The sequence below is a fragment of the Victivallis vadensis genome (assembly GCF_003096415.1).
Taxonomy (GTDB): domain Bacteria; phylum Verrucomicrobiota; class Lentisphaeria; order Victivallales; family Victivallaceae; genus Victivallis; species Victivallis vadensis.
In genome coordinates this window covers 1-49,193 of record NZ_QEKH01000035.1, presented here as the reverse complement: position 1 = coordinate 49,193, position 49,193 = coordinate 1, and the positions used below count along the sequence as shown (strand labels likewise).

At 56.0% G+C, this 49,193-nt stretch carries 38 protein-coding genes; 21 read left to right on the top strand and 17 right to left on the bottom strand.

The genetic code is table 11. The features are described 5' to 3' along the window. The 7 genes from C8D82_RS17230 to C8D82_RS17205 form a co-directional block, all read left to right on the top strand. Positions 1-1,631 (top strand): RHS repeat-associated core domain-containing protein (locus C8D82_RS17230; RefSeq protein WP_133245264.1); only part of this gene is annotated, 1,631 nt, incomplete at its 5' end. Beyond that, positions 1,619-2,545, top strand: coding sequence for a hypothetical protein (locus tag C8D82_RS20835; protein WP_133245263.1), 927 nt, complete (start codon positions 1,619-1,621; stop codon positions 2,543-2,545). The genes C8D82_RS17230 and C8D82_RS20835, both read left to right, overlap by 13 nt. A 374-nt stretch (positions 2,546-2,919) precedes the next feature. After that, a complete protein-coding gene (locus C8D82_RS20830; RefSeq protein WP_133245262.1) occupies positions 2,920-3,648 on the top strand; it encodes a hypothetical protein in 729 nt (242 codons plus the stop codon). A 670-nt stretch (positions 3,649-4,318) separates the two neighbouring features. After that, entirely contained in the window at positions 4,319-5,242 is a 924-nt protein-coding gene (locus C8D82_RS17220; protein WP_165833161.1) for an NTF2 fold immunity protein, read from the top strand. A gap of 235 nt (positions 5,243-5,477) precedes the next feature. Continuing rightward, complete coding sequence (locus C8D82_RS17215; protein WP_133245261.1) at positions 5,478-6,413, top strand: alpha/beta hydrolase; 936 nt, start codon at positions 5,478-5,480, stop codon at positions 6,411-6,413. Further along, positions 6,410-7,219, top strand: a complete 810-nt coding sequence (locus C8D82_RS17210) for an alpha/beta hydrolase family protein (protein WP_116885528.1) — start codon at positions 6,410-6,412, stop codon at positions 7,217-7,219. Before C8D82_RS17215 ends, C8D82_RS17210 begins: the two co-directional genes overlap by 4 nt. Further along, positions 7,216-8,463, top strand: a complete 1,248-nt coding sequence (locus C8D82_RS17205; protein ID WP_133245260.1) for a hypothetical protein — start codon at positions 7,216-7,218, stop codon at positions 8,461-8,463. Before C8D82_RS17210 ends, C8D82_RS17205 begins: the two co-directional genes overlap by 4 nt. On the opposite strand, the gene C8D82_RS17200 is transcribed toward C8D82_RS17205, so the two are convergent. The 7 genes from C8D82_RS17200 to C8D82_RS17165 form a co-directional block, all read right to left on the bottom strand. After that, on the bottom strand, positions 8,460-9,152 hold the full coding sequence (locus C8D82_RS17200) for an SGNH/GDSL hydrolase family protein (RefSeq protein WP_116885526.1): 693 nt from the start codon (positions 9,150-9,152) through the stop codon (positions 8,460-8,462). The two genes, C8D82_RS17205 and C8D82_RS17200, sit on opposite strands and share 4 nt — an antisense overlap. A gap of 128 nt (positions 9,153-9,280) precedes the next feature. After that, positions 9,281-11,461: a beta-galactosidase gene (locus C8D82_RS17195; protein ID WP_116885525.1), complete on the bottom strand. Its 2,181-nt coding sequence runs from the start codon at positions 11,459-11,461 to the stop codon at positions 9,281-9,283. A 23-nt stretch (positions 11,462-11,484) separates the two neighbouring features. Next, positions 11,485-12,222 (bottom strand): prepilin-type N-terminal cleavage/methylation domain-containing protein, encoded by a 738-nt coding sequence (locus C8D82_RS17190; protein ID WP_116885524.1) that lies wholly within the window; start codon positions 12,220-12,222, stop codon positions 11,485-11,487. Between the two features lie 27 nt (positions 12,223-12,249). Further along, positions 12,250-13,314, bottom strand: coding sequence for a substrate-binding domain-containing protein (locus tag C8D82_RS17185; RefSeq protein WP_116885523.1), 1,065 nt, complete (start codon positions 13,312-13,314; stop codon positions 12,250-12,252). Between the two features lie 514 nt (positions 13,315-13,828). Continuing rightward, positions 13,829-14,341 carry a transposase domain-containing protein gene (locus tag C8D82_RS17175; RefSeq protein ID WP_116885521.1) on the bottom strand — a complete coding sequence of 171 codons (513 nt, stop codon included), beginning with the start codon at positions 14,339-14,341 and terminating at the stop codon, positions 13,829-13,831. 31 nt (positions 14,342-14,372) lie between these two features. Beyond that, on the bottom strand, positions 14,373-14,720 hold the full coding sequence (locus tag C8D82_RS17170) for a hypothetical protein (protein WP_116885520.1): 348 nt from the start codon (positions 14,718-14,720) through the stop codon (positions 14,373-14,375). Positions 14,721-14,784: 64 nt separating this feature from the next. Then, on the bottom strand, positions 14,785-15,234 hold the full coding sequence (locus C8D82_RS17165; protein ID WP_116885519.1) for a MarR family transcriptional regulator: 450 nt from the start codon (positions 15,232-15,234) through the stop codon (positions 14,785-14,787). A gap of 409 nt (positions 15,235-15,643) precedes the next feature. Here C8D82_RS17165 and C8D82_RS17160 point away from each other — a divergent pair, with 409 nt between their 5' ends. Next, the gene (locus C8D82_RS17160; RefSeq protein ID WP_116885518.1) at positions 15,644-16,177 is read left to right on the top strand and encodes a flavodoxin family protein; all 534 of its coding nucleotides are present in this window, start codon (positions 15,644-15,646) and stop codon (positions 16,175-16,177) included. A gap of 179 nt (positions 16,178-16,356) precedes the next feature. Here the strand turns inward: C8D82_RS17160 and C8D82_RS17155 are convergent, their stop codons facing one another. The 9 genes from C8D82_RS17155 to C8D82_RS20825 all read right to left on the bottom strand — a co-directional run bounded on the left by C8D82_RS17155 (position 16,357) and on the right by C8D82_RS20825 (position 33,255). After that, positions 16,357-17,766 (bottom strand): GH39 family glycosyl hydrolase, encoded by a 1,410-nt coding sequence (locus tag C8D82_RS17155; RefSeq protein ID WP_116885517.1) that lies wholly within the window; start codon positions 17,764-17,766, stop codon positions 16,357-16,359. Positions 17,767-17,892: 126 nt separating this feature from the next. Next, positions 17,893-20,214 (bottom strand): SLC5/6 family protein, encoded by a 2,322-nt coding sequence (locus C8D82_RS17150; protein ID WP_187144123.1) that lies wholly within the window; start codon positions 20,212-20,214, stop codon positions 17,893-17,895. Between the two features lie 80 nt (positions 20,215-20,294). Beyond that, on the bottom strand, positions 20,295-22,163 hold the full coding sequence (locus C8D82_RS17145; protein WP_116885516.1) for a hypothetical protein: 1,869 nt from the start codon (positions 22,161-22,163) through the stop codon (positions 20,295-20,297). Then, a complete protein-coding gene (locus C8D82_RS17140; protein WP_116885515.1) occupies positions 22,160-23,743 on the bottom strand; it encodes a glycoside hydrolase family 36 protein in 1,584 nt (527 codons plus the stop codon). The genes C8D82_RS17145 and C8D82_RS17140 overlap by 4 nt, the downstream gene beginning before the upstream one ends. An 88-nt stretch (positions 23,744-23,831) precedes the next feature. Continuing rightward, a complete protein-coding gene (locus C8D82_RS17135; protein WP_133245259.1) occupies positions 23,832-26,855 on the bottom strand; it encodes a hypothetical protein in 3,024 nt (1,007 codons plus the stop codon). A gap of 95 nt (positions 26,856-26,950) precedes the next feature. After that, positions 26,951-27,682, bottom strand: a complete 732-nt coding sequence (locus C8D82_RS17130) for a prepilin-type N-terminal cleavage/methylation domain-containing protein (protein WP_116885532.1) — start codon at positions 27,680-27,682, stop codon at positions 26,951-26,953. Positions 27,683-27,844: 162 nt separating this feature from the next. Continuing rightward, positions 27,845-28,597 (bottom strand): helix-turn-helix domain-containing protein, encoded by a 753-nt coding sequence (locus C8D82_RS17125; protein WP_165833160.1) that lies wholly within the window; start codon positions 28,595-28,597, stop codon positions 27,845-27,847. 474 nt (positions 28,598-29,071) lie between these two features. Beyond that, positions 29,072-32,500: an ATP-binding protein gene (locus tag C8D82_RS17120; protein ID WP_133245258.1), complete on the bottom strand. Its 3,429-nt coding sequence runs from the start codon at positions 32,498-32,500 to the stop codon at positions 29,072-29,074. A 425-nt stretch (positions 32,501-32,925) separates the two neighbouring features. Then, positions 32,926-33,255, bottom strand: coding sequence for a hypothetical protein (locus tag C8D82_RS20825; protein ID WP_133245257.1), 330 nt, complete (start codon positions 33,253-33,255; stop codon positions 32,926-32,928). A gap of 157 nt (positions 33,256-33,412) precedes the next feature. On the opposite strand from C8D82_RS20825, the gene C8D82_RS17110 reads away from it, so the two are divergent. From C8D82_RS17110 to C8D82_RS17045, 13 genes are all read left to right on the top strand, one after another. Then, the gene (locus C8D82_RS17110; protein ID WP_116885510.1) at positions 33,413-34,858 is read left to right on the top strand and encodes an alpha-amylase; all 1,446 of its coding nucleotides are present in this window, start codon (positions 33,413-33,415) and stop codon (positions 34,856-34,858) included. 138 nt (positions 34,859-34,996) lie between these two features. Beyond that, positions 34,997-35,461 carry a hypothetical protein gene (locus tag C8D82_RS17105; protein WP_116885509.1) on the top strand — a complete coding sequence of 155 codons (465 nt, stop codon included), beginning with the start codon at positions 34,997-34,999 and terminating at the stop codon, positions 35,459-35,461. 24 nt (positions 35,462-35,485) lie between these two features. Beyond that, positions 35,486-35,782 (top strand): glycogen-binding domain-containing protein, encoded by a 297-nt coding sequence (locus C8D82_RS17100; RefSeq protein ID WP_116885508.1) that lies wholly within the window; start codon positions 35,486-35,488, stop codon positions 35,780-35,782. Between the two features lie 13 nt (positions 35,783-35,795). After that, a complete protein-coding gene (locus tag C8D82_RS17095) occupies positions 35,796-36,164 on the top strand; it encodes a hypothetical protein (protein WP_116885507.1) in 369 nt (122 codons plus the stop codon). A 379-nt stretch (positions 36,165-36,543) separates the two neighbouring features. Continuing rightward, positions 36,544-37,134 carry a hypothetical protein gene (locus C8D82_RS17090; protein ID WP_133245256.1) on the top strand — a complete coding sequence of 197 codons (591 nt, stop codon included), beginning with the start codon at positions 36,544-36,546 and terminating at the stop codon, positions 37,132-37,134. A gap of 130 nt (positions 37,135-37,264) precedes the next feature. Next, complete coding sequence (locus tag C8D82_RS21695; protein WP_207776170.1) at positions 37,265-37,720, top strand: twin-arginine translocase TatA/TatE family subunit; 456 nt, start codon at positions 37,265-37,267, stop codon at positions 37,718-37,720. Between the two features lie 747 nt (positions 37,721-38,467). Further along, on the top strand, positions 38,468-39,301 hold the full coding sequence (locus tag C8D82_RS17075; protein WP_116885504.1) for a prepilin-type N-terminal cleavage/methylation domain-containing protein: 834 nt from the start codon (positions 38,468-38,470) through the stop codon (positions 39,299-39,301). Between the two features lie 77 nt (positions 39,302-39,378). Next, on the top strand, positions 39,379-40,416 hold the full coding sequence (locus tag C8D82_RS17070; RefSeq protein WP_165833159.1) for a LacI family DNA-binding transcriptional regulator: 1,038 nt from the start codon (positions 39,379-39,381) through the stop codon (positions 40,414-40,416). A gap of 70 nt (positions 40,417-40,486) precedes the next feature. Further along, positions 40,487-42,760, top strand: coding sequence for a DUF4838 domain-containing protein (locus tag C8D82_RS17065; protein ID WP_116885502.1), 2,274 nt, complete (start codon positions 40,487-40,489; stop codon positions 42,758-42,760). Then, positions 42,757-44,919, top strand: coding sequence for an MFS transporter (locus tag C8D82_RS17060; protein WP_165833158.1), 2,163 nt, complete (start codon positions 42,757-42,759; stop codon positions 44,917-44,919). The genes C8D82_RS17065 and C8D82_RS17060 overlap by 4 nt, the downstream gene beginning before the upstream one ends. Next, positions 44,916-46,076, top strand: a complete 1,161-nt coding sequence (locus tag C8D82_RS17055; protein ID WP_116885500.1) for a Gfo/Idh/MocA family protein — start codon at positions 44,916-44,918, stop codon at positions 46,074-46,076. The genes C8D82_RS17060 and C8D82_RS17055 overlap by 4 nt, the downstream gene beginning before the upstream one ends. 46 nt (positions 46,077-46,122) lie before the next feature. Beyond that, a complete protein-coding gene (locus tag C8D82_RS17050; protein WP_116885499.1) occupies positions 46,123-47,988 on the top strand; it encodes a beta-N-acetylhexosaminidase in 1,866 nt (621 codons plus the stop codon). Positions 47,989-48,190: 202 nt separating this feature from the next. Beyond that, complete coding sequence (locus tag C8D82_RS17045) at positions 48,191-48,391, top strand: hypothetical protein (RefSeq protein WP_116885498.1); 201 nt, start codon at positions 48,191-48,193, stop codon at positions 48,389-48,391. Between the two features lie 330 nt (positions 48,392-48,721). Here the strand turns inward: C8D82_RS17045 and C8D82_RS17040 are convergent, their stop codons facing one another. Further along, complete coding sequence (locus C8D82_RS17040; RefSeq protein ID WP_133245255.1) at positions 48,722-48,955, bottom strand: hypothetical protein; 234 nt, start codon at positions 48,953-48,955, stop codon at positions 48,722-48,724. Positions 48,956-49,193: the final 238 nt, after the last annotated feature.

Sequence of the window (49,193 nt, the reverse complement as noted above, 5' to 3'; positions counted from 1 at the left end):
GCAAGCTGATCGCGAGCAGCAAGGTTGACGCAACTGTAAAGCGCAGCGCGACTTACGCCTACGATTACTTCGGCAGGATGACTGAAAAAGTCGAAGCCGCCGTCGAAAACGGCAAGGAGAGCAAGACGGTCAGCCGCTATGCGTACAACAACTACGGGCAGCGTACCGGCCGCGTGACCACCGCTGACGGCGTGACCTTCAGCGAAAAGCGCGAATATGACGAGTTCGGCAGACTCGCAAAGATCGTATCCGGTTCCGATACCGTCACTTATGCGTACAACACGAAGAACCAGCTCGTGACCCGCACCACCAACGGCATCGCCGTCCGGTACAGCTATACCAAGCTCGGACAGCTCGCCGCGAAGAGCATCGCGGGCATGGAAGATACCGCGAACCTGAAATATTTCTACGACAAGGACGGCACGATCAGCGGCCGCGAAGTCGGCGGCGTAAAGCAGAGCTATAAGTACGACAAGATCGGCCAGCTGCTCGCGGTCATCGATCCGGCGGGCAAGGAGGTCGAGAAATACGTGTACGATCCGGCGGGCAACATCCTGTCAAAGACCGTTGCGGGCAAAACCACGACCTACACCTACGACAAGGCGAACCAGCTGGTCAGCAGCAAGAATGCCGACGGCAAGGTTACGAAGTACGAATACGACGCGGCAGGCCGCATGGTCAAGGAGGGCGAAAGGACCTTCGCCTACGGCTGGCTCGACAAGGTGATGCAGGTAGCCGAAAACGGCAAGACCACGCAGAGTTACAGCTACGACATCAGCGGCCAGCTCGCGACCGCCGACTACGGAGCCGGCAAAGAAACCTTCCTGTGGGATGGCTTAGCGCTGCTGAGCCGCAACAACCTGAAATACGTGAACGAGCCTGCCGTAACCGGAGGCAATCCGATCCTCGCCGGAGACAAGATGCTTTTCGACGACATGCTCGGCAACACCCTCGGCGTGAAGGACGGCGAAAAGTTCAGCGCCATCGACCGCGACGCCTTCGGAGAACTCAAGCCCGGCGAAAAGCCCAACCTCGCCGTGAACTTCTTCACCGGCAAACCCGAAGTCGACGGCTTAGGGTACAGCTTCCTGTTCCGCAACTACCGCGCGGATCTTGGCAAGTGGCAGACCACCGACCCGCTCGGTTATCCCGATGGATGGAACAATCTGGCGTATGTCAATAATATGGTATTTACAATTGATCCATTAGGATTATGTAAATATATGGATGTGAGCGGTGCTGTATATGATTATGATTTTAAAAATCCTCCTCCTAAAGAGGAGGTTTATAAAATGATTTCTTGTGGATATACAACTAAATACAATAATGAATTTAAAAGTGGAAGTCTGACATCAAAAAGCTTCACTATAGGTTGCAAAACATCGGAAGAACTTCCATTAGTTTCTGCACCAAATTTGTCATTTATATATACTTATAAGCATGACTGTAAAGATTCCACTAAGCAGAATCATGATGGATCTATTACTATTCAGGTCCTTTTTGATACATATTCTACGCAAACTCAAAAGATATATGAATGCGGTAGAGTGGAAGGAATAGGAAAGGCATCATTGTCGCGGGTCCAAGTTGGTGGAATTACCGTAGTGGAGAGTAAAGCATGTTCCGAATAGCATATTGTATTTGTTTTTTTACTGGCGTTTTGTTGTTGGGTGATGATATCTTAAATTCAAGATTACAAGAAGAATTGGATAGAAAATTTGAGCAATTGGAGCGAGAGGAACAAGTTTTTCGTCAAAAGAAAACTTCACTTTGTGAGATATTAAAAACACGTTGGCTATCTTCCGAGTTTCGAGATGGGGTAGAGAAAGAGTATTTTCCTCCATTTGAACAGGCGGTGGCTATTCTATTGACACCGGGGGTGCTCGAAGTCCCGGATTCGTTTCAGCAAATTTCTTTGATAGCTCCCGCTTATTATGAGTTTTACACTTATAATCATAATAGGATACCATTAGATGCTAGTCAGGCTTTTTCTTGTCTACTTACTCAAAACTATAAGGAGTTGGAAACATTTCAAAATGCACCACTTAGGCCAGAATTGCTTGATCTGCTTTTAGGTTCTGCGGCAGTTGGCAGCAACCTACCTGCTTTTCAACGATTATGGGAAAAAAGTTTTCAGCAAGCTCCACAAAAAACAATTTTTCTAACTTTTTGGTTCAGTTATTCTTTGGATAATTTGGGACGCTTAGAATTTTGGAACAATTTTTTTTCCCAACTCCAACAAAGGCCTGATATTATTTTATCCTTAGATGAAAGATTAATGGTACAACTTCTTATCAAGATATGTAATTTAAATTTAAGAACTAAACCTTTTCAAGCCAAAGCATTTATTTTAAATATTGAAAATAATAAAATATTCTCTTATTTATATTATGAATTGCGAGGGTTTGATTTATTAATACACAAAGATGATAATATTACATCTGTTTCTGTGAGAAGGTCACGGAAGCAAGATAATTTACCTTTGCAAGTTTTTTTGAATGGGAATAAAATCAATATAAAATTAGTAAAAAATAATACAAAGTAGGTTGATTTATTTTGGTGTGTGATTTTATATATTATAAATGTTCTATTTGGGGGAGAGAAACTATTGTTCATCTGAATAGAAATAGAAAATAATCTTGAGAGAAAATCACTAAAATAGTTAATTGAAACTTTGTCTGTCCGCAGGGAAATGATCCGGCGGACAGGCCCTTCGGGAGTACGCAGCGGTTTCTTTTTTGGAATCGCGGCGGAATGTAATAAGGAGATAGCGTTCATGTCCGGGCATACCGGGGCCGATACCGGCACTGCTGCGTACTCTCGAAGGGGCTGTCCGGAAATTTTCTAAAAAAGATATTATATATTAGTGGATAATGTGGCTGTGGCAACTTAATCTGAAACAGGTTCAAGATTGTATTTATGGATAATCGAAGCTTGGGGTTGGTTTGGTTATTGTGGGGAATTTGTTTTTCATTTTATCCTTCTGCCGCGGAAGTGGAAAATACTTCCGGCGAAGCGGATTACATATTGGAAAATATTGAACACTATTCTCCATTTTCGGATACAAATGCAGCGTGGTATTTTAAATTAAAACAGTTGCGGCCGGCGGGAGATGAATATGTCAGTTTAAAATTTCGGTTAGTAGACTTGAGAGGGCAGAAGGAGTACTATTGGAATTCTGTTTTTGAATTATCGCTGGATTCAGGACACATTTATTGTTTTACATATCGAGATGATGCAAAAGGCGGAAAAAAGCTCAATTTTAGAATTGATACTGTAGCCGAATGTTTGCCGGACAGGCAATATGCTGTATTCAGTTCTCCGGGAATGACTACGTTTTTATGTAATCCCCGGAGCCATGTATTCCCTTTGGGGCAAGAGTACAAAAATGAATACCAATTACTTGCCAAAAAGAAAATGGAAGGGCGCTTTAAAAAAGAGTTGCTTCTTATGAAATTGGAGGAACCGAAACCTGTATCTTATTCAAAGAACGAGGAGCAGAGTTGGAAGTACGTGTCAGGTATTTCCGTCGATGATGGACGGAGGCAACCCAAAGTCGCTATTCCTGATTTTCAGCTTTTTGTGACAATTGATGTAGGTAAAAAAACTGCTGATTTTGCACCCGGTATGCCAAAAGGGGGGAACTGAACTTTAAGGAAGATTCTTTATTGGGGAAATGATCTTCTGAAAGAACGTTTCCCAAAGTGTTGGTTAAAGAATAGTCTGTCCGCGGGAAAATGGTCCGGCGGGCAGACCTTTCGGGAGTACGCAGCGGTCTCTTTTCCGGAATCGCGGCAGAACGTAAAAGGAGATAGCGTTCAGGCCCGGGCATGCCGGAGCCGACACCGGCACCGCTGCGTACTCCCGAAAGGTTTGTCCGGAAATTTTCTGAAATATGATACAGATTTTAACCTGTGAGATATTCAAGTTGTAAAAATACCGTAAAAGAGCTATGATATCCGGGAAAAGCGGCTTATTCCATAAATTGGGAGATTATGCCGTAATTCGTGACGGAAACAGGGATGGACGAAAAATGAACTATCAAAAACATTTCGTATTGCTGTTGCTTGGCGGCTGTCTTTCCGTTATTGCGGGAGAGCCGCCAATGGAACGACAGGCGCCGCCTCCTGTTGCGGAGGAAGCCGTGATTTTTGTTGCTGATCATACCGGAGAGCAAAGAGAGGCGTCCGGGGGCAGGATTGTCCCGCAGAAGGCAGGAGGGCGTTCCTCCTTGCGGCAGTTCCGGATGCTGCGCATTGCCGGCAAAGGGGTTCTCTCGCCTTCCCGGAAAAGTTTTGCAACTCCTCTCCGCAGGCCGATGCGTCAATTTTCCGCTTATGGAATCTATTTCAGGAGCGTGTTGCAAAACCGGGAGTTGGGACGGCAGGCCGCGTTGAAATTGCTCGATGAGGAAAATGTGGTCCCGGCACATACGCTGGTTCCGGCGCTCTGGGCTGCGCTTTATCTTGATTCACTGCCACCCGATGCCGCCGCTTCGCGCGAAACCGCATTGGCGCTGGCTTTCGTCGGCAAGTGGAACGAGGCGGGAGAGGTCGCGCAGCAGTTGCTCGCCGGTTCGCCGGATGATTTCGGCCTGAATCTGTTTCTGGGAATGCTGGCGCCCCGGAAAAAAGAGTTTTTCAGGTATCTGGAACAGGCCGCGGCGGTCAACCCGGTCAAGACCGCCATGACGTTCAACTGGTGCCTTGAGCATTGGCCGATGGAGGTCAAGCCCGAACAGGAATGGGATTTCGCCGACGCCTGGCTGCGGCTGATCCTGAAGCACCGTGACCGGCTGAATGAGGTGAATTCCGATTTCAAACCGGTGGCCGAAACATTGCGGAGCGCCGTTCTGGAGAAATATTATTCCGGCACGGCAATCCGGCCGGAATACCGCGAACTGGAGCCGGAACTGGCGGAACTTCGGAAGAGTCTCGATAAGGTTTGCCGCCGGAGACCGGTTGTTGCAGAGCCGAAACCTGAAAACAGCATAACCATCAAGACGGCTCCTGCCGAAGTGAATCTGAATTTGAGCAAAGAGGATGCCGTCAAGGTCGCCGAAACCGTTCTGGTCGGCATCTATGGCAAAGAGGTGTTGCGGCAAAGGCCGTGGCGGGTGGTCGAGAGTGAAACGGAGTTTCAGATCAGCGGGACTTTGGCTCCTTCTTCGGTGGGCGGAGTCGCCGAGATTTCGATCCGCAAATCCGACGCCGGAGTGGCAAGGTATACTCACGGGAAATAAATGGCGGTGAGGAAAAATGTGGTTTGAAACTCCCGGACAATACGTGAGAAAACCTTGAAAAAGATGATTTTTTTCTGCTTGAACAAAAAATTACTTGAAAAAATTGTAAAAGTAAACATATTAATAAGTGAAAACTGGATTGCTTTGAGGAGCAAAGTCTGAAAATGCGGTTTGCCGGGGCGGCGGGAAGAGGGCCGTCCCATTAAGGCGGGCCGGAAACGGGGAAGGACAGGGGATGATGGGGATTGCGGGAGTGCGGAAATGGTGTGTGGCCGGGTTGGGGGTTCTGGGGATGCTGCTGCTTCCGGCGGCGGCTTCGGCGGCACCGGCAGCGAAGATCGAACAGATCGTCGTGAAAACCAAGGCTCCGAAGAATCCGGAGGTCACGTTTCACTGCCGCATCCCCCGCACCTACCGCTCCGCCGACCGGCTGGAGTACCGGATTCTGGTCTATTTCGGCGGGCGCAACACCTCCGGCGCCGGCGAAGCGCAGGGCGGAGCCGGATGGGCCGAATGGGCCGACCGGAATAAAATCTTCATCGTCGCACCCGGATTCAAGGATGACAACTACTGGGAACCCGAGGAGTGGTCCGGCCCCGCGCTGCTGAAGGCGCTTTCGATGTTGAAATCCAAGTACCGGGTCTGCACCACCAAACTGCTGTTTTACGGCTTTTCCGGCGGTTCGCAGTGCTCGAACCTCTTTCCCGCGTGGAAACCGGCGATGACCCGGGCGTGGGTCTCCCATGCCGGAGGAGTGTTCCACACGCCGAGCACCCGGATGCGCGGCGTGCCGGGGCTGGTCACCTGCGGCGATGCGGACATCCAGCGTTACATCATTTCGCGCCGCTTCGTCGAAAACGCCCGCGCCAAGGGCGAAAACATCATCTGGAAATCCTATCCGAATTTGAACCACTCCGTGCCGATGGAGTCCTACCGGCTCGCCCGCGAATTCCTCGGCTTCTACCACCGCCGCCACCTCGAAGACCTCGGCGGCAGCAAAACCGGGCGCGCCGCGGAAGCTCCTCCCGTATGGATCGGCGACGATCAGGACCAGCTTTTCTATCCGGTCAAATCGGTGCAGGCCGCCAATATTCCTCTGGAGGACCGCGTGCTGCTGCCGAGCAACGAAATCGCCCTCGCGTGGGGCAAACCCGCCCCGGTGAGGAAATGATCCGTCTTTTCTGTTTGCTTGTGCTGGTTGCCGCATTTTGCGCCGGAGCCGCCAAAGTGGAAACCTTCACCGTTGCCACCTCTGCGCCGAATAACCGCCGGCTCGAATTCGCGGTCCGGCTGCCGGAGCGGATCACGCCGCAAAGCCGGATCATGGTGCTGTTCGGCGGGCGCAACTGGAAAGCCGCCCAGACCCTGAAAGCCTACCGGTTCGACCGGCTGGCCGACCGTTACGGGCTGGTCCTGCTCGCGCCATCTTTCTTCAACGACGACTATTGGGAGCCGGAGAAGTGGTCGGGCCGCGCGCTGTTCAATGCCGTGGCGCGGGTCGAAAAAAAATACGGAGTCCCGCAAAAGCAGCTGCTCTATTTCGGTTACTCCGCCGGAGGCCAGTGCGCGAACCTGTTCTATAACTACGCGCCGCACCGAGTGGGGGCGTGGGGCGCACATGGCTGCGGCGTCTATTTCCCGTTCAGGGGGAACAAGTTCACCCGTCCGGCTCCGGCGCTGCTGAGCTGCGGGCTGGGGGACGACGTCCGCTTTGAAATCTCCCGGACGTTCGCATTCAACTACCGCGAAAAGGGCGGGCGGCTGCTCTGGCTGACGCTGCCCGGCGGTCACGAATTGAACCCGAAAGTGCTGGAGGTCGCCCGGACCTTTTTCGCGGAGTGGCTGGACCGGGTGCCGCCGCGTTTCGTCGCCGACGACGAGAGCGGGATCGTCTATCCGGTCAGTCAGGCGGAGTCGATCGATCCGGAGTATCGCAACTACCTGTCGGAGAAAATAAAAGGACTGGTCAGGCCATGATGGAATTCACCAGCGACGGCATTGTGCGCTGGGGCTTCGGCTTCTACAACCCGAACCATGCCGCCGCGCTGATTACCCTGCTGTTTCCGCTGCTGTGGCCGCTTTTCAACCGGCCGGGGCGCCGGCCGAAGGTCGTGGCGGGCATCGCCGCGGCGGGATTGATCGCGGCGCTGGCGCTGACCGGTTCGCGCACCGGCATGGCGGTGCTGGTGATGGAAATGGTTTTTTTCTGCTGCTTCTACGGCCGTCGCTTCCTGAAATACGGCCTTGCGGCGCTGGTGGTGCTGGTGGCGGCGTTCGCGCTCTCCGGGATGCTCGGCCGCTTCGGGATCGACCGGGCGCTGACCAACCGTCCGGTGATCTGGCGGGGCGGGGCGGAACTGTTTTCGCTGCTGCCCGGCGGCTGCGGGCTGGGGGATTCGGGACGGATCGTGTCGGAGTTCCTGCTGCCGGAAGGTTCCGGCATCGTGTGCCGCACGCTGGTGAATTCCCACCTGACCTGGCTGGTCGAATTCGGCGCGGTGCCGGGAGTGCTTTATGTGTTTGCGGTTCTGGTCGCGCTGTTCCGGCTTCCGCGCCGTTCGGAACCGTTCCGGCCGGCGCTGTGGTGCGCGGTAGTCGGTACGCTGGTCTCCGCGACGCTGGCGAGCTGCTTTGACTGGCCGCTGCTGTTCGATTTTTATTCGTTCGGCACCCTGCCGCTGTTGAACTGGCTGCTGTCGTGGCTGCTGCTGCTCGGATTCTGCGCCGCCGTGGTGCTGCTGTGGCTGCCGAAAGTGTCGCGCCGCCGTCTGCTGGCGGCGGCCGGGGCGGCGGTCGCCGTGGTCGCCGCAATCTGGATTGCCGGGTGGGGAATGCGCGACGGGAGTGCGCCGGAACTGTTCCGGGCGGACGGCGTGCTGATGCTGCGGCTGCGCGGGAATGATCCGGTGCTGGCGCTGTATGACCGGGAGTGGACGGCGGGGGAAGTCGCGGAGTTCATCCGCCGCAACCTGCCGGGGCAGGGGGCGGAGATCCCGCTCGACTCATGGGCGGAGAAAGTGGAGCCGCCGCCCGCGTCGCTCTGCCGGAGCGTACTGCTGTTCGGCCGCGCCGCCGACTGGGCGGACCGGCTGGAGGCGTATGAGCTGCAGTTGGCCGCGCCGCCGGAAAATATGCCGCTGCCGGAGCGCACCCGGAAAATCTATGTCGGGCGCTATGTGCATTTCGAGGCGGAGACCGCCGCCGAAGTGAGCCGCTATTAATTCAATGCACCGTCCGGGCCGGTTTCGGTGCCGCGCCGGAAGGCTTCCGGATCGGCGTTCCCGGTTGTATTCAGGAAAGGCTTCAGGGCTTGGGTAATCGCATCGCCCTGCAGCTCTTTCGCTGCCGGTGTGAAGTGGTATTTGTCGCACCAGAATTCCTTGCGGTCCAGCGGATTCATCACACTGAACAGGTCGTCGGCCGGCAGATTGAATTCCGCGGCAACCCGTGCACCGATCGCATTGAGTTCGACCGCTTGAGCGGTCAGTTCAGGATCGGTCAGCGGAGTGCTGGCGCACCACATCAGCCGGATTCCCGGCAGCTTGTCGAGGATCATCCGGAAGGTGTTGCGCAGCGCCGCTTCCCATTCGGCGCGGTCGGTGGTCAGGCTGTGGAGGCCGTTGTTGAAGTGAATCAGGTCAAGCGGATACTCCTCAAGAATGAATTCCAGTTCGCGGAGGTAGTCCGGATCGGTCACGCATTTGGAGCTTGCCCAGAAGGTCACGTTCGCGATGCCGAGCAGCCGCTCGCGCACCTGCGCGTGGTAGCCGTTGCAGATTGAATCCCCGACCAGCAGCACGCGCGGCAGGGTACGGTCCCCCGCGTTGAACGCGTAGTGGATCGACCACTCGATTTCCTCGCGGCGGCGGCTGGTGTGCGGCAGTTCATACTTCCGGTGAATCTGATCCATAAGAAAATGTCCTCCTGAATTTCAGGAAATGTACTGCCGAATTGGTGAAAAGTCCAGCCGGAGGCGGTATTTTTCAGCCATCCGGCGGATACGGCTGCCGCATCCGCCGGATGGTTATTGGGATATGGTTACTTGAGATATCTGGCTTCGGAAGCGCCGCGCTGCATCACCTTGATGTTGATGCTCACATCGTCCAGCCAGAGGGTTCCGGTCGACTTCCCGAGGTAGAATTCCAGGGAGAAGTGGTTGAAATCGGGCGGAAAATCGTTCTGTTCGTACTTACGGACCTGTTCGCCCGCCATCCAGTCGAAGGTGCCGCGCTCGAAGTCTCCGTCCCGCCAGTGGATGCGGCTGTTGTCCTTGCGGCGCATCGACAGCGACGGCGCGAAGCTGGCTTTGTCGATGCTGTCGATTTTTTCGCCCTTGGCCCACCAGCGGTAGGTAACGACCATATATTGTCCGAGCTTCAGCTTGGGAACGGTCATCGTATGACAGACTGCATAGAAGCCGGTCCGTTTTTCCGCATGGATCTTCAGGGCTTGCCGCCCGGAGTGTTTGACCTTGTCGTCGACGGAAACCAGAAAGCCGACCTGTTCCGGAGTGCCCTTGCCGGTGTCATAGCCGAGATGCCAGTAAGGAATGGTGGCGCCGCGCACCGGCATTTCGAAGTCGCCGTTGCATTTCACATTGATCTCCTGAACCAGCACCGGTTCCGGGTCCCGGCCTTCGCCCGGTTCGCCGGAGATATCGCCTTCGATCAGCAGCGGCCGGTCGGAATCCATCTCCAGAACCAGTTTGCCGTTCTGCGGAATCTGCGTGGTTTCGCGCCCCATCATATCGATCACGCGCAGTTCTTTTGAGGCGGAGTCGAGGGTGACGGCCGCTTTCGGGGCGTCGTTCAGGATCACCAGCGTCAGCGTCTTGCCGCCGCGGCGGAAACGGAAGCCGTGCAACCAGCCTTTGTCGGAACGCCGGGTGATGTTGATCCGTCCCGCCGGATCGGCATCGCCGATTTCCCGGATCAGCGTTGCGAAAGCGACGTATTCGGGACGCAGCTTGAAGTCGCCTTCGAGCATTCCGGCGATCCAGCCCTGCGGCGGCAGTTCGGGAATGTCGCGCAGCAGGAACTTGCACAGCGCCTTGCCGCCGGCCTGAAGCTGGGTCGCGTAGTGGGTGCAGGTGATGCGGATGTTGCGGCAGGTCTCCTCCCAGGTCGGCACCTTGCGGTAGGAGTGCGCCATGCCGCCGATTTCGGTGAAGATGATGTCCACGTCGCCTTTGCCGTACCGGGCAAGCACTTTGCGGATTTCGGGGACGCTCGGGAAGTAGTGCGTGGAGAAGTAATCCATCTGTTTGCGCGCTTCCGGGTTCTGCAGAAAGACGTTCAGCCAGTCGCGGTAGGTGTTGCCGTCGGGCGCGCTGCCGGTGGTGTTCGGGCCGATTTTGGCGGCGGGGGCTCCGGCCCGCAGCGCCTTGGCGATCATGATGTAAAACTCGATGTAATCCTGCATGATCGCGGCCTTGTCGCCCTGATGTTTGTAACGGCCGATCCAGAAGTTTTCGGCGTCGATCTCGTTGCCGATCTCCCAGTAATCGACCTTGTCGCCGTAGCGCCGGGCGAGTTCGGTATGGAATTTCTTCGTCTGCTCGATGTACTTGTCCGCCGGAAACATCTTGTCGAGGTAGTAGGCGTCGATTTGGGTGCCGCGTCCGCTGGAAGCCCAGGCCGGGAACGGCCAGGCCGTGGTCGCGACGATGGAAAGCCCGCGTTTTTTGTAGATTTCGACCTCCCGGTCGGCAGTGGCCCAGTCGGGGGCTTTGTGTTCGTCGGGCTGAATCTGAATCCAGTTCAGGCGGTGGGTACGGACCCACCGGACGCCGATCCGTTCCATGAATTTCGCGTCGAAATCACGATGGGCCAGCGGATAGCGGGTGTGCGGCGCGACCATCACGCCGAACTGATTTTTTTCCCAGTCGGTTTGGGAGCGGTCGAATTCCGGGATCACGGCGAAGGGATAGCGCGCTTTTTCACCGGCATTGCCGACCGTTTCTGCCTGAAGCTCGTACCAGCCGCGCGGCAGGCCGGTGAATTCCAGATTGCCGGGGGCGGTTTCGCCGTTTCTGACGGTCTTGCGGTCGAAGTCGATCACGCGGTAGGCGGCCCTGCCGTTTGCCGGAAGTTTACTGACGGTGAAACGGACGGGTTCGCCGGGCGCATAGACCGCGGTGTCCGCCGAAGGAGTCAATTCCAATGCAGTGAGAACGCCGCCGGCCAGCAGGACCGCCGCGAAAAGAGTCGGTTTGAACATGATGATTCCTTTGGGTAGTGAGGTTATTGGATGCGGCCGTTGCCGAGTACGAACTGGGTGAAGCCTTCGCTTCGCAGTTCGTTGAGTCCGCGTGACGCGACATGGCCGTCGGCATACGCGATATTGGCGGCCTGCGAATGTGCGAGCGCCGTGGCGGATTCAGGGTGGAAATAACGCGGATTGAATGCCATGAATCCTTCGCCGTTCAGCTTGCGCACGTCGGCGAAAACCGGGGTGCGGGTCGGCGCTTTCATCTTGGCGAGCGTCATGAAATAGCCCTCGATGCCTCCGGAGACGACCCGGATGTTGTAATTGCCGAGTTCCTCTTCGTAATCCTTGCTCCACGGTCCGCGCGGATCGCCGGCGCTGCCGCCGAAGTCGAAGCGGAAAATTCCGTAACTCGCTTCCGGCCAGCCAATCTCGTCCGCGCCGGTTTTAGGCTTGGAGCCGGGGCAGCTGACCACCTTGCGGTTCAGATAGCCGGAGTGGATCAGAACCGAATTCCAGTAGCTGTGCGGAGCGTCGCCGTTGAACATGCCGTGGACGTAGTAATAGTCCCGGAAGTCGTTGCTGTACAGTTGTTCGGCTTTCAGGCACTGATTCAGGCGGCTGGTGCAGTTGATCTTCTGCGCGGATTCCCGCGCCTTGTTCAGCGCCGGCAGCAGCATCGCCGCGAGGATCGCGATAATAGCGATCACCACGAGCAGCTCAATAAGAGTAAAATTATGTTTACGGGGAGGAATGAAGCGTATCTGTTGCATGGTAAAACTCCTTTTTTAAAGGTTGGATTATTCAGAAATGATCCGGACCGAACCGCGTTTTACCAGCTCAGGGGGGACAAGCACGCTTTCGTTTTTGCCGGCCAGCAGTTGTTCCACCGCGTCGGAGACCTGGCGGCCGATGCCGACGCAGATCGTATCGAGCGGCGGATAAAAGAGTTCGGTGGTGCGGAGATTGCCGATGGTCACGATGCTCAGTTGCGCCGGAATCGCAAGGCCGTGGTTGTGGCAGGCGTTCAAGGCCCCCGCGAGCGAATCGCCCGACACTCCCGCCAGCGCGGTGAAGTCGAAGCCCTGTTCGATGATCCGGCTCATTTTCCGGTAGACCCGTTCCAGCGGCACTTCGCCGCCGGGGATTTCGCAGTCGATCAATTCGGCCTGCATCCCGTGGAGCCGGGCGTAGTTCAGCACGCCGTTGACCCGGTCGATGATCACGCTGCTCTGCGGTTCGCTCATCAGGACGGCGATTTTACGGTGTCCGGCGTGGTATAGATGGTGGGCGGCGCAGTTGCCCGCGAACATATCATCCAGCCCGACCGAGGGCACGTTGAAATTGTTGAGGTGGTGGCACAGTACCATTACCGGACCGTTCTGCCGGAAGATGTTCAGCGCCTCGATGTCGCGTGCCTCAAGCGTATCAACCCGCCCCGGCATCAGCAGCAGCAACCGGACGTTCTCGGCGGCCAGCGGCAGTTCTGGCGGAATTGCGTACCGGTAGTCGAAGCGGTGCAGCAGCAGGCGGGTTTCCGGGTGGAGCGGAGAGAGGCGTTCGAGTTCTGCCTTGATTTCGTCGATGTCCGGCGATACCCAGTCCGGCACCGCAACCAGCAGCGTCGGCTGTTCCGCCGGAGCGGGGCGGACGAACTGCGGCACGAAAAGTCCGCGCCGGGCGAAGGAAACCAGCTTGCCGTCCTCGCAGAGGCGGTTGACCGCGCGGTCGACGATCAGCTGGCTGACGTTGTAGCGGCGCATGATATCCCGGACGGTCATGAATTTCTCGCCGGGCGCCATCCGGCTCAGCTCCCGCACGAGATTTTCGTGCAGCGTATCTGATTTCAAAGCGGCCTGACTCATCAGGTGTTCACTCCTGTATTTATTTTTTTCTTGTATTATGTTGTATCATACAGGAGGATGCAAGAGGTGTTGGAAAAAAAAGTGATTTTTCTGCAATTTTTTGAAAAACAGCAGCCCAAAGCCGCAGCGGACCGGCCGGACGGGACCGGAGGTAATACAAAGAAAGTCTGTATCGGTATAAGAAAAAAGCGGCTGCGGACCGGTAACGGGCTACTGCTTTTCGCCGCCCTTGTTGTCCCGGGGCTGTGTGTCCGCCGGCAACAAAATGTTAATCAAAATTTCCGGCGATGATGCCCGAGAGATCAAGCAACTCCTTGCGGCAACGGCAAATGATGTCTGCCTGTTCCAAAGTGAAACCCGCAGGTTGTCAGGGACGGTTCTGCCTTGGTCGCAGGGCTATGTAACAGCTTTCCTCAAGGAATCTGGGCCTCAAGCGGATTGCAGGAAAAAGTAGGCTTTCTGACTCTCCAGAAAACCTGGGGATATCAGTTGGCTGTCCGCAGCAACTATGCACTCAGCGAAATTCAACAAATCCTTGGTCAGCGGTCTTTGGCCGCGACGCGAAGTTACCTGAATATAACCGCAGAAAGGAATAGTTTTCTCTCTTTTTGAGCGTGGATCCATGAGCGGCACCAATAATCGCACGTGTGCCGATTTCAAGTATGGTATCCGGCAGGGCCGTGGGGTTACAAACATCCTCGAACAAATATTGCATTACCTTGTACCCAAAACGGCTCCTGGCACGGGAAATTCCTCCTCGCCCTTTGAGCTCGCCGCAAGGAATTTTTATCTTCAGCCAGTCAAAGCCCTCAAGAATGCAGCGCATAACCTCTTGCAACGAAATGCCTGAATACTGCGAACGGCAAACAACATAATAAGCCATCAATTCCAGCGGCAGTTTACGGTAACGTTGCGTCGCAAGTCCGCACTTGGTCAGTACATTGCAAACCCAAGTCCGATTCCGACGGGTTTGGTAATATCGTTCATAAGGTTTGCCGCGATCATGAGCATCGCGGCAAAAAGACAATTCAGCTTCAAAATCCCCGCCGCAAAAAAAATTAAACCGGAACGGAAGCGTTTTCGAGAATTTTCACACCTGCCGCACAGGCCGGGCAATCGCACCATTTGGCCCCCTGGGCTTTGATTTCACGTGCGTGCGCCGCCATGGCTTTGGCGCGCTCCGCTCCGAAGATTTGAGTGCCGAGTTCCGATTCGAAGAAAGGAATGGTCTGGTCAAGCGTGCAGACATCCTCCCTGATCTCCTGCAGCAGGGCCGCCGCAGCCGTCTTTTCCGCATCGGTGCCGAGCGCATTCAGATAATTCTGCCCGGCATCTTTGAGTTCCTTGCAGCAGGAAGGGGCGGCGATCATCTCTTTTACGGTCTCGCTGAGTTCGTTCTTGTTCATTTTCTGTCTCCTGTCGATTGTTGGGTGGTATTGCTTGAGAGCAGAACGCTATGCTGCTCCGGAATTATTTTTTCTGACTCATTTCCGCATTGCGGACGTTATCCAACACCCGTTCCAGATACTCCTCCAGCTGTGTGATCTCGTTGACGGTGAATCCCTGATAGGTCAACTCTGTCATCTGATCGGTTACCGTCCGGTATTTCTTCTCCAGCGAACGCGCTTTCGGGGTTAAGGCAATCAGATATTTCCGACGGTCATTGATGTCCGCTGTCCGCCGGATCAGCTGTTTCTGCTCCATGCGGTCCAGCATACTGGTCAGCGTGGTGTTTGCCAGACCTGTTCCTTTCGCCAATTCCTGAATGGAGATGAAGTCGTGATTCCACAAAACATACAGAATGCGCCCCTGTGGACCGTTGAACTCATGAATGCCCTGCTCGGTCAGCATTTTGTCCAGCAGACGGCCGAGATGCTGCTTGATCAGGGTGATCTGTATGCCTATTTTTCTGTCCGCCATATGTGTCCTTTGTCTGATCCGTTATGATAATCTTCGATATAATATATTACTATATAAAAATATATCAAGGGGAATGTCAATTTTTTTTAAATATCTGGAAAGCCCACCCGGAATATGGAGTTTCTTATCTTCTCACATAGGTCGGATCTTCCGTTTCCGCATCATTTTCTCCCTTTTTTGGGGTGTAAATCTGTATTTTTTCTCATTTTTTCGCGAATTTGCCATTGAACTAGAGTTGCTCTAACGATTACATTGAACGGCAAAGGAACAAAATTTCATCTCCCTTTGAAACGGACGATGAAAATAATGAAAAAACAAAAAGACCTGAAACAACAGCACCAGTGCAGCTTCCGGCCCCCAGTACAGGCAGGAGACCGGGGTTCTGTCAAAAAATGGAGAAAAACGTATTATGGGTAAAAAAGTATTGATTCTATCCTCCAGTCCCCGCAGGAACGGCAACTCCGATCTGCTTTGCGACCGGTTCGCCGAAGGCGCCGGTGAAGCCGGTCACCAGGTGGAGAAAATCCGCCTCGCCGAAAAGAAGATCGGGTATTGCACCGCCTGTTACGCCTGCCGGAATGGAAAATGTCCGCAGCAGGACGACGCGCCGGAGATTCTTGAAAAAATGCTTGCGGCGGACGTGATTGTGCTGGCCACGCCGGTCTACTTCTACACCATGTGCGCCCAGCTCAAGGCGTTGCTCGACCGCACCGTCGCGATCTTTCCGCGCCTGACGGACAAGAAATACTACTACATCATGACGATGGCCGACACCAGTCGGGAGATGCTGAAGGGGACGATCGAAGCCCTGCGCGGTTTCCTCGACTGCTACGAAGGCTCCGTCGAAGCCGGAATGATCTGCGGACTCGGCGTTTACGAAAAAGGCGAAGTCCGGGAACAGCCGGTATGGGAAGAGGCTTACCGCGCCGGACTCCAGATCTGAAACGGTGCGAAAGGAGAGCTTTCCGATGGAAAGGATTCAGCCGGAAAAACTGAAAGTGGCAAAAGCGGTTGTACAGAAGCTCTTTGCGCGGAACCGGCCATATCCTCTCCGCTCTGAAAATGATGTGCGGTCGTCCGCCGTACTGCGACAGACGACCTTGTATTTCCATTTTCCGGATTTTACAGAAAATCACCGAAGGTCAGCAGCAGCGGCGAATCTTTGAGCGGAAGATGATGAAAAAGAATCCTCCCCCTGCCATTATCCTCCCGCATCTGCGGAGGCAGTTCGTAGATGCTGCCGTCCAGAATATCCACCAGCCGGATTTCGCGGGGAAGCTCCGCCGCCTCAAGCGAAATGGTCGATTCGTATGCGGTCGTCAGGATTTCCGAGGGTTTCCAGTACACTGCCGCCGCCGAACCATTGCCTTTGCGGAAGCCGCGCAGCACTACGGTCGGGCCGTAGTCGTCATTGCGCATCACCCGCATCGAACGCCCGGGAGGCATGAATTGGACAGGCAGCTCGGCAAGGCTGAAATCCTCGCGGAAGATTGAAGCGATCACCTGCAATGTCCGGTAGGAAAGTTTGGGCGCATACTCTCCGGTGGCGATGCCGTTTTCGTCGAATTCCGCGCTCAATACGCCGAAATAACCGTAGTCAAGGTAGCTGGCCTTATCCCCGACCATCCCGTTCAGCGCCTCGATCATGTCCATGCAGGAGAAATAGGACGCGAAGCTGACCTCTTCAAACAGATCGGCGATGATATGCCGGGCCAGAAATTTCGCCTGCTTCCGAGGCGTCCAGGCGCCTTCGCGCAAGGCTCCGGCGCCGTCGCTGCGGGACTGGACGCCGGTTTCACCCTGAATCACCCGGATCGCGGGGTTGTAGCGGGCGCAGAGCGCCCGGTAGGCGCGGACCCGGTCGGCCTTCTCCAGCTCATCGGGCCAGTAGCCGTGGTAACTGAGATAATCCATTGCTTTGCCGGCGCCGGTCGCCAGCATATCGTTGAGGTAGCCGAGGTCGCGCATGCAGACCGCGCCGGCGACGACTTTGGCGGCGGGGTTGCCTTCCCGGATCGCGGCGGCGGTGGCTTTTACGAACTCACCGTATTCGCCGCCGTCCGGACCGTGCTTCCAGCACCAGACGCCGTCCGGTTCGTTCCAGACCTCGAACAGTTCCACCCGTCCGGCATAACGCCGGGTCAGGGCCGCGACATACCTGTGCCATGCGTTCCGCTCCGTTTCGGTCGCGATCGGCGGGCAGCCGACCGCTCCGAACACTTCCCCGGCCGCCGGAGTATAGAGCGCATTGCCGTAACAGAGACAGACCCAGGGCTTCAACGAGCGGCGGATCAGGTTGTCGATGATTGAGTCCAGCCACTCCCATTCGTAAACGCCCGGAACTTTTTCGGTCCGGGCCCAGCCGGATTGAATGCGTATCCACTTCACACCGAGCTTCGCGACTTTGTCATAGGCTTTTTCCGGGTCGAAGAGTCCGCGATCGAGTTTTTCAAAGCCCAGCCCGATCGGAGAGCTTTTGATTTCGGAAGAGTTGCGCGCCTTTACGTCACCGACTTTTTTCAAACGTTCCATAATTACCTTGCTTTACTGGTTGAATTTCTGTTTAAGAATAAAAAGATGAGAGCCGCGTCTTTGCTGAACCGCGATTTTGATGTCCCGCTGATCATCACCGGACCTGAACCAATCGGGGCGGATTGCTTACCGATTTTTTTCGTCGCCGGAGTAGCCGGGATTCCGCTGTCCTTCCGCGTTCTTCCGAGGAAAACGGTCTGCCAGAGAAACCTGCCCGTCCACCCGGCCGTCGTCAAGTGGATTGTCCACCCGCGCTTTCAGATCCCGGAACAGCTGCAGCGTATCGCGCACGCCGCCCCAGGTGAACCACACCGTCGTGATGATGCCGCTGATGGCCGGAATCAACAGAATCGTGATGTAAAAGTACATGCTCCAGTATTCAAGCGGCCACGGCGAGAACAAATTCCAGATGAAGACCCCCACGAAGGCGATCCCCAGCTGATAGACGATGGAGTAGAAAAACACGCTCCACGTAATGATCCGGTCGCCGCGGGTGTATTCCGGCGTGATGCCGACCAGCTTGCTCATGACGTTATGCCAGGTCCAGGCGGAGTGAATCTTCTTTTCGCCGTCGGTATTGTAGATGCCGCGGTGCAGCAGGCGATCCAGATTGTAGGGGCCTTTGTAGGTGGCCAGCGAGCCGACGGTGTAGGCGACGATGCCGGCGATCATGGCGATCATGAAGATTTCGTAGGAGTTGATCGGGAATTTTTCCGGCGAGATTTCCCAGACGATGTACGGATTGAACGGCCTGCTGACCGCCGCCAGAAAGTTGCCGACGCTTTCATCCCATCCCCGGCTTTGCAGGAAGGGATAGATATGCTGCGCCCATTTCTGCTGCAGAACGATGCCGCTGATGGAAATCCCCGAACCGACGAAAACCGAAGCAAAGGCGCCGGTCGTATTGCCGAACCGGCTGTAAAGCCCCCCGATCATCACCGGACCGGCTCCGCCGAGCCAGATGGAGGTCATGATCACCATGAACATATTGAGATAATCCAACTGGACGAACAGCAAACTGAAGGTCAGAAAGAATCCCGCCACCCCCAGCGAGCAGAGCCGCAGCCACAGCAGATGCTGCCGGGGCGTGAAAGGCTTTTTGCGAAGCGGCATGATGACGTCCTGCAGAATGGTCGCGGAAGCATTGAAGATCCGCGAATCGTCGGTCGAAAGCACCAGCATGATCATCAGCAGCGAGAGCAGGCCGAGCAGGCCGGTCGGCAGCGTTTCCCGCAGAACCACCGGCAGCATCATCTGCTGGTAAAGAGTGCGGAAGCGCTGGAATTTGAAATTGCCGTCGCCATCCTGCCCCACGATGTCCTGAACTTTCCGGAACACGTTGGTATCGAGATTGTTTTTGCGGGAGAGCGGCGGATCCTGCCCGATGATGTGCCGCTGCTCCGGCATGGCTTTGACGGCCTCGACGATCTGTTGGCGCTCCGCGTCGGATGCGATGACTTCGGCGGCGACCTGCTCGGAGAGGGTGTCGCGGATCGCTTTGGCCTGCGGCGCGTAGTTCTGGTGGTTCATGATGGTGATGATCATGATGGCAAGCGTGATCAGCATGACGGTGGAGAATCCGCCCCGCCAGGAGCCGAGAATTCCCGCCATTTTCTGCTCATGCGGCGTCTTCGCCGAGCCGGAAGTATCGTTGCCGTACCAGCTGGCGCGGTTGAGCAGCGTGGAAAAGAGCCAGACGGTGAGCGAAAAGATGTTGAAATCCCGCAGCTGGCTTACGTCATAGGGATTGAGGAAACTCTCTCCCGGAATCCGATCCATCATGGTGGGGGCGATTTCCGAACTCCACGAGAGATTGAGCAGGACATATCCGGTGATGATCACGAATACCGGATAGGCCAGCAACCCCTGAAAAGTATCCGTCAGCAGCAGCGAAACCCGACCGCCCGGCCAGATGCAGATCATCGCCAGAACGATCAGAGTGACCAGAATGAACGAGAAGGTGGTAATCTCGACGCCGCAGATCGTGAACATCTGCGGCAGCTTCAGAAAATAGATGAAGAAATTCACCGCGATCGCCGGGCTGAGCGCATTGGTGATCATTTCCGAAGCGGTGCGCAGTGCCGCGGCGAAGATGCGGAACGGCCGGTTGTAACGCATTTCCAGAAACTGCCCGAACGACAGCGCCTTCGTTTCGCGCCAGCGGTATGTGCAGTAACCGGTGAGCGAAAAGATGATGCCCACCGGCACCACGATTTTGGCCCAGAAGTCGATGCCGTAGCCGATCTGATACTTCTGCTCGCACATCGCCACCAGCAGCATGACGCTCAGGGCGGAGGCCATGTCGCCCACGGAAATCACATAACGCCCCGCGACGCGTCCCGCCGCGAGAAAGTCGACAACCCCCCGGACATAACGTCCGGAATAAACCGCCAGCGCCAGGAGGGCGGCCAGGGGAACGATTACGATACACCAGTCGATCCAATGCATTTAAAATATCCTTACATGTTCGGTTGAGCATACCTGCCGTATGCGTTCGCTTTGCGATTCGGAAGCGGGATTTTCGGTCTTCACATTGCCGGGCCCCTGTTTTCGGAACTGCCGGTGTGAAGTTCAAAAAACACAGTGTCCGGCGTTTCGAACGGGTATGTCAGGCTGTGATTCCGCAACTCGAATCTCCGCCCGGAGAACAGTTCGGTAACGGCTGTCACCTCCGCAGGAAACGTCAGGCGGCGCTCCCCTCCCGAGGCGGTATGGAATGCGGCGAGGCGGGCGTTGGCGAAGACCGGGGCAGCTTCTTCCGTCCAGATATGGACTCCGGCATCGCGGACCGCCTGCCGCAGCAGCGGCACGGTCAGCTCCTCCGGGCGGTGGAGGTAGAGCGTCCGGTGGCTACCATATTCGGTCCGTGAGAGGCCGGGAGTTCCAAATGGAACTCCGGCAAGTTCCCGGTTGCGTTCGAGTTGCATCTGTATGCCGTCGCTGATTCCGGCGGCATAGAGCCAGAGGATCGTACGTCCGCCATTGGCGATTTGCTCGTAATAGCGGCGGCGCTCCGCGTCCAGTTCGAAGACGGAAGCGAAAATCAGGAATTTGTATTTCTCTACCGCGCCCGGTTCGAGCAGGTCGTCGAAGCTGACCGCCTCGAACGGCGCACCGACATGGTTGAGCAAATGACAGAGATCGCGATGGAAACGGTCCGCTCCCTCCGCTTCGTCATTGACCAGAGAGGCTCCGGCCGGATCGACCACAAGCGCTATTTCGGCGCGTCCGGGGGAATCGTCGCCGGAATAGCGGTCCCACAGTTCCTTCATCCGGGCGAGATTGTCGAAGACCGCCTGCGACTGATAGTAGCCGCCCCACATGTCGAACCACCAGAGCGAGGTGTGATGGATCAGCGACAGCGCCATTTCCCGGCGCATCCCGGCGATATCTTCCGCTTCGTCCTGCCAGTGCTGGAATTCAAGTTTGACGACGGGGGAGAGGTGCGGATTGAAGCAGTGGGTGCGCTGGTCGCACTCGTGCAGGTAATTCCGCCCGAAACGGCGCACCGTCCCCATCGGCACCATGAAGCCGCCGCCGTCGCCGATCATCCGGTGCTCGTAAGTGCCGGGGCTGATCAGAAAGTCGATGCTGCCGGAAGCGAGCAGCTTCTGATAGGCGAGGTGGCCTTTTTTAACCCAGTCGCCGCCGAGTTCGAGGATGTAGCCGTAGAATGCTCCGAGTTCGATTTCACGATTGCAGCGTTTGCGGATGCGGTTCGCGAATTCAATGATTGTATCGCAGACCAGATCGGAAGTGAAGCGCCAGTAGCGGATGCTTTCGGCATCGGCGGCCGGATCGCGCAGCACATTTTCGAACCCGAATCGGCTGCGCCGGGAGCGGGGCGGGATGTCGTCCGGAACGGGCAGGCCTTTGAGGCGGCAGTACTCCCGATAACGTTCGAGTTTGTATTTCCCGGCGCCGCCGTCGCTGAGATCCATCCACTCGTCGGTGCTGCCGCAGGCGGGGATGTAGGCGCGAATCCGGTCGCCGTAACGGGCTTCCAGAAAGTCGATGATCGCGTCGCAGTAAGCGCCGGTCGCCTCTTGCCAGCGCGGCATGGAAATCGCTTCGGAGAGATTGGCATAGCTGTCGCCATTCACGGCATACAGCTGCCGGGTCAGCCAGAGCGGAGAATTCAGATCAAGCATGACCAGAAATTCCGCGTTCGGATTGGCCGACAGCAGGTCGTCGAACTGCCGTTTGACCGGCCCGAAATCGTATGCGTCGAACCAGAGCCAGTTCGGCGGATATTTGCTGTAAGGCTCTCCCAGCGAATTGCGGGTGTTGGAAGGGAAAACCGCCACGGTATCGATTCCGATTTCTCCGAACCGGCGAACCGTTTCCAATTCCGGCCAGAATGAACGGTATGCGAAGAATCTGCGCAGTTTTTTCATTTCGTCCTCCTTTCGGGCGCAACCAGCAGGACCGCGTCATGGCGCGGCACGATAATTTTGTTTTTCTGCATTCCGGCCGGCTGGAGAATTTCCTCCAGCTCCTCCGGCAGATTGAAGTCGGAAAATTCCACGGTCATCTCCTGTTCCGTCTCATTCATGACGGCCAGCGCCGCTTTGCCGTCCACGGTGCCGGAAAAGGTATTCAAATAGCAGTTGAGCCGCCATTTTGCGGGCCGCACATTCCGCATCCGCAGTTGCGCCGCCCGGCGGAGGAGCGCCAGCCGTTCCGCCGGCAGCGTGCCGAGATTGTCGCTGGTCAGCGTGACGCCGGTCAGAATACCGGCCAGAACCGTGAGCCGGCATTCCCCCAATGTCAGCCTGATGCGGTCCGTCCGGGTGAACATCACATCGGGATCAGCCCGGAACCAGCGGTCGAACATCCACCAGCGTTCCATGGAACAGTGGAGCGCCCGCGGAATCATGGTTCCCCATTCCGGCTGGGTATCCGGTCCGACGCGGCACATATCGACCAGGCCGACACAGGGCAGGTACGGCGAACAGCAGCCCAGCAGGAACGCATCGGGCACGGCTTCCCGGATGGTTTTCAGCCCCAGCCGGAAGGCGCTGACGGCGGTGGCCGCCGGATCGCGGCGGCGGCCGTTCTTCAGCGCGAAGCCGAGGCCGTCCATTTTGAAATAGGTGAAGCCCTGCGCGCGGAATGTCCGGAAGATCGTCGCAAGGTGGTCGCGCACTGCCGGAACCGTCGCGTCGAGGCAGGCCCAGAGATGATCCGGTTTCGGCGACCAGCCTTCGCTGACGGCGGTTTCCCCGTTTTCATCTGTGACGAACCAGTCGGGATGTTCGCGGTACAGGCGGCTGGCGGTGGATGCCTGAAACGGCATCAGCCAGATGCCGGCTTCCATTCCGGCCTTGCGGATTCTCCGGGCGACGGTTTCAAGCGGTTCCGGCCAGCGGTCATTCCGGTCGAACCAGTCGCCCATGAAGGTCTGGTAGCCGTCGTCGACCTGGACCACCCGCGCCGGATAACTCTCCCGGTGGAGCCGTAGCGCATTCAGGTTTTCCTGGAAATCCTGCGCGGTGACAGCCGTATAGTAATAGTACCAGGTGCAGTAGCCGGTCAGATTTTCCGCAGGTTTCATGGGGGTGACGCCTGCTTTTCGGGCAACGGCCTGCGCATACTGCACCAGCAGCTCCCTCCAGTCGCTGCCGGTCAGGATCAGGATTTCCTCCGGCGGCTCCTCCGGCTTGATCGAAGGCTGGAGGACCCGGATTTTGACCAGTCGCCGGGCTTCGCGGACCGCAGTGAGGAATGTGAAGGAACGATTCGCCGTCACCGCGCCGGCCAGCAGAAACTTCGAGTGTACGGGATCGCCGACGATAATCACGTCTTCGCTGGGAAATTCGCTTTCAAACGCGGTGATGCTCTGGAGCGAAGGCAGTTCGCGCGATATGGCCATGTTGTTGACGGTGGAGTAGAGAAACACGGTCGGCGTGAGGATATCGACTTTGATTTCCGCACGGTAGCAGGGGTTTTCCGGGCACAAGGCAGGCGTGTTCATGGAAAAGGCAGACTTTCTTTTGAACGAATGACAGGTTTATGAAAATCCTGCCGTCAAGAGGGATCGGCAGGATATGCGGGAACTTGTTTCAGCGCGACAGGTGGTAGGCGAGAACTCCCCCGGGGAAGGCCGTCGTGTCGGCGGTGAAGCGGAAGACACCGTTTTTCAGGCTGCCCGGGACTTCGCCGGTTTCGGAGCCGTCGAGCGCGAGTGCAGCCACCCGCCACGGCGTCCCCGGACATTCAAGTTCCAGTGTCGCCGTGCAGCGTTCGACCAGAAGTTCCGGTGAATTGCCCCAGGCGCGCAGCAGGGAGGAGTTGTCATAACGGGCCCCGGCCTGACTGATGTTGCCGAGATGGATGACGAGGATGCTGTCGCTTTCGGTCAAAGGCTTGCCGTCCAGCGAGATTGCCGCCGCCGTCATGAATTTGGAGGCGTCTTTGATCCGCAGCTTCTTTACGGCGAGGTCTCCCGCCGGCAGCGTCGCCGTCTCTGTCAACGGTGTTGAAACCGCCAGTGTTCCGGCCTTCCGATCCAGTTTTATCCGGGGGGACTCCGGCGTTTTCATGCCGGGACGCCAGCGCACGACTCCGGCGGGGAGTGCCTGTTCCGCCGCGTGAGAGCCGATCTGGGCGTCCAGCCCGAGATTGGCGAAATCACCGGGATAAGACATCGCCGGGTTATTTTGGGAAAAAGGCGCCACGGGATAAGAGATTTTCGTTTTCGACGGCGCGAGGTCTCCCCGCAGGAACAGCGCCAGAATGATGCGGTCGCTGAGCTGCTGCATCGGGTCGTTGGACGCATCGAAGGAGTTCTGACCGGGATTGCGGATGATTCCGGCATCGGAGTGGCTCCAGCAGAATCTCCATAATCCGCCCCAATTCTGCAGCGCCGCGTAAGCGCCCATCAGCGGGCCGCCCTCGGCCCGGAACCGGTTCGGGTTGCAGAAGTTGAATTCGGTGACCGTGAAAGGTTTGCCGAAAATCCGGGTCGGCATCATTTCGCGGGGCAGGCTCGCGCCGCGCCGGATGGACGAACCCAGGTCGACTCCGATCGGCACTTGCCAGGCTTTCTCCGGAAAGGTCGGGTGGGAGAAGTACTGGTGCATATCCACCAGGTCGAGTTTCGCGCGCAGCCGGGTCAGCGGGGCATCCGTGATCCAGTTCAGACTGGTGATCATCGTTTTGAGGCCGAGTTCATTTTTGACGAAATCGATCTGCCGGTCCAGCACGTTCCCCTGCAATTCGAACAGAAATTCCCGGAACAGGGTCTGGTCGTCGCCCTCCCGCCCTTTCTTCCACTCCGCGAATTTGCTGCGGTAGAGGGCCGCGACTTTCGGATTCGCGCTCCAATTGGCGCTGAGCGTGTCTTCATTGATCAGGCACAGCGAGATCAGCGCGGGGTCTTCCCCCCAGGTGAGGCCGGTGTAGGGATTCCGGTGCGTCATCCAGGCCCGTACGAAATCCTGCCAGCTTTTCATCGCATGTTCGTCGATGGGCAGCTGCGCTTTCAGCCCCCAACAGCCGGAGACGGGGCTTTTGAAGTTCCGGTTGACATAGAGGTCGGTGGTCACGTAGAGGCCGTGCTTTTTGCATTGGGCAAAAAGGTAGTCGAGTTTATCCAGCGTTTCCGGATTCAGTTTCACGGAATCCGAAACGGCGGGATCGACCAGCCGCCCGTCGTGATGGTGAAAGCGGATGGCGTTGTAGCCCATGCGGACCAGATACTCCACCAGTTTGTCGGCGACGGCCTTGTCGAGAAAGTTGGCGGTGAAGCAGAGGTTGGCGCCGTAGAAACGGATCTTCTTCTCCGGCGCATTTTCAAAAACGAATTCGCCCTGATCGTTGGAACAAACGAAACCGTATTGGCCAGCCGGTGCATCCTGCGGCACCACGGCGGAGAAATCCAGCGGACTGCCCGGCAGGATCCGGCGCCTGAGCGCCAGCTTTTTCCAATCGGGCCCCTCTTTGATGGTAAACGGACCTTCTTTCCCCTGCGGGAAAACGAGCGGCCGGTTGCTGAGCGTCACTCCGGCAATTATCCACGCGGTTTCCGGTGATGCGGCCCGGAAGGTCAGGGAGACCGGGTTGGGGCGGGGCAGCCGGAAAGAGGAGGCGTACAGCCCGACGCGCTTCGTCAGATATTCCGCTTCGCAGGCGATTGCGGCGTTGGGATAGGAGTCCCCCAGAGTCCAGTCGCCGCAGTCGGCCTTGGCCTTTACCGGGATGGACAGCACTTTGCCGTCGTTGTAACCGGCGTCGATGTAACCGACCACGGGACCGGTGTTGCGCGAGGCGTGCAGCAGATTGACCGCGCCCGCTTTCCCGGCGGCGGGCAGCCGCAATGCCGATTTGCTTTCGGGGACGATTGCTTTGCGGTCGTCACGGACGACAAACGGGACGCCGCCGATCCGGTGCGTTCCGGCAGGGAGCACATTGAGATCGAAGCAATCCCGGGCTGCCGGGGCTATGTCCACCGTGACCGCCTCCACCGGGCGGAGTTCGAGGTCGAATGCGACATGGCTTTTCCGCATGGTTCCCTGTCCCGGTCCGGCGGCGAGGCGGATGGTGAGAGCGTTGACCCACTTGCGGCTGTCCTGGATATAAGCGTTGAGATTACCCGACAAAATATATTGAAAACCATCGGTCTGCCGGACCGTCACGGTACGCGCCGGACTGTACGGGCGGAGAATCATCTCCTTGGGCAGTTCAGGAATCAACAGCTTTTTTCCGTCAACCAGGATTCCCTCCAGCGGCAACGGCATTGAAATGCAGGAGAAAATGCCGTTCACCTTGACATCCCGGTCGAATTGCCAGTCGCACTCGATCCGGAATTTGTTCGGTGCAAGCCGCCTTACCGTTTCTACCGCGGTACAGGGGACGCCTTCGAATTCAAAGTGTCCGGTGAAGCGTTGAAAGTCTTTGCCGGATTCCTTTTTTACATCCCGCCATTTCACATTTCCGAATTCCGACCAGCCGGAGTTGACGGCGCTGAATCCCACGCTGCCGGCGCCGACGACGATTTTCCCATGATCGGTGATCTGTAACGGTTCTCCGGCTGCTCCCGCAGAAACCAAGACGGCTGCCAGAAAACAAAGCAATAAATTTCTCATCAAAACATACCTCATCGCCGCATGAATACTTTACGGCTCGCACTTTCCATTTGCAGAGGCCAGTAAGCCTTTACGCACCATAAATCGGAAAACGATCAATCGTTCTTCTTATCCGGGTTAAAGAGGGATTCCTTCAGCTTGTTTCCATTCATCCAGAACGTGTATGACTTAACGGTCGTATGGCCGTCGACGAACAGAAGGCCGCTGCCGCCGTTCGGGTGTTGACCGGGCCGCGGAACTCCGCCTTTGATCAATTCGTCGCCTGTAACGCAGGAACTGGCGCCTCGAATCGGTCGGAAAAGATTGCTGTCTCCGGCATTCTTGTCAGGTCGGCACATCAGAATTATCTTTCCGGAGGGAGCGGTTATCCGGGTGATTTTATATCCGGTTCTGACGCCTGCGTCGCCGCCCTTTTCGAAATGTACGAAACCATTGAACATGCGACCGACTCTGTAAAGGTTGTCAGGAGGAGGAGTGGGCATCATGGGACATTCGAACATTTTACTCTTCGTTACAGTTGCCCGCAGGTAACCTTGCGGATGGATGCCCAGATACGGATTCAGCAAGCTGTTGATTGAACGGGTCACTGAAGTGTTCGACACTGCTTCCTGCCAGCAGCTGGTCGTGTCTCCCTTCGGCATGAAATCCTGGTTGTCGCTGGTATACATTCCATAAGCGGAGCCGAGCTGTTTGGTATTGCTGGCACAGCTGGTGCTTCTGGCGCTTTGCCGCGCCTTGTTGAGCGCGGGCAGCAGCATTGCCGCGAGTATCGCGATGATCGCGATTACAACGAGCAGCTCTATTAAGGTGAATTTTCTTTGTTGCATCTGGCGATTCCCTCCGTATTGTAATTACGCGCAGAAAGTCCGAACCTCCGCGTTTCATATTATATTTTACCTGAAATGAGAGAAATCACAATAGACCGCAGGAGAAATTTGAGCCATGAAAAATGAAAAAGGGTTTGAAATTGTGAAGCCGTTTTCCGGCGCTCATTTGCCGGAGCGGCGTTTCCGGCAATTGAGCGGGGGCATGCCGTAGAACCGGCGGAATTCCGTGGAAAATGTTTTGACGTTCCGGTAGCCGACGGCGGCCGAGGTTTCTTTGACCAGCATTCCCGCCCGCAGCATTTCGCCTGCTTTGCGCAGACGGAACCGTTTCAGATACTGATAGGGCGTCACGCCGAACGCCTCTTGAAAGTTCCGGTTCATGTCGTGAATGTCAATATTGAATTTTCCGGCGACCGCCGTCATGGAGATTTTTTCTTTGATCCGCTGTTCCAGAAAATCACGAATCTCATCGACGGAAGATGAACGGGTCTGGAATTGAACGGCGGATGAAATTCTTTGCAGGAGTTCGAAAGCGACTCCGGCCAACTCGGGAAAAATGGAGGAGACCGGCTTCACATCCGCCGGGGGCTTCATACGTTCGAAGAGCTTCCGGAAAAACTTTTCATCGTTCAATTTCAGCCCGAACACCTGTTCCAGATTATAAATCCGGAGAAATTCGTCCAGCATATTGCCGGTCAGAATAAACTCATAATAGGAGCATTGCCTTTCATCCGCATACAGGAAATCGTTTCTGCAATGCGGTTTAAGCAGCACACAATCGCCCGCTTCGGCCAATAGAACACTGTTGTTGCTTTGAAAATACATCCTGCCGGAGCAGATGCAGAAAAACGATAACTTCTGCGTCTGCCTTGTGCGGTGCTGGTAATATCTGGTCTGCATTGTTGCGTGAAGCATAACCTCCATTCGGCAGGGGAGGCTTGCGTCCGAGGGGCGGCCTGTGAAGTTGAGAAGTTCGACCTGTTCCGGATAGCCGGCGCCATATCCGACAAAAGTGGGATCGCTGCGCCAGCAGGTCCCTTTTTCTGAATCAAATATTGATGAATCGCGGAGAATCTTCATAAATTCCTCTTTTACTGTCGTTTCAGAAGCGATATTTCCCTGCGGAACAATCTCTGACAGGCCGGTTAATTAGGGAACTTCTGTCAATCGCTTTTTTCCATGAAATCCGCCTGCGCCCTTCTCAAGGCCGCCACGGAAATCCTTCCACATCAAACAAACCGTTCCGCATCGTTTCCTCCGGTTACGGGTCCTTGCATAATATACACCTGCTCATTTACAAATCCGGAATATCAGCGGCTTCATGTCGATGTTTGAAAGCGAAATAGTATAAGCAGAAAGTTCCAAAGAACAATGTTTCAGGAGCTTGCGTCAATTTTGAACAGAGATATGCAGGTTATATGTTTTAAAAGCATCTATCAGCGCCTGCCGGGTGATCGGCTTCGTCAGGACCTGCCTGAATTTGACCGCCTCTTCCGCCGGCATCTGGGTATCCGCCGTGACGGCGACGACGGGAATTTTCGCGGTCGCCTCATTTTGCTTCAGGAGATCGGCAAATGCACTCCCGGAAAGGCCCGGCATCCACAGGTCAGTCAGGATAATGTCCGCCCTCCGTCCTTTCCGCAAAAGCTCAAGGGCCTCTTCGGCGGATTCAGCGAGAATGCAGGAAACATTCATTTTTTTCAGCATCGCCTGAAGCACTTTCAGGTTCATTGCGACGTCGTCCACCAGCAGCGCCTGGATATTCCCTCCGGCCGGAGAATTGAAATTGACCGTTTCCGCTCCGAACTCCGCCATGTCCTGCCGGGAGGAAGACTGATATTTCACATTCTCCAGCCGCACGGTGAACGTGCTTCCTTTTCCCGGCGTGCTCTCTGCGGAAAGTTTGCCGCCCATTTTTTCCACCAGCCGTTTGGAAATTGCCAGGCCGAGGCCGGACCCCTCGTAAATGCGGTGTCCCCGGACTCCGCTGTCCTGAACGAAAGGCTCGAAGATCTGGCTGATTTTTTCCGGCAGGATTCCGATTCCGGTGTCGGTGATACTGAAAATCAGCGTTCCCTGTCCGGCTTCTTCCGCCAAACGGAACACGGCGGAAACCGTGACTCCCCCGTCATGGGTGAATTTCAAGGCGTTGCCCGTCAGGTTCAGCAGAATCTGTTTGATGCGCAGGTCATCCAGATAGAGAGTCGGCGGCAGATTGGTATACGTCATCTGCAGGGAAAGATTCTTTTCCACGGCTTTCTGCTTGAACACTCCGACGATTTCCCGGACCAGCCGCTTGACGTCAACGGGCCGGCAATCCAGTTCCACCTGATCCGCTTCAAGCCTGGAGAGATCCAGAACGTCATTGATCAGGTTCAGCAGCGCGTTGCCCGCAAAGTTGATTGAGCCGAGATATTCCTGCTGTTCCTGCGGTTCGACATCCGCCCCCTGCAGCAGTTCGCTGAAGCCGATGACCGCATTCAGCGGCGTCCGGAGTTCATGGCTTACCGTTGCCAGGAAATAGCTCTTGGCCCGGTCCGCCGCGCGGGCCTGCTCCAATGCCTGCTGCAGTTTTTCCTGCTGTTCGGCCAGTTCAGTGATGTCCTGAATCACGCCGCAGATTTCCCATTTGCCGTTGATTTCATTGACCGACTTTTCCGCCCGGAGTTCAAAGCGGCTCTTCCCGGCGGCAAAGACGTCGGAAAAGGACGAAGTGTCGCCGCCGATGCCGCTTTCCAGAAAACGGTTCCAGTTCCCGTCGAACCTCTGCCGGTCGTCCGGCGCCAGCCACTCCGCCAGCGGTACGCGCTCCTCTTCCCGGAACGCCCGGTAATTCTGGGCCGAAAGAGCGGTCAACCGCCCGGTGTTGTCGCACTGGAAATAAAAGAATTTTGCGATCTTCGCCGCGTTGGCGAGAATCACGCTGTGGGTGCGCAACCGGTCCCGTTTTTTATACTCCTCCGTAACGTCGCGGAAGACCAGCACGCCGCCGATGATTTTTCCCTCCACGTCACGAATCGGCGCCGCGCTGTCCGCAATGTGCCGGGCTGTGCCGTCACGGGCAATCAGATCGGTATGGTTGGCCAACTCGATGATCTTTCCCGTCGAAAGCGCTTTGGTCAGCGGGGACTCCACTTTGCGGCCGTCAAGATAGCTGATGATATTGAATACTTCATTGAGTTTTTTGCCTCTTGCCTCCTCGAGCGTATAGCCGGTCATCTGGGCTGCGATCGGATTCAGAAGGGTGATCCGCTCCTCGCTGTCGGTTGCAATGACGCCGTCGCCGATGGATTCCAGAGTCAGCCGGAACTGCTCCGCGATGCGGGATACCATCCGGTGCGCCTGGTGCAGTTCCGTCTGGTCGCTTGAAATCCACATCACAGCCTCTTCATGAAATGAGTTGTTCTTCGGAAGAGGAATGAATTCGACGTGTCGATGTGCTCCTTCAAGTTCATAATCCTTTTCCATGCGCTGTCCGGTCCGGAATGCCTCCTGAATCCAGGCGGAAAATGATTGTTGAACCTTGTCGGCAAGCCGGCTTATATTATGAACGCCGGCTCCTTCCCGGCATGACATTTCACGGGGAAAGTGCTGAAACAAGATCCGGCCGGACCGGTTTACCACACAGATTCGCAGCGGCAGGTTGTTGAAAAGCACCGCGATCCTTTTCTTCATTCTGGCCAGAATAATCAGGCGGAACAAGAGCAGCAGCAGCAGTAAACCGAGTGAAGCCAGAACGGAAATAATCTCGACTTGATACCGGGTGATGAAATCCACCGGCGGGTTGAGAAGCTCCGTCCCCGCCGGAAGCCTTTTCCGGTCAATGCCGATTCTCTGCAGGGAAGGATAATCAAAAACCGGATGAAACTCTCCTTCCTGCACCGGAATTGCGGCGGCGCTTTCTCCGCTGAATATCCGACGGGCAATGCTGCCGGCCTGATAGCCTTGTTCCTGGCCGGATACCATGACCCCGCCGGAAGCGCCGCGCCGGATCATTTCCCGATAGCGGTTGAGGATCAGGCCGGGAAAATTCCGGCGGATTCGCGGCAGTATGGAGAAATAGTCCTGCGGCTCCTTGTCCCGGAAAGAGTTCCAGGAGTGGAATATCAGCAAAGAGGAGGCAGGCAGCTCCGCAACGAGGTTCAGCATCTCCGCCGTGCTGTAATCGCGCCCGCTGATGAAACGGATCTCCCGGCCGCGGGCCCACTCCTCCTTTTTTTTGCTTTCGAGCATCTTTTTCCATGCCAGAACATCCGCCGAAGCTTCTGCAATCACCGTGATCTGCCGGTTGGCGGGAAGCAAATTGCAGCCGAGCCGGATGTTCATGTAGAGTGTGGCCGGAGTTTCAATGCCCGTCATAGAGAGGCCGGGCGGAATTCCGGCCCGCAGCGGCCCGTGATAGGAAGCGGCCAGCAGCGGAGTCTGCTCCGGAACCGTCAATTTGCCGTTCAGGAAAAGATCGACCGCGGCATTGTTGGTCAGTATGATCATGTCATACCGGGAACTTTTCAATTTAATCGTCAAGGCGGCGATATCTTCCGGCGCGGGCTGAAAATCCGGTTTGAACCGGACTGCCAGTTCATAGGTTTCAAAGGTGGTCAGCACCCGGTTGTCGCGGTTCAGGCAGCTTTTCAGGCCCTGCTTTAATTCATTGGTCCAGGTGTCGAGAGAGGAAAATGAATCGATAATTAAAATGCGCTTGATGGAAACCCGTCCGGGAGAGGCGGCCCAGCAGCGCCCTTCGAGGCAGAGCTGGAGTAAAACGATACTTGAAAGCAGAAGAAGTCTGTTCGTGCGCAACATGGTACCGAAACTCAATCTCTCGTGTTCTCCATCTCTTGCCGGCTGCCGGCCTGACGACAGACGTTTCCTGTTGACATTCTGTTTGTAACGGAATAATATAACAATGATCGCTGCTTTTTTCAATGGGGAGGCAGTAAAATATTACCCGAATTTCCGGCCGCTGATGATCTGCATTGTTTGCAATATTCTAATTGAAACAAGAGCTGAAACTCGATCCGACGCCTCTTTTGTTGACTTCAAACAAATTTCCGGACGAGGCCGCTCATTATTTCAACAGCTGAATCAGAACGTTCCCGGTTTTATCTGATGCAATCATAAGAACAGTTCCGATATCGAACGCTTTTTTTAATAATGCCATGATAAGTTCTTAATCTCAAATAGTTTCTAGCCGGATTTGAACTCTGGCGGTTGGCTTTTGCAAAAGTCGAATTATTTTTTATTCAGAGGCCGATTCCGGCCAGATCATCAAAACGAGGAGGTAGAGAATGAGTATGTTGCGTAAACTGGTTATGCCGGTCATGGCGGTTGCCGTCCTTGCCGTATTCTGCGGCTGCGGGGAAAAAACGACCGCCGAAAAAGCAGGCGATGCCGTCGAAAATGGAGTGAAAGCCGTTCAGGACGGAGCCGGGGATGTCGCCAGGGAAGGTTCCAAAGCGCTTGATAATCTCTCCGAGAATGTCAGGAAATAACCATTTACTTTCCTGCAAAGAAGAGGAGGCTCCGGAATGTATCCTTTCTTTTTTTTGTTTTTTTAATATATTTTTATTCACATAATCAACTGTTTATGGTAATTAATAAACTTTTTTGACAAAAATGCATTTGAATTATTTTTTTCTTTAGGTATAGTAATTATCATAGGCACAGAAACCACCTGGTCCGGATGAAGTGGAGAGCGTCCGGTCCAGTGAACGCCATGAGGAGGAGAACATGAGCGGAAACGGTACTATGATGCAGTATTTCGAATGGTATCTGCCGTCCGGAATGCTGTGGAAGCAACTGAAGAAGGAGGCGCCGGAGCTGGCTTCGGCGGGAATCACGGGCGTCTGGATTCCGCCCTGTTACAAGGGGAATTCCGGAGCGGAGGATGTCGGTTATGCGGTCTATGACCTGTATGATCTCGGCGAATTCGACCAGAAAGGCTCCGTTCCGACCAAGTACGGAACCCTGAAGGAGCTGCTGGCCGCAATCCGGGCCTGCCACGGGAACGGCCTGCAGGTCTACGCCGATATCGTCCTGGATCACCGGATGGGCGGGGACGAAGCCGAAGAGGCGATGGCCAAAGAGTACAAGCCCGACAATCGCGAAGAGCAGGTCGGGGAGCGGAGCAGGAAGATCGAAGCGTACACGCATTTCAGGTTTCCGGGCCGCAACCAAAAATATTCCGATTTCGAATGGCACTGGAACCATTTCATCGCGGTCGACCATGACGCGAAGCGCGATGACAACGGCGTTTTTAAATTCCGCGGCAAGGAATGGCAGGAGAACGTCGACCGCGAGAACGGCAACTACGATTACCTGATGGGCGCGGATGTGGACCTGAATAACCCGGAAGTCATCGAAGAGCTGACCCGTTGGGGGAAATGGTTTCTTGAGAAGACCGATGTGGACGGTTTCCGTCTCGACGCGGTCAAGCATATGGAATTTACCTTCTATCACGGCTGGCTCGATGCCTTGCGCCGGAAGGAACGCGAAGAGCTGTTCACGGTCGGGGAGTACTGGAGTCCGGATCTGGATTCGCTGAAACACTACCTCGATACCACGGTCGGCGCGCTGTCGCTGTTCGACGTACCGCTGCATTACAATTTCCTGAAGGCTTCGAACGAGGGAAACAAGTTCGATATGCGGACCATCTTCGACAATACGCTGACGAAGGACAATCCGGCCAAATCCGTCACCTTCGTGGATAATCACGACAGCCAGCCCGGGCAGTCGCTCGAATCCTGGGTGCAGGGCTGGTTCCGCCAGCTTGCGTATGCGCTGATCCTGCTGCGGCAGGATGGGTATCCGTGCGTTTTCTACGGCGACTGGTATGGAATTCCCCACGATGAAATTCCGGATATGCGCCCCCGGCTGCTCCCGTTGCTTGAAGCCCGGAAACGCTGCGCGTACGGCAGGCAGAACGATTACTTCGACCACGCGAACACGATCGGCTGGACGCGCGAGGGCGACGACGGGCATGAAAATTCCGGCCTCGCCTGCGTCATGACCAACGGCAAAGAAGGAAGCAAGTGCATGTATGTCGGGGAGAAGTTCCGGGGGGCGACTTTCCGCGACATCACCGGCAACCGCGAAGACACCGTCGTGATCGATGACGACGGCAGCGCCGAATTCCGCTGCAACGGCGGTTCGGTATCGGTCTGGGTCAGGCGGTAAACCCGTTTCCGCCGGGTTGCCGGGGGAGATTCGCCGGGGACTGACTGCTTCCAACCGGCCCCCACTGCTTTCAAGAGGGAAATTTATCCTGTTGAGGAAAAGGATAGATTTAATTCATGCACAATAGAGGAGTGCAAAATGATGAATCCGTTTGAAAGTACCGATGAGCCGGACCGTCATATCCGGAAGATCTGGGAAATCTTCTTCGAACAGGAGGTCGCCCATCTGCACAAAGCCGTGGAAGCGCTGAAAAAATATGAGAAGAAAGAGTGGCAGCAGGTGATTCCCGGCACCGGAGAGTATCCGGAACTGCTGCACTTCAAAACCCAGAAGGAGTATGTGCGGGAGGTGCTGGCCTCGCAGATAGAGCTTACGGCTGACCGGGAGACGTTCGTCGATATTCACGACCTGCCGGCCGGACACGAATTTTTCGACTGGCAGAAAAAGGTCAACGGAAAAACGCGCAATGTTCCGAGCCACGAGGTGGTCGAGGAGTATATCGGGAAGAACGGCAGGGATTATCGCTCGGAGGAGGCGGAGAATCCGGTTCCGGCCCTTCAGGACCGGAAAGCCGACAATACCGAAATCGGCCGCATCAGATAACCATCAGAAAAGGAGGAAACAAACATGTCTGTCGCCGCAAAGAAACATTCAGGACTCAAGAGAAAGTTCACCGTTCAGGCCGCTCCCGGCAGCGAGGTTTATCTTGCCGGCTGCTTCACCGGCTGGCGGGAAAGGGAAATTCCGCTGAAGGATGACGGGAACGGAAATTTCGAAGTTGAAGTCGAGCTGGAACCGGGCGTCTACCAGTATAAGTTCATTGTCAACGGCAACTGGACGCTCGATCTGGACAATTCGGATATCACCGTCAATGGAATGGGCACGCTGAACAACGTGCTCAAAGTGGAAGAAACGGAAAACTGAGGAGGCTGCCGTTATGATTTCTTTACTGTCTTTTGTCGTCGCACTTGCCGTTCAGGCGTTGTTTTTCTACCTCGCAACCCGGATTACCGGCAACAAAACCTCTTACGGAACGCTGTTCGCGATCGCGCTGATCGGCTCGATCTGTTCGGCGATTCCCGCAGTAGGCTTTCTGATCGGCCTGATCGTCGTGCTGTTTTTGCTGGTCTACTGGGGAAAGATGTCATGGGGCAGCGCCATCCTGACGGTCCTGCTCGCTTACATACTGGCAGTTGTGATCACAGTGCTGCTCGGTCTGGCGCTCGGATTCGCGCTGTTCAGCTTCGGAAGCGCGGCATCGTCCACGGCCGCCGGTCCGGCCGCCGCCATCCTGCTGTTGCAGTAATATGGAAAGCATCAATGGTTTCGTACAACCTGGGAGATTAAAAAATGGGTAAAACCTATAAGGACTATATTGAAAAGGCGCCTTACGGAAAAAGGCCGCACCGGCCGGCCGGAGACAGGCCCGGACGCGGTTCTTCCGGTGCGGCACGGCATACGCAGCCGCGCCGCCTGAGCGGGAGCGTTCTGCTTCGGCAGGAGTGGGCGGAAGAATAATTTTCGATCCGCCTGATTCCGGAAGGGGCTCGGAGAATGCGAAGGAAAAGAGCCCGTGACATCCGGGCGTTTTTCCAGAGGAGAGAACCATCAGAACAATAAAAAGAGGAGAAACAAAGATTGGTAAAATCACAATATTGCTGATGTGTGCGTTTGCGGCGGTGGCGATGACGGGCTGTGCGCGGACTTATTCCGCGAAGCCGTATTACACCGACAAAAACAAGATCGATGTGCCGAAACAACTGGTGGGCCAGTGGTATGCCGCACCGCAGGGCAGTCTCGACGAGGCGGTCAATTTGCAGATCGACAAGGACGGAACCGTACTTGTTCGGGAAACCCGCAAGGTGGACGGCCGTGAGCAGGTCCAGACTGCGAAGCTTGCCGTGCTGTTCTTCCGTATCGGCGACGGCGTGTATGCCGACGCGATCCTGAAGGAGATGCCGGATTCCAAGCTGGAAAAGAGTATTGCCGCGCTGATGCTCTTTCCCGTTCATGCTCTGGCGAAAGTTGAATTCCACGGCGATACGCTGCAACTGCGTTATCCGTCGCCCGACCTCGGCAAGGCCCTCAGGGACAAGAAACTGCCGCCGGTGATGACCTTCACCACCTTCGACGAAGAAATCGAAGACGATGACGGCGTTGCGGTCTTCACCGCCACCGGAGAAGCCTGGGAGGACGTGCTTCAGAATATGCCTGAAACCGTCTTCGGCGACAGCGACAAGGAAGTTGTCACGTTCAGGCGCGTTGTTGTGAAATAAGGTGCGATGCCGCAGGGAATCTCCTGCGGCCCAGGCCGCCGGACCGTTGAAAAATACACGGAACGGTCCGGGACTTCCTTTCACGATTATACGGGATCATTCATACAGATATCAAGAGGAGGATATGATTATGACTGCTTTTACATTATTGTTGACCGTAATCCTGCTGATTTTGTTTTTCGGCTACAAACGCATTCCGGTAATCGCCAGATATATCGGCAGTGCCGGCTATGAGCTCAAGAAAGGCTGGAAAGGAGGAGTCGACGGAGACGAAGACGACGAAGAAGATGAAGACGACGAAGAAGACGAAGACGATGAAGACGATGATGAAGAAGAAAACGACGGAAAAGAAGACGATGCCGAAGAGGGCGGAGAAGTAAAACCGGCGGAAAAAAAAACGTCTGATACAGCCGAAGTGAAGAAAAACATCAGGAGCGCCGATAAAAAAGCCCGCTCGGATATGAAAGCCGTGAAAGGCAAGGTGAAAAAAGCCGCCGCCACGGCGAAATCCAAGGTAAAAAGCGGTGCGAAGTCCGCCAAGAACGGAATCAAAAAAGCAACCCGGAAAGCTTCACGGAAACGCTGACGGTTCATTCAGCTGATCCGGCGTCTTCACCGGTGCGGCGGAAGAAACCGGGGGAATTTCCCTCAGGTCTTCCGCCGCCATATTTTCTACAAAGAGGCGAAGCGCAGCAGCCGGGGGGCGAGAGCGTCTGGATTCCGCCGGCAGGATTACCGGCCGGAATACTCGGCCGGCCAATGCCGGAAAGATCACCGGGAACGGAATTGAACCGGAAAACGGCTGCTGCATTTTTGAACTATGCATTATAAACGCCCTGATTCTCACATTTTTGAGTTTCAGGTCTGCTCAATATTGATGTTCATTTGAATTCAGGAAAGCCGTTTCGTTTTCTCTTTCGGAAGAGGAACTTGCCGATGGCAGGCAGTGTTGCACCGGAACGGCGCTCTCTGCACCTGCCGCAGCCGGAGGTCACGCGGGAAACCTCCGGATTTCAAAATTGCCATTTCAACACCTCATATACATGCCATTTCTCCGTAAAAACGGCACTACGTTAAAAATTAACATGAATTTTTAACAATTTCGATGCACCGGCTATTGACAATCGGTTCCGACTTTGCTATAATTAATGTAGATTCATTTTTGAAGGACGATCGGAAGAATGGGAAAAACGATAAACACCATCGTCGCTTCTACCGGAGTTTCGGCCGTCGTCTGCAGCGAAGAGCAAATCGTAACCGCCGGGATAAGTTCGCGGAGCAGCCTGAAAATTGTATACCATCAATAACCTGAACAATCGGGAAAGGCATGGCAATGAAAGTATCAAGATTTCTTACACAGGCGGCAAAGTACCGCTGCCAAACGTGGAGGCGTGTCCGCTGTCTCCCCGCATCCGACCGCCGCGGGCCGGCTATCGCAGAATTTACGCTGATTGAGCTGCTGATCGTGATAGCCATCATCGCGATTCTGGCCGCACTGCTCCTGCCGGCGCTGAACAAGGCAAGAGCTGTGGCGCGCCAGACCAAATGCGCCTCAAACCTGAAACAGATTATGCATGCCCAGTTCCTGTACACTGTCGACAACGCGGACAACTGGTGTCCGATGGGGGCGTGGGGCAATGCCTGGATGGCGGCGACCAGCCCGTTCTACTCTGCCAGCCCGGGGTGGATCGGAGTCTGGAAACATCCGATTCCGCAATATCTGGGCATCACAATCGCCGCTACCGAATACGGAGGCATCGCAGCCAAGTCCGAAGCACGGAAGCCGTTGACAAATATCACCGTTTGCCCCGACGTCCTCCGTAATTATCCCTCGACGGACGGCGTTACCACGGATCCGAGCGATCTGCTGGCCAACGATCACTCCTGTACCACCTATGCGCGTGATCAGTTCATGGGGCTGACTTTCGGCGGTTACTCGCAATTTTCACGCTGCCGCAAAGTCGGCGGACTCGCCAAACCGAGCGATGCGTCGTTCTTCTCCGAAAACTGGGACGACCGCGCACATGGTTTTTATCAATTCAACGCCGCTTTCGCCGACGGCCATGTAACCGGAATCAGAACCAATCCGGTGGAAGTGCGCGACAGATTCTATTGGGATTCAGGCAACGCCAACGGCCAAGCCTGGTACGGTGCCGGCAACTGGTGATAAAATACCGCGGGAGGTATTGCATGCTCAAACAAAATACGGTATATTACATCAAAGACAACTCAGGTAACGGACAAGTGGCATCAGACCATACAAAATCAAAGAAATGCACGCTCAAGGACATTGCCCGCCGGTCCGATCTGTCCTGTGCGGCCGTTTCGCAGATCCTGAACAACCGCGGCGGAGCCTTCACCAGCGAAGCGACCAAAAAGCTGGTGCGCTCAATCGCCGAAGAACTTGGCTACAAACAGAATTTCAGCCATAAGCTCCAGCGCGGCGACCGCACCAACACCGTAGCGCTGCTGATGAGCCTGCCGCGTCTGGAGTGGGAACAGCATATCCAGTCTCTGTCCATGCACCTGACGGAGTTGTGCAACACCAAAGAGTACGCGACCTATGTTTTCCATATGACTCTTTCGCCCGGCCGGAACCTTGAAATCATTGAAAAACTGATCGAACGCGGAACGGACCACTTCATCCTGATCGGCCTGCCGAAGGGGCATGGTAAAGTCATTTCGCGCATCGAAGCCCTGAATCGCTCCTGGATCGCATACGGCAATCACAGGTTGATCAAACGCCAGGTCGGCGTCGATGTCGAAAACGGGACCACCCAGATCCTGCAGTATTTCCGGGAGCACGGAATCAGCGATTTTAAAATGTTTCTGCCGGGCCGGAGTGAAAGAATATCCGCGCTCAAGGCATTTTATCCGGAATGCACCGACCAGGAGCTCCATGACCGATATCTCTGCATAGACAAAGCCTTTGAAGAACCGTTGCACAGCGGAGAAACGATCATCGTCCAGCTCGCCGAAATCGGCTACCGGCAGACCCGGAAGCTGCTGGAAACTTCATCGCCGCCTCAGGCACTGGTCTATCTGTCGGATTACACCATGCAGGGAGGCATCCGGGCACTGTATGAATCCGGAATCATTCCGGGGCGGGATGTGGTTCTGGCCGGCTTCAACAATACGGCGGCCGTCCAAGGCTCCCCGTTCCGGCTGATCAGCGTCGACCAGAATATCGAACAGGTGGCCGGGGAGCTTTTCGCGCACCTGTTCGACGATTCTCCCTGCCGGATCAAGGTGGCTCCCGCTTTAAAGCTCAATTGGATTTGAGCAGCCTGCTTCCGATATAAATTCCGCTTTCCGTTTTTAACCGGTTCCCTCATCAACCCAAGGAGTTCCCATGTCTTTTTTTGTCCGGACCTGCATGAAAAGCCTGCTTCTGATTGTCATCGGTTTCACTGTTTCGGTTATGCCGGCGGCAACGGCTCTGGAGCTTATCCGCAAAACCTCCTCAGCCACCATCGTGATTCCGGCGGAAGCCGGTCCCTATGAAAAATTCGCTGCGGAAGAGCTGCAGACGCTGCTTCTCAAAAGCACCGGAGTCGCCTTGCCCATCGTCGCCGATAACAGTCAGGAGATCACACCGGCAATTTTCATCGGAGCGCATCCCGCCAATGCCGCATTGGCCGCAAAACTGAATGAGTTTTCCACCAGATACGACCGTTTTGCCTGGGAATGCAAGAACGACCGGATCTTCATCACCGCGCCGAGCAACAGCGCATTGAGCTATGCGGTATGGGATTTTCTGGAGAAAACGACCGGCATCGACTTCCTGATTCCGGGAGAAATGGGAGCTTACATCCCCCGGCTCGACGAGCTCAACATCAATGACCGCACCGTTCTGGAAGCGCCCGCCTTCGATTTCCGCAGTTATTCGATCAATGCCGACAGTTACAACCCCGACGAACACGGTTTCAATGCCGGAGAAATGTTCCGCTTCCGCAACCGCTTCAATATGTGGCGCGCCCTGGACCCCGCCGACACCTACGGCTGGCTGGGCAGCGGGCACTCCTACAACCACTTCCTGCCGATTACCCGCTACGCCGCGGAGCACCCGGAATGGTTCAACCTGCAGGCTGACGGAAGCCGGAAGACAACTCCTGAGAACGGCTGGCAGCTCTGCCTGACAAACGCGGAGTCCGCCCGGGAATTCATTCAGAACGCGATCCCGGAAATCGAAGGGATGAAGGCCCGCGGCATTCCGGAAGAACGGATTCTTCTGTGTGCAGGAGCCAACGACACCGTCGCCTGGTGCCTGTGCGAACCGTGCCAGGCCCTGCGCGACCCGGACGGCACGTGGTCGAGCGCCGTGTTGAACTACACCAATCTGCTGGCCCGCGAACTGGCCAAAACCCACCCCAAAGTCAACGTCCTGCATTATGTCTACTCCGATTACGGGCGCATCCCCTCCAAGGTCGCTCCGGCGCCCGGGGTTGCGGCCTGCATAACCTCCTGGACCGCCGACGGTTCGCTCGCGGTCAATCATACGGCCAGCATGTTCGATCCGGTGAAAAACGCGATCTGTAAGGCAGTCGGCGATTATTTCGCCGCTCACTGCCAGGGAATCATGAACTATGGCTATTACGGCCATTACAGCATCTTCGTCCCGTTCCCGATGGTCCGGCAGATTGCGGGGGATATGAGGGGGCTCGCCGCCTATTCGAATGTGACCGGCAGTCTCAGCGAAACCCACAATATGTGGGCTACCCAGAGTCCGAATTTCTATATTCACGCCAAGATGATGTGGGATCCGTCGCAGGATGAATATGAGCTGCTCGCCAACTACTGCCGGAAGTACTTCGGGCCCGCCGGAGAACTGGGATTCCGCTATTTCGACCTGCTCCAGCAGCGGATGAATTCGCTTGACCGCATGATCGGCACGACGGCGGAACTCCCTGCTTTCCTTGACCGCGACGTCCTCGCCCGCTGCCGGTCTCTCATCGACGCGATGAAGCCCATGCTTGCGGAGATGGACGAGGCGACCCGGTTCCGCACGCAGATGGTCATCGACGGTTTCTGCCTGACGGAGAAATTCGTCGAAGCCATGGAACTTTTCAACTGGGGCAACGATATCGCTTCACGGAACAAAATTCTGGAGAACATCGCCTGGATAGAGAATTACTGCCAGTCCCCGGTCGGCCGGTTCGCTTTCGAATACCCGATGGTCGAAGGGGAGCTCAATCAGATCAGAATGGGCTTGCAGGCCGACCTCCTGAACCTGCCCGAAGGAAACAGTAGATTCGGCGGCTCTCTGATGTGGGGAGGCGGTGTCAAATTCTATGCGGTCACCGACAACATGCGTCCCGACATGTGGGGCTATCTGGTTCCGGCGGGAGGCACGGGCACCCTGAAGCTGCCGCTGCAGGCCGCCGCGGGACGGCGGATCACCGGCCTGAATATCTGGTGCGTGCCCGACAAGGCGGAAACCGATCTGTACGTGGTCGCCGACGGAACCGAACACCTCGTCGCCCAAAAGCTGGACAACTACCGGCAGGTCTCCATCCCCGCGGAGCTCCTGGGATGCAACAGGCTCGAAGTGGTGTTCAAAAGCAAGGTGGAACAAGCCAACCAGTACGGCCTGTGCGGCCTGAATCTGGAAATGGAAGTGCGATGAACATGCCCGCGATCAGCCGGGCCGGCAGCCTGACTTACAACCGTTCCCAGCTGGCGCGGTTGTTTCTCTGGCTGCTGACCGGATCATTCGGCTACTGCCTGCTGGCCAATGTCACCACCCTGATCTCGCTGTCCATGAAAGAACTCGGCTGCAGCAACTCCCTGATGGGAGTCATGCTCGGCAGCATGCCGGCCGCCGTGAATTTCATCTTCAACCCGTGGATCAGCACCCGCAGCGACCGGACGCGCACGGCCTGGGGACGCCGAAAACCCTATCTGTTCATCGGCATGTGCCTGTCCGCCGCCTGTATCCTGCTGCTGGCCTGGAGTCCCCGGCTTGCTCTCCGGATCAGCGGCAGCGCCGAAGAGGCGTGTCATTGGCAATTGGGCTTCCTGATCGTCTTTTCGGTCGGTTTTCAGGTCTGTTTCCTGCTGATCGCGACGACGATTTATTATCTCTTTGTCGATGTTGTTCCGCAGGCGGTGCTGGGACGCTTCATGGCGTTCTTCAATATGTGCGGCTCCGCTGTCGGTATTTTTTTCAGCTTTTTCCTGCTGAAACTGAGCCAGAGCCATATGGCCTGGCTGTACACCGGAATCACTGCTTTCTTTGTCGTGACGATGATGATTCTGCTGCTCGGAGTAAAGGAAGGAGAATACGCGCCGGTCGCCCCGGCCGTCAGGGAACGCTCCCCGCTGGAGAAAGCCAGACTGTATATGCGGGAATGCTTTTCAATCCCGTTCTACTTCTGGATTTTCTTCGCCATGGGGGTGAATGGCGTATCCAACATCTGCCGCTCTCTCTTCGGCCTGTATTTCGCCCGGGATACGCTCGGCCTCGACCTTGAGGTGATCGGCAACATCAACGGCTTCACCAGCCTGCTCGGCTTTGCGCTGGCGTATCCGCTCGGCTATCTCAACGACCGTTTCCATCCGCTACGGGTGTTCTTCTGGGGAGGAGCGGCGATCGTGCTGGTCAATCTGCTCTCTTTCTTCTGGATCAGCGGACTGGTGACCTATGCGGTCTCTTCCGTACTGCTTACGGTGGCCTATGTGGTGCAACTGTCGGCCGGCCTGCCGTTGACCGCGGCGCTCTTCCCGCACTCAAAATACGGGCAGTTCGGTTCCGCACAGGCGATCTTCTGCGCCCTGATGATGATCCTGTTCAACGCGGCGGCCGGAAAATTGACGGATCTCTTCGGCAGCTACCGTTTCCTGTACGCCTGGGATTTCGTTTTCACCCTGCTGGCGCTGGCCGCCCTGGGCGGGTGTTCGTCCTTTGGAAGCAATATGGAGGAGACCATCATTACGTGGCTCCGGAAAGCGATCAGGTGTAATATGCAGGAAAATCCGCCCCCCGGCCACACGCTGGCCGAACATCGTGAATATCTGCATGAAATCGTGCGGCTGCAGCTGTTTTTTCTGCACGGTTACTGCCGGGAACATCCGGAGGAGACGTTCCGCGACGTCCTGGAAAAACGGGTCGACATTTACCGGAAAACCGATGCCAATCCCGGCCCGGCTGACCCGGCGGAGTGTTTCTTCGACCGCGAACCGTGGCTGTCCATGCGCGAGGCGTGTGAAATGCTTTACCGGAAGCATCAGGACAACCGGGAAGCATTTGAACTCGAGGCATTTGAAGTATTTCGTAAGTCGCTCGACGCCCGTTGCCGCCGCGACTGGTTGGACCGCAGCAGCCTGGACGGTTACCAGTGCGGTTCGCTGCGACACGAATCGGCCCTCCGGGAAAATAAGGTAATGTTCTTTCACATTGCCAATGCCGTTTCACCCCGTTCCTTTCTGGATGACGCGGAATATCTCGGTGGCTGTTTCCTGCGGCTGCTCGACATCGCCGTTCAGCAGTTCGGCGCCGAACGCATCGCAACGCGGAGCTGGCTGAACTCATTGCCCGCATGGCTGGCCTTCTTCCCGGCGGAGTATCTGAATAACCGGCAGCCGCCGAACCGGGATGTGCGCTGGTACGGCAGCTTCTGGGGACAATTCATCAACGCCCGGGGCACCTTCAATTCCAGATACGGGCAAATCATGCGCCGGACCGGGTGTTTTCCCTATGCCCCCTGCTACGCGGAGTGTTCGATTCCGGCGATGCGCCGGCACATCGTTTCAGTCATCTCAACTCAAGGAAAGCATATAAAATGAATCCGGAAAAAACAGTGAAAATCGCCGTCATCGGCTGCGGCGCCCGCGCGCATGTGGTCGTGAACCATCTGCTGCGTGAAGGCAACGGCCGGATCAAGGTCGCCTCGCTCTATGATCCCGACCGGGAAATGATGGCGGAAAAAGCGCGCCTCTGGGATGCCGCGGGCGCGCTGCAATGCGGTTCCCACCAGGAAGCCATCGCCGCTCCGGGGATTGAATGGGTTATGGTCTGTTCCCCGAACTGTGCGCATAAGGAACACATTCTCGCCGCCTTTGCCGCCGGCAAGCATGTTTTCGCGGAAAAGCCGCTGGCGACCGCCATGGAAGAGTGCCGGACGATCCATGCCGCGCACCAGCAGAGCGGCCGCCTGTTCGCCACCGGCTTTGTGCTGCGGTATGCCCCCCTCTATCTCAAGGTCAGGGAACTGCTCAACTCCGGGCGTTTCGGATATATTGTGGCGATTGACGCCAGCGAAAGCATCCGTCCCGAACACGGCGGCCTGATCATGGCCGGATGGCGGCGGCACCGTTCCGTATCGGGGCCGCACCTGCTGGAAAAATGCTGTCATGATCTGGACCTGCTCAACTGGTTCGCCGGTGCGCTGCCCGTCCGGGCGGCGGCCTTCGGCGGCCGGAATTTCTTTATTCCGGCCAATGCGAAGATCAGCCGGAAATACGGCGACCTGACCTTTCAGAAATGGAGCCGGTTCGATCCCCACACGATCGGTTCGCCGTTTACCGACGACACCGACCTGATGGACAACACCGTATCGATCCTGGAATTCGGCAATCAGGTCCGGGCCGCGTTCTTCGTCACCATGAGCAACGCGATTCCGGAGCGGCGCATGTTTTTCTCCTGCAGCGAAGGTACTCTGAAAGTGGATTTGTACACCGGGGAAATTCAGTACAGGACGCTTGGAGACGAAGGCCGTACCACCCTCAATATCCCCGGCGACGGGCACGGCGGCGGCGATGCGGTGATCGCAGCCGCTCTGGCGGAATCCATGTTGAACCATACCGCTCCGCAGTGCGGCGGCGACGAAGGGCTCCGCAGCACGGTCGTCGCGCTGGCGCTGGACGAGGCGGCACGGTCAGGCGTCATCTACGATCTGAAGCCGGTTTGGAAATCGCTGAATGTCGACCCGACGAAAAATTAACCGACGGGTCGGCATTCAACCGTCCCGCAGAAATAAGCAGCCAGCCATGAAAACTTTTACCCTGTTCTGGAATTCCGCCGAATCCCCCGCCGAACTGCATCCGATGCTGGAGGAACTCGGCCGCTTCCATCCGATCGCCCCGGCACCGCCGAAAGCGGCCAATCTCTTTTTCCGCCGCAGCGGCCACGGGCTGGAAGTGACGAAAAAAGGCGACGCCTTTCACATCGCCTACAGCTCGCTCCATCTGGCGGCCCGCGGAATCGGACTGGCCCTGGCGGGATTGGAGGAATGCATCATCCCGTCCTTCCGCACGGTCGGAGCCCTGTTCGATGTTTCCCGCAACCTGGTCTTCACTGTTCCGCAGTTCAGGAAACGGCTTCGGCAGCTCGCTCTTCTCGGTTATAATATGGTCATGCTGTATACCGAAGATACGTATGAGCTTCCCGGCGTTCCCTGCATGGGGTATCTGCGCGGCTCTTATTCACTGGAGGAAATGCGCGAGCTGGATGAGTACGCGGCGCGGTTCGGCATCGAAATGGTCGCCTGCATTCAGACGCTCGGCCATCTGGGGCAGTTTCTCAAATGGCCGGGTGCGGCAGGCTTCCGCGACACCGACGACGTGCTGCTGACCGATCACGTTGAAACTTACGAACTGATCGACAGGATGTTCAACTTCTGGAGCCGCGCCTTCCGGTCACGCCGCATTCACATCGGCATGGATGAGGCACACCTGCTCGGCCGTGGCCGTTCCCTCGATTTTCACGGTTATGAGAACCCTTTCGGGATTTTCAAACGCCATCTGGCCCGGGTCGGCGGACTCGCCGGAAAATACGGCTTCCATCCGATGATCTGGAGCGATATGTACTTCCGGCTGGGCAGCGCAAGCCGGGATTATTATGACAGCTGCGCGGTCATTCCGGATGAAGTCCGCGAAACGATTCCCCGGAATATCGAACTGGTCTACTGGGACTATTACCACACCGATCCCGGAATCTACGACCGGATGATCGATCGCCACGTGAAGCTCGGTTTCCGGCCGGTGATGGCCTCCGGGCTTTGGAGCTGGTACCGGTTCTGGTATGATCACCGCTATTCGGCCGAACGCGTGAAGCCCTGCATCGAATCCTGCCGCCGGAACCATCTTACGGAACTCTTCTTCACCATGTGGGGGGACGACGGCGCCTATTGCGAATTCGATTCCATGCTGGCTGGCCTGGCATGGGCCTCCGATCTCTGTTACGGAAATGACGGTGACGACCGGCGGACGGCCCGGCTCTACCGGGCGGTGACCGGCGGCGATTACGAAACGGTCCTGCTGGCCGGCCGGATCAACTATCAGCTTCCCGGCCGCGACAACGGCGCCGGAACCATTTCCCAGCTTTTCTGGGATGATCCGCTGATGCAACAGGGCTTTCGTTCCTTCAACGCGCTGGACGGCGACTGGTATGAATGCTGCCGACGGGAGCTGGAAAGCGCCCGCGGGGCGCTGCGTGAACGGGCCCTGCCGGAATCCGGCGACGGCGGCGATCTCCGCTATGCCCGGCTGCTCTTCGATGTGGTCATTGCCAAGCTGCATTACCAGAATCAGTTGCGCACCGGTTACCTCGCGGGGGACCGGGAAAAGTTGGCCGGTTTGCTCCGTGAGGAGCTTCCCGGACTCCTCCGCCTGATGGCACGTTTTCAGGCCGCCTTCCGACGGCAGTGGCTGAACAAGGCCAGGCCGGAAGGGCTGGAGGTCATCCAGATCCGTAATTCCGGCCTGACCGAGCGTCTCCGCGAAAGCGGCCGCCGGGTCCGGGCGTTTCTTGCCGGAGAGGTATCCGCGATCCCGGAGCTGGAGCTCCCCTGCGATACCGCCTGCCGCCCGGGAGAACGTTATCATCAGATAGCCACGGGCTCCGGCCTCATCTGATGCGTTTCCCACAGCCTTCCCGCCGGCCGGCCGTCAGGCCTTGAGATATCTGCGCATGGTGTTTCTGGTCTTAGCAACCGGTCGCGTAGACATCGTATCATGAAGTTGAATGGAGAAAATGCTGTAAAAGTTAAGATTTCATCTGACAAAGCTCAAGCCGGATACTATATGAAAAGCATCAATGAAGAGAAAGGAAAATCAGATGAACTTGGACGCAAAGATCATTAAGCCGGAGCTTGGAGTACTTGATCGTAGCCGTCAATCGGAAAATGCCGGCCAAGCGTGTAAGAGCTTATCCCTGAATAAGCCAAATCCTCCTGATTTGCGGCGGAACGCCATTCGTTTGCCCGTTAAAATCGCCGATACCTCCAGTATCGTCAATTTTATCAGGCTTCGCGACTGACATTTCGGCGCGGCATCATGCCGATTCTTTATTCAGGGATAAGCTCTAAGGCATTCTGTTGTAGGTGACAGAGGGCGAACGACCGATCCATTCCATCTCGAGGCGTTGTTGGAAGACTGACTTATTGTGAAACTCCGCCAGCTCCGCTGAAGATGATTGTGCGCTGAACAAAACGCTGTTGTATAGTTTCTTTAAGAAATCATGGCAATAAAACAGGGCAAAATTCCCGCTTTTTCTGTCTCTGATATTTCAGGCGGATATTATCAGGACGGAGGCAGCTCAGACGCGTTTTCCGGCATTCCCGGGAAAAACGATGCCGGGTATTCATGATCAGCTCATAGTTTCAAACTGCGGAGGCGCCAGCAGGATGCTCCGCAACGCGCGAGCTGCTTCGGCGGAAGATTCTTCCGCCGGCCGGGGCACCTCCGGGAAAAATTCCGGAAAAGCCTGAAACAGAAGTTCCGGGGTGCCGAAGCGGAAATTCCGGCACAGCCGGGCCAGTTTCTCCCAATTGATCCGACTGGACTTCAGCAGGGAACCGAGGTCGGTCAGCAGTTTCGGCAAATTGCTTTTCCGGAAGAAATCGATATTGTTGTGGCGATACAGCAATAATAAATTACGCCGTGTGCAAGTTTTATTGGTAAAAAACGAAAAAGAGCATGCTTGGGCTATTAATAGCCGAAATATCGATTAAGTTAGGTTAGCTACAACCAACTTAGAAAGGTATTCAAGCATGCTCACGGAAGACTATATCACCGAAGTGTATTGTTTCATAGACGACATGATGAAAGAATGTTGGAAA

Coding starts and splice junctions, on each gene's coding strand:
- C8D82_RS20835 (WP_133245263.1), top strand. CDS start 1,619: ATGTTCCGAATAGCATATTGTATTTGTTTTTTTACTGGCGTTTTGTTG.
- C8D82_RS20830 (WP_133245262.1), top strand. CDS start 2,920: ATGGATAATCGAAGCTTGGGGTTGGTTTGGTTATTGTGGGGAATTTGT.
- C8D82_RS17220 (WP_165833161.1), top strand. CDS start 4,319: ATGCGTCAATTTTCCGCTTATGGAATCTATTTCAGGAGCGTGTTGCAA.
- C8D82_RS17215 (WP_133245261.1), top strand. CDS start 5,478: ATGATGGGGATTGCGGGAGTGCGGAAATGGTGTGTGGCCGGGTTGGGG.
- C8D82_RS17210 (WP_116885528.1), top strand. CDS start 6,410: ATGATCCGTCTTTTCTGTTTGCTTGTGCTGGTTGCCGCATTTTGCGCC.
- C8D82_RS17205 (WP_133245260.1), top strand. CDS start 7,216: ATGATGGAATTCACCAGCGACGGCATTGTGCGCTGGGGCTTCGGCTTC.
- C8D82_RS17200 (WP_116885526.1), bottom strand. CDS start 9,152: ATGGATCAGATTCACCGGAAGTATGAACTGCCGCACACCAGCCGCCGC.
- C8D82_RS17195 (WP_116885525.1), bottom strand. CDS start 11,461: ATGTTCAAACCGACTCTTTTCGCGGCGGTCCTGCTGGCCGGCGGCGTT.
- C8D82_RS17190 (WP_116885524.1), bottom strand. CDS start 12,222: ATGCAACAGATACGCTTCATTCCTCCCCGTAAACATAATTTTACTCTT.
- C8D82_RS17185 (WP_116885523.1), bottom strand. CDS start 13,314: ATGAGTCAGGCCGCTTTGAAATCAGATACGCTGCACGAAAATCTCGTG.
- C8D82_RS17170 (WP_116885520.1), bottom strand. CDS start 14,720: ATGAACAAGAACGAACTCAGCGAGACCGTAAAAGAGATGATCGCCGCC.
- C8D82_RS17165 (WP_116885519.1), bottom strand. CDS start 15,234: ATGGCGGACAGAAAAATAGGCATACAGATCACCCTGATCAAGCAGCAT.
- C8D82_RS17160 (WP_116885518.1), top strand. CDS start 15,644: ATGGGTAAAAAAGTATTGATTCTATCCTCCAGTCCCCGCAGGAACGGC.
- C8D82_RS17155 (WP_116885517.1), bottom strand. CDS start 17,766: ATGGAACGTTTGAAAAAAGTCGGTGACGTAAAGGCGCGCAACTCTTCC.
- C8D82_RS17150 (WP_187144123.1), bottom strand. CDS start 20,214: ATGCATTGGATCGACTGGTGTATCGTAATCGTTCCCCTGGCCGCCCTC.
- C8D82_RS17145 (WP_116885516.1), bottom strand. CDS start 22,163: ATGAAAAAACTGCGCAGATTCTTCGCATACCGTTCATTCTGGCCGGAA.
- C8D82_RS17140 (WP_116885515.1), bottom strand. CDS start 23,743: ATGAACACGCCTGCCTTGTGCCCGGAAAACCCCTGCTACCGTGCGGAA.
- C8D82_RS17135 (WP_133245259.1), bottom strand. CDS start 26,855: ATGAGAAATTTATTGCTTTGTTTTCTGGCAGCCGTCTTGGTTTCTGCG.
- C8D82_RS17130 (WP_116885532.1), bottom strand. CDS start 27,682: ATGCAACAAAGAAAATTCACCTTAATAGAGCTGCTCGTTGTAATCGCG.
- C8D82_RS17125 (WP_165833160.1), bottom strand. CDS start 28,597: ATGCTTCACGCAACAATGCAGACCAGATATTACCAGCACCGCACAAGG.
- C8D82_RS17110 (WP_116885510.1), top strand. CDS start 33,413: ATGAGCGGAAACGGTACTATGATGCAGTATTTCGAATGGTATCTGCCG.
- C8D82_RS17105 (WP_116885509.1), top strand. CDS start 34,997: ATGATGAATCCGTTTGAAAGTACCGATGAGCCGGACCGTCATATCCGG.
- C8D82_RS17100 (WP_116885508.1), top strand. CDS start 35,486: ATGTCTGTCGCCGCAAAGAAACATTCAGGACTCAAGAGAAAGTTCACC.
- C8D82_RS17095 (WP_116885507.1), top strand. CDS start 35,796: ATGATTTCTTTACTGTCTTTTGTCGTCGCACTTGCCGTTCAGGCGTTG.
- C8D82_RS17090 (WP_133245256.1), top strand. CDS start 36,544: ATGACGGGCTGTGCGCGGACTTATTCCGCGAAGCCGTATTACACCGAC.
- C8D82_RS21695 (WP_207776170.1), top strand. CDS start 37,265: ATGACTGCTTTTACATTATTGTTGACCGTAATCCTGCTGATTTTGTTT.
- C8D82_RS17075 (WP_116885504.1), top strand. CDS start 38,468: ATGAAAGTATCAAGATTTCTTACACAGGCGGCAAAGTACCGCTGCCAA.
- C8D82_RS17065 (WP_116885502.1), top strand. CDS start 40,487: ATGTCTTTTTTTGTCCGGACCTGCATGAAAAGCCTGCTTCTGATTGTC.
- C8D82_RS17060 (WP_165833158.1), top strand. CDS start 42,757: ATGAACATGCCCGCGATCAGCCGGGCCGGCAGCCTGACTTACAACCGT.
- C8D82_RS17055 (WP_116885500.1), top strand. CDS start 44,916: ATGAATCCGGAAAAAACAGTGAAAATCGCCGTCATCGGCTGCGGCGCC.
- C8D82_RS17050 (WP_116885499.1), top strand. CDS start 46,123: ATGAAAACTTTTACCCTGTTCTGGAATTCCGCCGAATCCCCCGCCGAA.
- C8D82_RS17045 (WP_116885498.1), top strand. CDS start 48,191: ATGAACTTGGACGCAAAGATCATTAAGCCGGAGCTTGGAGTACTTGAT.